Raw genomic sequence first — 57671 nt, 5'->3', positions numbered from 1 at the left:
ATTCGAGCGACTTCAGGTCGAGCCAAACACCGTCGGCGCCGCGAATCAGCATCTTGCCGCCGTACTTCATCACGGTCGTCTGTTCGTTGGCCGCCACGAATGCCGTCTGCGGGAGGTCGTTCGCGTATTGCGCCAGATCCGGCGTGCCCGCAAACGGGTTGTTCGCCACCAGATGCGAGATCAGCGTCATCATCGCCAGATAGCTCGTGGGCGTGGATATCGTCACCGGCGAGCCGTGCGAGGCCGTTGCACCGTCGCCGAAGCCAACGAGTTTGACGGCCACCGGCACGTGCGTAATTTCCGGCAGCGGAATTTCGCGCATGCCCGAGATCTGCAACTTGCTGCCGCGTAGCGCCGCCCCGTGTTCCGGCACGAACACCACGACCGCCTTGCGGCCCGACTTGGCGATGGTGTCGATGAACTGGCTGAAGTCGTCGAACAGCGTCTTCGCGCGCACCGGATAGCTCTGCACGCTGGTGAGCTTCGAACCTTCGAGACGATTGCCGTCATGCAGCGAAATGGTGTTGTAGTAAAGCGCCACGCGCTTGTCCGACATGGCCGTGCGCTGCTTCCACCACGCTTGCAGCACATCGCCGTCGGAGCGGATCGGGGTTTCGTCGAACGCTCTCATGGCCACGCGCGCATGCGTGTTGTCGAACGGCGTGACGCCCGGCACGTTGAAGTTCTGCTGCACTTCCTGCATGAAGTTGTCGAAGTGCCCGTCGTGGTTCATCGCCAGCGACGGCGTGAAACCGAGGTTCTTCAGGTCGCTCATCACATAGCACTGCGGCCCGGCCTGATCGTACAGCGCCTTGTGCGTCGGCTGGCCGCAGCCGGCGCGCAACACACGGATCGCTGCCGGGCCGCTGTAGCTCGCCGCTGAATTGAAGTTCTTGAAGACGAAATCGAACTTCGAGAGCAACGGTTGATTGTCGAGGTTGTCGACGTCGAGATCGTCCTGGGCGAGCGAGCAGATGTGCAGGAAGATGATGTCGAAGTCGGGGCCTGCCCCCGCCTGCGTGGGCAACGAGACCGAGCGCGTGAGTTCGCGCGAATAGAAGCTGTTGAGCGCGGCGTTCGGGTTCGCGTCGGGCGGCACTTCGCCGTCGCCCGTCAGGAATGCGTTGCCACCGCCTGCGCCCGCCGAGGCATTGCCAGCCCCCTCGCCCGCACCCGCCGCGAGCACCGTGGTGTCGCCCTGCGCGGCGACCACCGGCGAGACGGCGACCAGCGTCCCGACACGCAGCACACCCGGCACGATAAGCAGGGCAAGCAGCACGAAGGTGGTCACGCGCACCCAGCGGTTCACGATCCAGTACGCCAGCACCATGATGGCGAGCAACAGCCAGTCGCGCGCGGGCACGAAGCGTCCGAGCAATTCGATGATGTACGAGAAGCGGAACTGCATCAGCGCCGGCAACTGTTCGATGAAGCGCGCGAACGGCGGCAGATTCGAGTCGTAATAAAGCAGCGCCGCGCCCAGCGGAATGGCGATCACCTGCCGCGCGATGCGTGCCCAGCGCGGACGCAGCCGCACCACGAGAAACAGCGCGAAGAGAAAGTTCGGCAGCACGTGGAAGCCGATGATGCCCGCCCACAGCAGCAACAGCTTCAGGATGAAATAGAGGTTCCAGATGCCCATCGTATGGTTCCCTTGGGTCGCCGCGTCATTGACGGCTCACGTTCTGCCGATGTCTCGTTGTCTCACCCGATGCGTCGGATCGTCGCCGCACCCACCGGGCCTGTTGTGCCGTCTTACGTCTTCGGTCTTGATCTTACGTCTGCCGTGCGCCGCGCAGACGGTTCTGCCAGCGCGTCACCAGTTTGCCCAGCAAATAGTTGGCGAGCACCTGATAGCCACGCAGGCCCATCGCCAGCATTTCGAACAGCGCCTTGATCGGTTCGTCGCGCGTGCGCTCGGCGTCCCAGTCGCGCCATGCATCGGCGCGCCCGAACGTGAACTGCACGAGATGCTTGTCCTGCTCGGCCGTGAGCGGCAGGAACGACAGGAACAGATCGTGTCCGCGCGCACCCACCACACTCACCGGAAAGCCGTATTCCGTTGCGCCGCGCGCGAGTGCTACGTGCGCCTCGGTGCCCACCGCCGGATCGATCGCCACCGGCAGCACCAGCGCCAGCCCGCCGCCGGAGAAGTCGCGCGTGTGGCAAGCCATCGTCCGACCATCGGGCAGATACAGCGTCGCGGGCATGCGCATCGACACGCGGTGCGTGCGCCGCACTTGCTTGACTTCCGTCGCCACAGCCACGGCTGCGCCCAGCACCGCGAGGTTGAACGTCACCCACAGCAGGTTGAAGACCAACGCGCCGGATTCGTGCGCCGGGCCATAGAAGTAACGCAGGATGCCCGCGAGAAAACCCGCCACGTTGAAGCCGAGCAGCACCAGATACGGCTTCGAAATGCTCCAGTCGAAGAAGCTTTGTTCGATCAGCCCACCCTTGGCCGTCACGTTGAACTTGCCGTAGCGCGGGTTGATGAAGGCGACGGTCGTCGGTAGCGCGACGTACCACGCCAGCACGGCTTCGTAGACGTCCGACCAGAACGAGTGGCGGTACTTGCCCTGAATCCGTGAGTTCGCAATGTTTGCGTGCGCGATGTGCGGCAGCACGTAGGCACAGATGCTCAGCGCCGCCGCCTGCACGATATGCAGCCCGAAGAACAGATAGCAGATGGGCGCGAGCAGGAAGATGATGCGTGGAATGCCGTAGAAGAAGTGCAGCATGCCGTTCGCGTAGCAAATCCGCTGTCCGAGTTTCAGACCTCGCCCGAACAACGGATTGTCGACGCGGAAGATCTGCGCCATGCCGCGCGCCCAGCGAATGCGCTGGCCCACGTGACCGGAGAGCGATTCGGTCGCCAGACCCGCAGCCTGCACCACCTTCAGATACACCGTATTCCAGCCGCGACGGTGCATCTTGAGCGCCGTATGGGCGTCTTCCGTCACTGTCTCGACGGCAACCCCGCCGACCTCGTCGAGCGCGGTGCGACGCAGCACGGCACACGAGCCGCAGAAGAACGATGCGTTCCAGAAGTCGTTCCCGTCCTGCACGATCCCGTAGAACAGACGCCCTTCGTTCGGCACCGCGCCACGCGTGGCCAGATTGCGCTCGAACGGGTCGTCGGAGAAGAAGTGGTGCGGCGTCTGCACGAGCGAGCATCGATCGTCCTTGAGGAACGAGCCCATCGTCGTTTGCAGGAACGAGCGCACGGGGATGTGATCGCAGTCGAAGATCGCGATGAACTCGCCCTGCGTCTTGCCGAGCGCGTGGTTGATGTTGCCCGCCTTCGCGTGGCGATTGTCGGGGCGTGTCATGTAATGCACGCCAGCAGCTGCCGCGAATTCACGCATCTCCTGACGACGTCCGTCGTCGAGCAGATAGATGTTGAGCTTCTCCGGCGGCCAGTCGATCCCGCAGGCCGCATAGACGGTCGGGCGCACCACGTCCAGACCTTCGTTGTACGTCGGGATGTAGACGTCGACACTCGGCCACAGACTAGTATCGGGCGGCAGCGGCGTAATGCGCCGCTGCAACGGCCAGATCGTCTGGATGTACCCAAACAGCAGGATCATCCACGTGTACATTTCGGCGGCCACGAGCGTATAACCGACAGCAGCTTCGGCAGCCGTGTCGAACGCCAGCGATTGCGTGAGACGCCACCACACATAGCGGATCGTCGACGTGAGCGACAGGCCGATGAGCACCAGCACCGAATACTGGCTGTCCAGCCGCCGGAACACCAGCGCCAACGTCAGCGTGCAGATCGAGAACAGCAGTTGCGAGAAGGGATCGAACGGGGTCGTCACGATCCAGAACACCCCGATCAGGCCGAGCAGCGCGACAACGGTCGACGTCACGCGCCACTGCATCACCTTTTCCAGCTTCTTGTCGAACTTGTGCGCGAGTTCGGCGGGCGTATCCGGGGGGATGCCGAAGAGCGACTGCACCAGCCACAGACGCAGACGTTCGTTGCCCGAGCGGAACGCGAGCCAGGCGGTGTACGGCGGGAAGGCCGGACGCCTGTCGGGCCGACGCCAGATCATCGCTCTGACGACTTGCCAGAAGCTCGCATCGGGCGGCACGTCGAGCCGTTGCGTGACACGCTCGTTGAACCACGCGAGCGCCCGGCCCGGATAATCGGGGCGACCGGTACGTGCAGGCTGAAACACGAGGCGCAGCCACCAGTCGCGCCATTCGTCGAGTTGACGGACATCCAGCCGCACCGCCAACCGGGCCACCAGATGATCCGTCATCTGCGAGATCCACAACCGGTGGCGCGGCGAGCGTACCGTTGCCGCAAGCAGCCATTGCATGGCGCCGGGCGCGCGACCGTCCGGACGATTCGGCAAGACGAGGCGTATCGCGAGAATGTCGCGTCCGAGCCGGTAGAGGGAGCCGAGTGCGTCGCTGATCATGTGCGTGTGCCTCCCGGTCCGCTGCCGGCGCCCTGCTTGCCGTCGGAGGCGTCTTCCGCGGCCGTCGCGCGTGCCAGCCACGCTTCGAGGTGGACGAAATCGAGTGCGGCCTGCGAGCCATCGTCGGCCCTGGCAAGCGATCTGCCATTCGCCGCCGCACGGCCGACGGCGTCGTCACGATGGATACGCAGGGGCACGACCGCATCGCCGCCGCGCGCCTGAATCAGATGGAGCAGATCGTTGTTCAGCGGCGAATTCGATGCCGCCAGATTCGGCACCATCTGCGCCCTTCCCCGACAGGCCGTCATCAGATCGGATTGCGTGACGTAGCCGGTCGTCGTCACCGGCACCACGCCCAGCACCAGATCGGCAGCAGCCACGGCGGCCTGTGCGATGGTGTCCGGCAGGCGCTGCGTGTCGATAAACACGCGCGTGCCCGACGGCCATCCGAGCGCATCGAGCTGACGACGCAGACCACCCGTGTCCCCGCTCAGCCATGCGCCGAAGGCCATCAGGGTGGTGGCGTCGTTACGTCCGGCGGGCAACAGCGGCACGCCTTCGGGCGTCTCGCGCAGTACGGCCCGCCAGCCGTCCGGCGCCACGCCCGGCGACAGTACGCCGGTCTCGCAGGTCTCACGCAAGCCTAGCAGCGCACCGATGCTGTTCTGCGCGTCGAGTTCGAGCACGGCCACCGAGTGCCCGACATGCGCGAGCTGTGCGGCAAGATGCGCAGTCACTGTGCTGCGTCCGGCACCGCCGGCACTGGAGACGATAGCGATGAGCGTCAGCATGGGTCAGTAACTCCAGATCGGCCGGACCGGCGACGGCGGCATCGGCACGTCGCCACGACGGGCATCGAAGTGATAACGCATATAGACGAGGAAGCGATTCGGCGCGTAGTAGTCGGAACGCTCGAACTGCACCTGACCGCCGATCACCCAATGGCGGTTGACCCAGTACTCCGCGCGTCCCGTGACCGAGAAACCCACGCCGAAACCGCCGCCCGAGCCGTACGTCAGATCGCCGCTGGCGGCCTGCAACGCGCCATTGGTCGGGAAGTACGGCATCGCTTTCTCCTGACTTTGCGAGAACGACACCGACCCGCGCAGGTAGTAGGACCAGCGTTGCGTGCGTCCGTACCATTCCAGCGGCAGCGTGAGCGAGACGTAGGTCTGTGGGCTGTAATACCCGCCGTGGCCGTAGGTGTAATACCGCTCGTTCTGCGCGAAGCTGTCGAAGAACAACGTGACACCCGTGTTCAATCGCATGTCGCGCTTGTAGATCAGCGGCAGGTCGACACCCGCGCGCGCCGACACTTCCGAGTTGTTCAGCACGTTCTCGCCGGTCAGACGCGCCACGCTCGCCTCGCCGAAGATGCCCCACTTCGTGAAATCGCGTGAGGCGTGGAACGTGATCGCATCGCGGCGCACGCCGCCCCATTTGCCGTCGCCGAAGATTTCAGGCAGCGGCAGATAAGCGCCCGCATACGACACCATGCTGCCGGTCATCGGCCGACGTGACGCGTCGACCCAGTAGTTGTAACGGCCCAGATTGCCGAACAGACGCACGCCCCCCGTCACGTACGAAATCGGGAAACCGATCGGCGTGTGGCCGATATCGGCGCGAATCCAGTCGTTTTCATATCCCAGCATGAGCGCCTGCCCATGTGCCTTCTGACGCTTGGTGCCGTAGTCGCGCAGCAGGCCGGGGTTGGCCGCACGGAACGCATCCACGTTGAGGAACGGCAGCGTGCCGAAATTCGATGTCCCGTTGAGCGGCAAGTCGCCCGAATCGGCGCTGACGTAATCCGTCTGCGCGAAGACGTGACCGTCGTAGCCCACGGCGTACTGCCCGTACAACGGCACAGCGCGCGCATTGAACATGGAGATGCCGCCGTCGCCCTTCTTCTGGTCGATTTCGTAGCCCGCCGCCACATAGCTGTTACGACGCGACTCCAGCGAATCGATGGCCGACTCGGCAGACGTCATGCCGTCGTATCCCGGCAGTGCGCCCTGCACGATCTCTTCCTTGCGTGCCTGGTCGTACCAGCCTTTGGCCTCGTTGTAGTGCCGCTGCGACTGGGCGATGCGACCCCGCTGTACGGTGACGGCCGACGTGTCGGGAAACTGGGTGCGCAGCCGGTCGTTCAGGGCAATGGCCTCGTCGTAGCGCTCCATCGCGGTGAGACGTCGCACGGCGGCGAGTTGCGTCCAGACGTCATCGGGCGCGGCCTCGGCCAGCGCGCGGTCGAGTTCGCGGTTGGCGGCTTCGTCATCCTGCAATTCGTATAGCACGCGCACCAGCGACAGACGCGCATCCTGATTCGTCGGGTCCTGCCGGATCTGGTCCTCGGCGATCTTGCGGGCGTCGTCGTAGCGGCGTTCGTCGAAATAGATGTCGCCGAGCGTCGAGAGCGCACGCTTGTCTGGCGGCTGACGCGAGAGCAACGGTTCGAGCTTTTCCTGCGCCGTGCGGAAGTCGCCCAGCGCGCGCGCCCTGTCGGCCTGCCGCAACGCCAAACGATCCTGAAGGTCCTGCCATTCGTCACGCTGGTCGGCGCCGAGTGTGGCCGGATCCATGCTGGTGAGGAACGTGCCGAGTTCGGTGTCACGCTCGGCGGTATTGAGGAGTTCGGCGTAACGAAGTTGGGCGTCCGGCTGCGGCTTGTCGGCGTGCGCGGCGAGCCAGTCGCGCATGAGCGCGAGGCCCTGCTCCGGTTGTCCCGCGCTCACCCGGGCGCGTGCGACTTCGCCGATCAGTTCCGGATCGTCCCCCGCCAACGTGAGGGCTTCGGCGTAACGACGCTCGCTTTCGTCCTCGTTGCCCGCCGCATGCGCTTCGCGCGCCAGACGCGCCGTGTCGCGAATCGCGAGCGTCGTGCGCATGCGCTGGATCGACGGCGTGACGTTCGCCGCAGGAATCTGCGCGAGCGATTCGCGGGCACCGGTTTCGTCGTCGATCACATTGAGGTAGATGGCCTGCGCGTAGAGCATCTGCGCGCGATCGTCTGGTTCGAGCGGCTGACGCATGCCTTCGGTCATGACCTCGCGGCCGATCTGCGGCAGCCGGAGTTTGCGATACAGACTGGCGAGCGCGTAGCGTGTCCAGGCATTGCCCGGATCGAGTGCGACGGCGCGCTCCAGCGCGGCCAGCGCCGGGCCGTTGTGACCTTCGGCAATGGCGCGATCGGCGTCGTCGGACAGCGCGGCAGCCTCTGCCTTGTCGAAACGCGCCTTGTCCTGTGGGAAACGCCGACGCAGGTCGCCCAGCAGATTCGCCAGCTCGGTGCGTCGCTGCTGACGCGAGTACAGCGTAATCATGCCGCGCAGCGCCGTATCGTTGTCCGGCTCGATCTTCAGCGCCTGCTGGAAGAGTTTCTCGGCATCGTTGTCGCGCTTGTCGTCCAGCGCAATGTCACCGAGCAACGCCAGTCCGTCGGGATTGTTCGGGTCGCTGGCGAGTGCGCTGCGTACCAGCCGGTCGGCATCTGCGAGACGGCCAGCGTCGCGGGCATCGCGCGCGTCGGACATCGCGCCCCAGAACTGCGAGGTTCTGAGCAGGCTGCGCCATTTGCCCGCGTTATCCGGGTCCTTTCGCATCGCCTGTGAAAACAGCTCCTGAGCGCCCTTATGGTCGCCCTGACGCATCTTCACGAGGCCCAGCGAGCCGAGCAACTCGCCGTCGTTGGGACGTTTGACACGCGCCGCGTCGAGCGACTTCTCGGCCTCGTTCAGCCGCCCCTGATCCAGCGCCTTGATGCCCGCCTGCCGGGACTTGTAGGCAGGATCGTTGAGCATGCGCGTGCGCGCCGCCTGCTGTGCACCCAGCTTGTCGTACGCGGCGCGAATATCCGCATCGTTCGGCGCCAGCGCCAGATAACGCTGATACAGCGGCAACCAGGCCAGGTTGCCGTCTGCCTTCGAGAGCCCTTTTTGCCAGAGCGGCAACAGCGCATTGAGGTCCGCATTCGGACGTGCCGCCAGCTCCGCGACCATGCGCGTGCCCGCCAGACGGCTCGACGGCCGGTCGATCATCAGTTCAGCCAGCGACTGCGACGCACGCGAATCCTCGGGCGACGCCTTCGACAGATTCGCCAGCCCCTGTTGCGCCGCGGGCCAGCCGTTGGTCGCGTTGGCCTGTGCACGGTAGTACTCCACACCGAGGTCGCCGCTGGGCGGGCCGTCGGGGAACAGTGCCTTGTACTCGGCGAAGGCGGCGTCGGCCTGTCCGCTGCGTTGGAGCAACCGGGCGCGGGCAATGCGGGATTTGTCGACGGTATTGATGCGAATCACGTCGGCCAGCGCTTTGGTCGCCGGTGCATTCGGATAGCGCGCACGCAGCTTCTGCAACGCCTTGTTCGCGTCCGCCGGCTTGTTTTCCTCGATGTCGATCTGGCCGAGCAACGAGAGCACGTCGGGTTGGTCCGGCTGCACGAGCAAGGCCTTTTCGAGCGCCGCGCGGGCGAGATCGTTGCGATGCCGCGAGTGCCAGAGCGTTGCACTGGCGAGCAGGGTGCTGACGTCGCGATTGGCCACAGCGGCGCCCGGCTTGGCCGTCGTGTTCGCCGCATTGGTCGGGGACGGCGCGGGCGCAGCGCGCACGTGCCCTCCGCTGGCGGCCATCAGCAGGCAGGTCATGCAGGCGGAGCGGATCAGCGTGTCGCGCAAACCGCCTCCCAAGGCACTTCCAGCGTGCCGTCGGCCGCGAAGCGAAAGCGCGCCTCGTGCCAGCCGAGTCCGAACAGCGAAAGCACCGAGCTGTAATAGCCCGGCGGCGATTGAGCGTCCAGTGAGCGGGCCCGATCGGCCTGCCCCCGGGCGAGCGCCGTGTCACCCACGGCTTGCAGCAGCGGGACGAGCGCCGCCGAGAACCCGGCGCCACCCTCCTCATGTCCCTGCTTAGCCTTGCCATCGCGCGTGTCGACCCGCTCGGGCGGTGCGCCGTGCGCGGCCACGTACTTGAGCATGCCGCCGAAGGTGTGCATCAACGCGCGGAAGTCGTCGCTGCCCGGGGCGAGCATGCCCGCCCAGAGATAGACCCGAATGGCGTTGTAACTCCCTTCGCCCTGCGTCTCGGGATCGACTTCGAAGCCGCGTCCGGCGCGATACATCGCCCATTCGGGGGCGAAGCCCAGCGGCGGCGCGGTGAGCGTAATCTGCTTGAGCGATGACGTAATGAGTTGCCCCCAGCCGCTATCGGGAAACAAGCCTGCGAGACGCCGCACCACTTGCATCGGCACGTAGCTGGGGTTGAGTCGCCACAGGTCTTTCGCCGGATGGAAACCCACGGGCGCGGGCAACAGCGTGCGCCCCAGGCCGGGGATGAAGTCGGTCTCCTCGGACGCAATCCGACGCGCCAGGAGCGCCCCGAGCGCGGTGTAGCGACGCACCTTCCACAAGCGTCCCGCTTCGCCCAGCGCGTAGGCGATCCACATGTCGGCATCACTCGCGGGGTTGCTGTCGAGCACCGCCCACTGGCCGTCATCCTTCTTGCCCCAGAGCCACGCGGGCAGATGCGCCGTCAGATCCCCTTGCGCGAGATTGTTGACGGTCCACTCCAGCACCTTGTCAAAGGTTGCCCGGTCATTGGCGACGACGGCAAACACGAGGGCATACGCCTGCCCTTCGGAGACCGTGCGCAGGTCGGGCATGCTCGGGTCGACGACACGGCCGTCGTCGCTCAGGAAACCGGCCTTGAAGCGGGTCCAGGCAGACCAGTCGACCGGCGGGCATGCCCGGGAGACGGTCGACGGCGCGGCCGTGGCCGCGGACGCCGCAGGCGCCGATACCCCCGACGGCTTCGCGGGCGCACCCTGCGCGGCGGACGTCACACCGGCGAGCATCGGCCCCGCGCCACAGGCGACGAGCGCCCGCAGCACGGCCCGACGGCGCCGTCTGTCAGCATCGGCGCGTGTCATTTACTTCTCCAGCCGACGTGCCGCGCGACGCTGCAACCAGCCGAAACACTTGAGCGCGATCGCGAACGCCGCCAACAACGCAACGAGACCCACCAGAATCGGATGACTCGAGAGGTGGTAGCGAATGCGCGTCCACCAGCTCACGTCGCCCACGAAGTAGGTCTGCCCCAGCCGGTACGAATCGGCACGATCCCCATGGATCACGGCCAGATCGCCGTGGATGGACGTCTTGTTGTTGTCGATGGCATCGACGACACTGAGCAGCGCATCGTCGCTCGAGGCGTTGATGGCGACCACCGAGCGCGCGCTGCTGACCGGCGACTCGAAGCCGACCAGCGCCGCAAGCGGACCACCCGACTGTGCGTCCATGCGCGCCGGACCGATGCGGCTGGCGGCGAGCGCCGAGCCGGTCGCGCCGTCGCCCCGATAGCCCTGCGGCTGGGACTGCATCACGCGACGCGTCTGATCGATGATCAGCGGCAGATTCTTGCCCCACTTGGTCAGCAGATCGGCCGCGTCCTTGCCGCCCACGACCAGCAAATCGCGACCCTTGAAGCGGTCGGTCTGGGACGTATCGAGCACTTCGAAGCGATCGGCATAGGCCCCCGTCGAGCGGCCGAACTGTCCGAGCGCGGAGAACACCGTTTCCAACTCCGCCTTGTCAGGCGTCTTCGACACGACGACCGCCGTCTGCGCCAGATCGGCGTACTTGGTGAACGGGAAACCGCTGCCGACGAAGAAACTCAGGTTCGGCATCTCGGCGTAGTGCGGCAGACCACTGAAATCGATGGTCGAGTCGGCGTCGATGGCCGAGCGTGCCGCGTTGGTGATCGTCTGGCTGCACATGCCTTCCTTGTGCGGCTCCATCGCGAACTGGAACGACAGCGAGTTGCGCGACGCCACCTGAAACGCCGGAATGCGCACTTCCTTGCGATCGGCCATGGTGCCGTCGGAGAGCAGTTCGACGAGCATATGGCTCTTGTCACTGCTCGCCCCCGCCGAGCGCAGGCGATACGCGCGCACGAACTGATCGTTGATCGATACGCTCATCGACGAGTCGTCGGGCTTGACCGGCGGCGTATAGCGATACTTCAGATCCATCGGCACGCCCGTGTTTTCCCACGTGAGCAGGTCGGCCGGCAGATTCAACTGGATGCGGATCGGCCACGGCATGTAGCCGCTCCCCTGCAAATCGGCCGGATTGTCGACCAGTTCGCCCAGCTTCACGGGACGATCGGTGCGCACCCAGCGCGGCGCGTCGTAAGCCGGGCGCGGCGGCAAGGGCTGGAGTGCATCGATACGGGCCGAGTCGCCCGAGAGCGCGGCACGACCGGAGACGAGCGCAAGCGCTGCCGTCTCGAGATCCTTGGCATCACGCCCCTGAAGCACGAGCAGCTTGAGCGAGGGATCGTTCGGATTCGAAACCATGCGCAGCGTGGGACCCTCGACCTTGGGCAGATCGAGGCCCGGCACCATGGTGTCGTTGGTGACGAACGCGATCGCGTGCTTCGACGGCAACGCGCTCACGCTGACCGGGAAGCGCGTACGACGATAATCCCCGATGGCGCCTGCCCATGTCGCCACGACCCCGGCGGCGTGCACCACGGCCAGCGAGGGCTGCGAGCCGAACACGAACGGAATGGACTGATCGCGGTTGTCGTGCCGGTCGAAGAATGGCGCGGGCAGCGTCGACAGGTCGTTGCGCAGCGTCAGCGGCTGCGTGCTCGTGACGATCTCGCTCTGCGGACTGACGTCGGCCCACAGGCTGGAGTGCATCGGGTCCTCGCACTCCATCGTGTAGTGCCCGATGAGCACGAGGCGCACGCGATTGAAGCCCGAGAGCATGCGCGGATCCAGCGGAATCTCACGGATGAGATTCTTGCCGCCGTCCGCCTTGTTGAACGGCAACGTCGCGATCAACTCTTCGTTCAGATATACCTTGAGTTGCGAGAGATCGGGAATCAGCGCCGGGGAATACGTGTAACGCAACCGGAGCAGTGCCGAGGCCACCGTCTGATCGAGTCGGATTCCGAAGTTGACGTCGCCCGACCCCTCGGTGCCACGCAGGCGCAGCCCGTTCGTCTGCCCTAACTGAGCAAACGTGACGGTGCGCTGACTCGCGCCGGGGGCAGCCGGCATCGACACAACGGACGCGCCGCTATCCGGCGAAGCGCTCGCGGCCGAGGCTGGCTCAGGTGCAGCGGCAGTGCCCGCAGGGGCCTTGCCTGCCCGGCCTCCCGTTGGCGCTGCTCCCGCGAGCATGACACCACCGGGGTCCATCGCTGCGGCGACCAGCAGGCAGATGGCTGTGATTTTTGTGTATTGCGACCAAGACGCTCGAAGCTGCATGTGAGATGCCTCATCTGTTCTTGTGCTGCATATTCGCCATATCGCCACGCGCAACACCCTCATGACCCGACGTCTCATCACGTCGTCAGGCAATCCGAAGATTGCCAAGGCCCGGCGGGACAGCGTTACTCGTGTTTTCAGAATGGCACGTTGCGCCATGCTAGCTTGCCTCGGTGTCAATGAGCAAGCAGGCGCTGTCCTACAAGTGTCGTGCCACGGGCACATCGGACGACCTGTTGGCATGGCGATTGCCGTGCCTGCAACGCACCGTATAGAATGCCCGGCATGAGCCCTCACGAATCTTCGGAACTCGCGACGTCCGCCTCTGCCAATGGCAGCGGGTCGGCCATGCCCGCCCCCGTACAGGCGCGCGCACAAGCCGCCGACGCGATGATCGAACGTCGCTATCCGTCGGACGTCGACCGATTGCGTGAGGTCGTCGGCACCGATGTGCTGCCGTTCTACCGGGACGAACAAGCGATCGTCGCCGGACGGGAGGCTAGCGAGCGCTGGCCGCATCTGGTTGCGGTCGCGGATTCGCGTGACGGTTCCGAGGGTCGTGGCGCGGGACTCGAGAGCGCTCCACGTTCGGCGCAGGCGAACTGACTTCGCATGCCAGACACCTCCATCGTCGCCGCCTTCGACTTCGACGGGACGATCTCCACCACCGACAGTCTGCGTGTGTTCGTGCGAAGCACTGTCGGCACGCCACGCTTCGTGCTCGGCGCATTGCTCGCCGCCCCCTGGCTGCTTGGCGCCGCCTTCCACCTCATAGACCGCGGCACCGCCAAGGCGGCGTTCTTGCGCGCCACGCTCGGCGCACGCCCCCGGGCGCAGCTCGACGCCGATGCGCAGCGCTTCGTTCAGGATCGACTACCGGCACTGCTGCGCCCCGAAATGTTGGCGCGCGTTCGGCAGCATCGGGCGCTGGGACACCGGATCGTTCTCGTCAGCGCCTCGCCCGGCGTGTATCTGCGCCCGTGGGCGGCCTCCGTCGGTTTCGAGGCAGTCCTGTGCACCGAACTCGCTTTCGATGCGCAGGACCGGTTCGCCGGCGTCTTCGCCCAGCCGAATTGCTGGGGACCGGAGAAAGTGCGACGTCTCGAAGCGTGGTGGGGACCCACACCCCCGCGCGTGCTCTTCGCCTATGGCGACAGCCGTGGTGACAAAGAGATGGCCGAGCGTGCCGACCATGCGTGGATCCGGGGTCAGGGCAAGCTCATGCCACTCACCGACGCCGACGCGCCCACGCGCGCGTCCTGAGTTCACCCAGGGTCCGATGACGACGCCGCCGCCCCCACTACCGCAGACACCCGGCGCCGGTCGCCGTGTCGCGTGGATGTCGCGTCTGGCGCGGCTCGAACCCGTCGCGTTCTCGCGCTGGGACGCTGTCCATGCTGCCCTCTCCGTCGCCGTGCCCACGGCCATCGGTGCGGCCATTGGGTTCGGCGCCGATGCTTCGCTCATCGCGCTCGGCGCGCTGCCCGCCATCACCGGCGACCGCACCGGCCCGTATCGCGCCCGCGCACGCTCCATCCTCATCACCATCGTGACCGGCGTGCTGGGGTTTCACGCGGGCATGCTGATCCACGATGTCGGCGTGACTCATCCGTGGCTCGCGCATGTGCTGCTCCAAATCGCCATCCTGCTGCTCAGCTTCATCGGCACGTTCGGCAACGTGGCGTCTGCCGCGACGCTGCAAGGCGCGGTCTATCTGATCGTCGGCTGGGGGCTCGCGCTGCCGCCGCCGGAATGGCGCGCGCCGCTATTGCTGGCCGCCGGCGGGATCTTCAGCATGCTGCTGATGGCCGTGCATTGGCTCCGGCACCCGGGCGCGGCCGAGCGCGACGCCGTCGCCGCCATCTACCAGCAACTCGCGAACGTGCTGGATGCCAGCGGCACGCCGCGTGTCACGCTTGCGCGGCGGTCGCTGGAGAACGCCATTGCGGCCGCCTACGACACCTTGCTCACGGCGCGGGCCAGCACATCGGGTGGCTGGGAAATCCTTGAGCGCCGTGCCGCGCAAATCCTGGCCGCCGAACCCATTACGTCGGCCGTCATCGGGCTGGCGCAAGGCGGACAACGCGTGCCGGCACCGTTGGGCAAGGCCTTGTACGGCGTGGCCCGAAGCATCGCGAGAGACCGGCCGGTCGATCTCGACACCGCCGTGGCGGCTGCCAGGGAGCAACATGCGCCGACGTTGGCGGCTGCCCTTCACCGGGCAGAACCGTTGCTCACGGGCACCGTTCACGCGGCGGAAGCGCCGTTGGTCGCGCTGGCGCGTCATCAGGCGCGTGCCACGGCCCATCCGCGCTGGATGCCGAAGTGGCCTTGGCCTGACGTCTGGCGCTATCTCGTGCGCATCGGCTTGTGCGTGCTCGTGGCGCAGATCTTTATTGCGCTGACGGCCTTGCCGCGCTCCTATTGGGTGCCGCTGATCGTCGTGGTCATCTTCAAGCCGAACTATGGCTCGGTGTTTGCGCGCGCGTTGCAAAGCGGCGTGGGCAGTATCGTGGGCGTGGCGCTTTCGGCTGCCGTCGTCGCCATCGACCGGAACGGCTGGTTCAATCTGGCGACGCTGGTCCCGCTGGCCGCCTGTCTGCCGTGGGCCCTGCGACGCAATTACGGCCTGTTCAGTGCGCTCCTCCTGCCGATCCTGATGCTGGTGATGGGTGCCTTGCAGCCGGGCAATCAGGACATTGCGCTGGCGCGCTTCATCGATGCCGTGGCGGCATGCGCCATCGTGTTGCTCGTCGGCTATCTGCCGTGGGCGAAGTGGGAGCGGCGTCAGTTGGACGAGCGCATCGCCAACGCGCTCGACGCGCTGGGGCGCTACGCCGCGCTGGCGGACACGCATGACACCGATGCGGCTTTTGCAGCGCGCCGTGCCGCATACAAAGCATTGGACGACACGCGTATCGCCTTGCAACGGGCATTGTCGGAGCCGCCGCTCGTGAGTCGTCGAGCGGCAAGGTGGTGGCCCGCGCTTGTCTCGCTGGAGCGGGTGGCGAACGCGATCACGGACACCATCCCGCATGGCGACGACCACAGTGCGCCGGTGCATCCGGGCGCCGCGATCCTCACGCATATGGCTGCGGCGCTGCGTCACAGCGGGCCGGTGCCGGTGTTGCCTGACGGGCCGATCGAGGGCATCGACCCGATATTGAATGGTGTTCTGCGCGAAGCCATCGCCATGCTCTTTGGCGCGCCGGACGCCGAAGACAGGTCAACGCAGGCATAATGCGGGCTTACGGCGCACTCCGGTACGCCGCCACGCAACTCAGAAGACACCGCATGAATGAATCCCCGACGCTAGCCTGGACCGAAGACGGTCGCCCCGTCACTGCCCACTGGCGCTCAGAAGCCGGCGTGATGCCACCGCGTCGCGTCGAAGTCGTTGACGACACCGTCACGGCGGACGAAGCCTACCACCTCGCTTGCGGCGGCACTGCCCTGCTCTATCGCGGCGACTATCAGAACGCCCGGCAATTGATGCAGGCCATGGCGCGTCGCGTCGACCGGCCGCCGCATCGGCCCCGTCGCAAGCCGACGGCCAAGGACACCCCGGCACCGGCCCCGGCCGATGCTTTCCACAAGCACCGCATGGCGCAGGCGCAGCGCGCGCGCATTCTTGGCATGGTGCTGATTCCGCTCGACGCCGACTACGGCATTCCGCTGCGCCGCGCGCCGGACGTGCGTGAAGCGTGTACCGAAGCCTGGGGCGCCCCGGACGATGTCGCATCGGTCGCCTCGCTGCGGGAAATTCTGGGTTTGATCGGTGCGCATGAATGGCGCAAGAAAGGTGTGGCGATTCCTGCGCTGGGTGGCGCGACGATTCACCCGTGGTATGGCGTGTTTTCGCCCGTACGCGGCGAGTATCTGCAATTGATCGATCAGGCGCCGCTGCCGTCGACGTCGCTGGCGTTCGACGTCGGCACCGGCACGGGCGTGATTGCGGCATTGCTCGCACGACGCGGCGTACAGCAGGTCGTGGGCACCGACCGCGATCCGCGCGCGTTGGCTTGCGCCCGAGAGAACATCGCGCGCCTTGGTTGCGAGCGTTCGGTGAAGATCGTGGACGCGGACCTCTTTCCGGAAGGCAAGGCCCCGCTGATCGTCTGCAATCCGCCGTGGTTGCCCGCGAAGGCGAATGCACCGATCGAGCATGCCATCTACGATCCGGACAGCCAGATGCTCAAGGGCTTTTTGAGCGGGCTGGCCGCGCATCTCAGCCCGGGCGGCGAAGGCTGGCTGGTGCTGTCGGATCTGGCCGAGCATCTCGGCTTGCGCTCACGCGAGACGCTGCTGTCGTGGATCCACGGCGCAGGGCTTGTCGTGCTGGCGCGTCACGACGTCCGTCCCCATCACCCGAAAGCCTCCGACGCCAATGACCCGCTGCACGTCGCGCGACGTGCCGAAGTGACGTCGCTATGGCGTCTCGGCGTACGTCCGGCGTAATCGCGCAAACGCCTGTCCCTCTGAAGGGATAGCGCCCCTCCCCCTGCATCGGAAATGAAGAAGGGCTTCCTTGACGGAAGCCCTTCTTGCGTGCATCTCCACGGTCGACTGTTGCGCCGTCGGCCAACCTCAGCGCTGCGTCTCCAGATAGGCCGCTGCGCCATCGCCCGCGACGCACGCGCTGGCAAAGCAGGCGGTGAGCAGATAACCGCCCGTCGGCGCTTCCCAATCGAGCATCTCGCCCGCACAGAATACGCCGGGGAGCGCCTTGACCATCAGCGCCGCATCCAACGCCTCCAGCGACACGCCACCGGCGCTGCTGATCACCTCGGCAATCGGACGCGTGCGCAGCAACGTCAACGGCAAACGCTTGATGCCCGCTGCGAGTGCCGCCGCATCGTCGAATGTCTCGCGCGGCAAACACTCTCGCAACAACGCCGCCTTCACCCCCGCGATCCCCAACCGGCTCTGCAAATGACTCGCCATCGAACGCGATCCACGCGGGCGCGCCACTTCCGACGCGACACGCTCTGCCGCCCAGTCGGGGAGCAGGTCGAGATACACGTGCGTGCTGCCGTCCGTACGAATGGCATCGCGAATCGGCGCGCACATCGCATACACCAGACTGCCCTCGATGCCATGCTCGGAAATCACGAATTCGCCTTGGCGGGTCGTGCCGTCGGGCAACGTCATGGTGACCGGCTTGACCGGATGCCCCGCGAAACGCTCGCGCATATGGGGCGTCCAATCGGCCTCGAATCCGGCATTCGCCGGCACCAGCGGAACAACGCTCACGCCGTGCTCGCGAAGCGATGACACCCACGCCGCATCGGAACCGAGTTGTGGCCAGCTCGCGCCGCCCAACGTCAGCACCACCGCCCGGGCTTGCACCCATCGCTCACCACTCGGTGTCGAGAAACGCAGATGACCCGGACCTGCGGACGCACCCTCGTCCCACCCGAGCCAACGGTGCCGCACATGCAGGCGCACACCCGCCGCGCGCAGGCGCGACAGCCACGCGCGCAACAGCGGCGCAGCCTTCATGTCCGTCGGGAATACGCGTCCCGACGTGCCGACGAACGTATCGATGCCCAAGCGATGAGCCCATGAACGAACATCGTCGGCACTGAACCGGCGCAGCCACTGACCGACGGCCTCCGCCCGCTTGCCATAACGGGCCACGAAAGGCGCCGCCGGTTCGCTGTGCGTGAGGTTCATACCGCCCTTGCCCGCCATCAGGAACTTGCGCCCGACAGACGGCATCGCGTCGTACACGTCGACACGCCAACCTGCGGCTGACAACACCTCCGCCACCATAAGCCCCGCTGGCCCGGCGCCGATCACGGCCACGTCGATGACGTCAGCCGGGCGCGGCGTCGTACCGTCGTCAGCGGAAGAAAGTGAATCGGCAGAGGGTGTCGTGGGGATGGATGGGGGCATGCTGAAACGTCTTGTCACGAAAGATCGATGTCGCGTCACACGAGCCCGTGCGGCGAAGGCCGCCATTGTCCCACATCGGTGACAGGCGAACACCCTGAAACCACGTGACGCCGCCTTTGGCGTTACAATCGCTCCCCCGCTTTTTGTCCTCTGCCCCCGCGCACCTTTCAGTGCCCGTCGGGCGATACCGTGGAGCCTCGCATGTCGTCATCCGAGCCAGCATCGATCGGACGCACCGCGTATGCCAGTTTTGCCGAGCGCTACGCCGAGATTGCCGTCACCAAACCGCACAACGCGCTCTATGAGCGCCCCGCAACGCGGCAGTTGCTCGGCGAGGTCAGCGGGTTGCACGTGCTCGACGCCGGTTGCGGCCCGGGGATCAACAGTGCGTGGCTCGTCGAGCAAGGTGCAACGGTACACGGCATCGACGTGACGCCCGAAATGATTGCGCTCGCACGCAAACGTTGCGACGGCATGCCAGCCGCGTTCGATGTTCAGGACCTCGGCACCCCGTTCGTCACGTTGGCAGACGGCCGTTTCGACGCCATCGTGAGCGCTCTCGCCCTCGACTACGTGGAAGACCTTGGCCCGACGTTTCGCGAGTTTGCACGCGTTGCGAAGCCTGGCGCGACATTGGTCTGGTCGATGGGTCACCCGATGCGCGACTGGATCGACGAGCGCACGCGGCGCAACCGCACCTACTTCGAAACCACCCGCTTCGGGATGTACTGGAGCGGCTTCGGCGAACCGAAACCGTATGTGGAATCGTATCGCCGCCCGCTCGCCGGCATTCTGAACGCAGCCGCCGCCGCAGGATGGCGCCTCGAACAGATGGTCGAACCCCTTCCGCTACCGAAAATGAAGGCGGTCAGCCCGCGACTCTACGATGAGCTATCTCAGGTGCCAGCCTTCATGTGCCTGAAGGCGCGACTGGAAAAGCCTGCCGACTGAAGCGGCATGCCGTCGGGCAACGCAGCGCCCGGTGGGACTTCACGACTTGTCGCGCTCGCCCCAGGGAATAAGCATCGTGGCCGTACACGTCGCCCCCAGCAGCACCGCCGCCACACCGTAGCGCGAGACTTCCGGCAGGTTGTACAGCAGACCGTGGATCGTGGCGAAAATGCCGCCCAGCATGACGAAGGCAGCAAGGGAGGCAATGAAGACGCGGGTATCGGAGCACATACGTCACCTCGCAACGAGGCCACGCCCGTTGCGAAGCCAATCGCGACATCGCGAAATCCGCAGTTTCCAGCCCGTGATTTAACTGCATTACGGCGGACCTGCGCGAACTTCGGGTGCCTTGAATGACTTCGGCGGCGTCCCTCGATTTCAGTGTAGGACGCCATGCGCGAAACGGTTAACAAGGGTTAGCCAGTGCCCCCCGATGCTGAAGACTAGCGCTTGACGTCGCTCGCTTCGTCTTTCGGCCAGGGGGTAAGCATCACGACGATGAACAAGATGCCGAACAGCACCGTGATCACGCCGCCGTGCATGACGTGCGACTTGTCGTAAAGCAGACCGTGGATGGTGGCGAATGCCCCGCCAAGCGTCATGAATGCCGCTATCGAAGCGATGACGACGCGAAATTCCGAGCCCATAGCGACTCCTTATAGTTATCGGCAATGGTGCCGCTGGCGTGACTTCTTTAGCGGCAACACCAGTGTACGCCGATCCCTATACGTCGCCAATTGAGTCGCATGCCTAATCAATCCGGCATTGATCCTTGTCAATGCCGGGGGCTGAAGACATTCAGACCTTTACTCGATGGGAAGATGAAAGGCACCGTCAGGCGTGGTTCAACGACGCGCTTCGTGATGTTGCGCCCAGCGGAAATGGCCGCTGCGTAGCAACACCGGCCCAGGCAACCCCATGGCGAGATATTCGCGGGTCAGGGCGTGAATACGACTGCGACCGTACTCGAAGGCATGCAGCAGATCGTCGGCGCGGGCCGAGTGGGCGTGAAAGTGCGATTCCAGCGCCTCGGCCGACACCGCACAATCGATCGGCCGGCCATTGACGACAACGGCGAACTCGATCGTCAGGTCTTCGTAGTTGAACATGGGACGGTGATCCGGAAACTCGATTTGCATGGCGGCACCCCCGGTTGACGAAAGGACGCAATCGACGTGTCGGCCGACACGTTCCATCCAGCATAGTGCATCGCCGGACGAACCGAAAATTGCGTCGCTTATCGGTTCGTCCAGATCGATTGGGGAAGGTTCCGGAACCCCTCACCTCATACAAATCGCTTTAAATAAAGCGCACAAACAATTGATTTTTATGAAAAATCAATTCGCAGCCTTATTTCCATTCAGAAATGCTACGAAACCCGCAACGAAATCGGACACTTGCTGACGCACGGCGTCGTCCTGCAAGTTGCCGTCCGCGTCGAAGGCCTTGTTCGCGTGCGAGACCATCAAGCGGCCCTGCCACCACGGGGTCGTTTGCAGGGTGCGCAGCACTGGCAGCCATGCGTTCTGGCTGAGGATCGTGCCGAAACCCCCGGGCGACGCGCCCATGAGCGCGACCGGCTTGTCGCGGAACACGCGCGCACTATCGGCCGGGGGACGGGATAGCCAATCCAGCGCATTCTTGAACACCCCCGGCATGCCGTTGTTGTACTCGGGCGTGGCGAGCAGCAAGCCATCGGCCTGCGCGATGGCGTCCTTCAAGGTCGTGACGGCGGCGGGAATGCCTTCGCTCGCCTCCAGATCACCGTCGTAGAGCGGAATGCCGTGCAACGTCCTGACGTCGAGCGTGACACCCGCGGGCGCCAACGCTTTCGCTGCGACGAGCAGCGCCGTGTTGTAAGAGCCTTTGCGCAGACTGCCGGACAAACCAATGATCGTCGTCATCGAATCGACTCCTTGCGGTACTGATCGGAAATAGAGACCGCACAACGTCTTGTGGCGAGGCGGCGGTTCGCCGCTTCGCCATCCGCCTACACGTTGCGTTGGAAGGGATATACGCTGCCCAGACTGAGCAGACGCGTGAGTTCGTCGAGCGCCGTGCGACACTCGTCGAGCAATGCCGAATCGGCGAGATCGCTCACCGCCAGCCGATCGCGATAGTGACGTTTGACCCAATCCGTCAACGTGGCGTAGCGCGCATCGTCCATCCAGAGACCGCTGTGCGCTGCCTTGCGCTCTTCCTCCGTGAGCACCACGCGCAGACGCAGGCATGCCGGACCGCCGCCATTGCGCATGCTTTCACGCAAATCGAAGACGTGAAGCTCACGGATCGGGCCACCGCTGGCCACGAGCGCCTCCAGATAGCGCCACACAGCCGGGCGCTCGCGGCATTCCTGCGGCACGACCAGTCGCATGCCGCCGCCCGCCTCGGGGCTGCGCGCGAGCAACTGGCTGTTGAAAAGGTAGCTGCCGACGGTGTCTTCCATCGAGATGTCGGCATCAGACACTTCAACCACTTCGAGCGCCGTTCCCCGTGCCGCGAGCCGTTCGCGCAAGGTCGCCAGCACGCTGGCCTGATCGACGAATGCCTGCGCATGGCAGAACAGCACATTGCCGTTGCCGACCGCGATCACGTCGTTATGGAACACCCCGGCATCGATGGCGTCCGGGTGCTGCTGCGCGAACACGACATCCGCGTCGTCCAGCCCATGCAGTCTCGCGATCGCCTGACTGGCCTGCAACGTCTGCCGGGCGGGGAATCGACGCGGCGCGGGCGCGCTGGCAAGATCGTCCCGTCCGTAGACGAAGAACTCGACGCCGCGCTCGCCATACGCTCCGCAGAACCGCGTGTGGTTGGCGGCGCCCTCATCCCCGAGCGACGGCCAGCCCGGCAAAGCGTCGTGATGCGCGAAGCGGGATTCGTCCGGAAATGCCGCACGCAAGATGCGCGACGTCGTTTCATGCTCGATGGCGCGGTGAAGTTTGCTGCACAGATTCGCTGCCGTGAAATGGACGCGCCCGTCCGACGTGTCGGCAGACGGACTGACGGTGGCGGCGTTCGCCGTCCACATGCTTGCGGCCGAGCACGCCGCGCCGAGCAACGCGGGCGCTGTCTGTGCCGCGTTGCGAATGACGGTACTGTCGTCGCCCGAAAACCCGAGCGTGCGCAGCAACGCGACCGACGGACGTTCTTGCGGCGGCAACACGCCCTGCGCGTAGCCCAGATCGGCCAGCGCCTTCATTTTCGCCAGCCCTTGCAACGCGGCCTCGCGCGGGTTCGAAACGCGGTTGGCGTTGTTCGCCGACGCCACATTGCCAAACGACAAACCCGCGTAGTTGTGCGTGGGGCCGACCAATCCGTCGAAGTTGGCTTCGAGGGCAAAGCGTGTCATGTCAAATCCTGGAAAAAGCGGGAGTCCGTGTCCCACATACGCAATATGCGGTGATCTGCGGCATTGTGCCTGAATCAGGTCACACCGAAGTCCAACCCGGGGCTCAGATGTTCAGGCATCACGGCCCGTTCGGCCTCCATCGAGGCGATCGGATAAGCACAGTAGTCGGCCGCATACCAGGCGCTCGGACGGTGGTTGCCCGATGCCCCCACGCCGCCAAAGGGCGCGGCCCCGGCCGCCCCGGTCGTCGGGCGATTCCAGTTGACTACGCCCGCGCGAATCTCGGCGAGGAACTGTTCGTAACGCGCCGGATCGTCGGACAGCAACCCGGCGGCCAGCCCGTAGCGGGTTCGATTGGCGAGCGTGATGGCGTCGTCGAACGTGTCGTAACGGAGCACTTGCAGCAACGGACCGAAATACTCCTCATCGGGCAACGCGTCGCGTGCGGCGGGCGCCGTCACGTCGATCAGGCCCGGCGTGAGCAGTGCTGAGCGGCCATCCGGTTGTGAGAGCGGCAACAGCGCACGGCTACCGAGTGACATCAACTCCGCCTGCGCAGCAGTCAGGCGACGTGCTGCCTGCAACGACACGACCGCCCCCATGAAAGGCTGCGGCTCGGCGTCGTAACGACCGACACTGATGCGTTGCGTAACGGCGATGAGTCTGTCGAGAAAGGCGTCGCCTTGCGTACCACGCGGCACGAGCAGGCGTCTCGCGCACGTGCATCGCTGGCCTGCGGAGAGAAAAGCGGACTGAACCGCCACGTGCACGGCGGCGTCGATGTCGGCGGGCACGTCGACGATCAGCGGATTATTGCCGCCCATCTCCAGCGCAAGGATCTTGTCGGGGCGCCCGGCGAATTGCTGATGAAGCGCGCGCCCCGTCGCGGAACTGCCGGTAAAGCAAACGCCGTCGACGCCGTCATGCGCGGCGAGCGCAGCACCGGTGCCCCGCGCGCCCTGCACGAGATTGAGCACGCCCGGCGGCAACCCGGCTTCGATCCAGCACGCCAGCGTGCGGGCGGCGACGCCAGGGGCAAGTTCACTGGGTTTGAAGACGACCGTATTGCCCGCCAGCAAGGCCGGCACGATATGCCCATTGGGCAAGTGTCCCGGGAAGTTGTACGGACCGAAGACGGCCATCACCCCATGTGCCCGGTGCCGGACCACGCTCTCGCCATCTGCCACCGGACTGCGGCGCTCGCCCGTGCGCTCCTGAAAAGCGCGCGCCGAATTGACGACCTTGGCCGACATCGTCGCCACTTCCGTGCGGGCTTCCCATAATGGCTTGCCAGTCTCACGCCCGATGGCGTCGGCCAGCGTTTCGGTATTCGCGCTCACGATCGCCGCAAAACGCTGCAACACGGCGAGACGCTCGTCGACACTGCGTCGCGCCCAGTCTCGCTGCGCGCGACGCGCCGCCTGGACGGCCGCATCGACATCGGCCGTGTCCGCAGCACGACCTTGCCAGACGACTTCGCCCGACATGGGATCGAGCGAGCGGAACGGCGCGCCGTTGGCTGCGCACCAGACGCCTTCGATGTACAGATCTGTCATGGAGGGCTACCCCGAAGGCCACGCCCGATAGCGCGGCGTGCGATGCGGATCATGATGACACGGATTCGTCAGCCGGAACAATGCGCCGGCGCCGAAAGCACCGGCAAACCATCGCCCGCCGGGCCTCCGGGACGGCCTATGTCGGTAGTGCGACAGACACGCATAGAATACGACGTTGAGTTTCCGGAGATTCCCCATCATGACTGACGCCCATCGATCGGCATTGCGCCACTGGCTCAGCGACGTTCGCGAGTCGCGCGACCATCCTCACGACGAAGGCGTCGACCCTTGCGGTGTTCGCTGGCAACGGCACGCGGAAGGCGTGCTCGAACTGACACCTGCCACGGTATCCCGCTCGGCAGAGGGTGCAGAGGATGACGCAGCGGCCCAGCCTGGCTACCGCTACGACGCCATTCTGTCCTGTGGCATTCACGGCGATGAAACCGCCCCCATCGAGATCGTCGACGGCATTCTGCGCGACATCGCCGACGGCCGCCTCACATTGCGCGAGCGTGTACTGGTCGTCCTCGGCAACCCGGACGCCGTGCGCGCGGGCAAGCGTTATCTCGAATACGATCTGAACCGTCTCTTTCAGGGCGCACACGCCAAGCGCGCCGAATCGCCTGCCGTGCAGCGCGCCCGCGAACTCGAAGTGATCGTGGCCCAGTTCTTTGCCGGTGTGGATGGCGTGCGTCGTACACGTCGCCACGTGGACATGCACACCGCCATTCGGGCGTCGCTCTTTCAGCGCTTTGCCGTCGTGCCCGGCACGCCACAGCACAGCCCTAGCGACGACTGGTTCGATGCCCTCGGTGCCGCCGACATCGAAGCGACGATGCGCACCGAGCAACCGTCGGTCACGTTTTCGTACTTCACCTGCGCGCGGTTCGGGGCGCAGAGCTGCACACTTGAGTTGGGCAAGGTCGCGCCGTTCGGCGAGAACCGGCTCGAAAACTTCTCCGGCATCGACGCGGCACTGCGCCGCTGGCTCTCCGGTGGCGAGTTCGAAGCCCGTGACGATGGCAAGTCGCCGCAGCCCCAACGCTTCCGGGTCGCGGCGGAGATCGTGCGTCGCACCGATGCGTTCGTCCTCGACGTGCCCGCCGATACGCCGAACTTCACGCCCTATCCCGCCGGCACCGTTCTCGCGCGCGACGGCGAGAACACCTACACGGTTTCGCATCCCGAGGAACGCATCGTGTTTCCCAACCCGAACGTCGCGAACGGCCTGCGCGCCGGGGTCATGGTCGTGCCGGAGTGATGGTGACGTCATGGAGATCGAGCGGCGTATGCCAACGTGACGGTGCCTGACGTCGACGTTGCATTTGCGTGATTGTCACTGCCGTAGCACCGGCAGTGCACCGCGCCGGCTACGCAGCATCGCGAATGAACGTTTTTAAACGCCTGTCCGGGCGTCGTCGTGACGTGGGGATGCAGGTAGGATCGCCCACTTCATTTCTCCTGCGAGACGGCGATGACGGCGTGCGGCACGAGTGAAGGCAGTCGCGCGTGTCCGGCCGTCCATCGACGACATGCCACAGGATTTCTCCTTCCCCACTCCCGCGTTTCCCCGTACCGCCGGTCTTATCGTCGAGCGTCCGATTTCCGGGGCGTCAGCCGATTCGCACGTCAATCTCGCCGAAGATTTCGCACGGGCGCAGCAGTCGTCGGTGATGCTGGGTCATGGTCGACGCGTCGCGCGTCACACGACGGTGGCTCAGGCGATTCCTCGCGAGCATCGCGACGATCTGGCGCTGGCCGTGCGACGCGCAGCCCATCTCTCGCCGCAGCGACGCGCCACCCGATTGGCACCCTGCCCGTCGCGCGCGAGCGACACCCCCAACGCGGCCGAGCAAATCTATTCGATGCTTCGCGACGAGATCGCCATCCCGGCGCTGCGCCGCTTCGAGCGAACGCATCGCGCCGACATGCCGTCGGCGACGCCGATGGCCGGCGTCTCCCGAATCTCGGCACGGGCCCATGCGACGGCGGCGACACCGCCGTGGTTCGACGATCTGCTCCCACATCTGAGAATCGAAGCACAACTTCTCGCGCAACGCGGACTGAGCGTGGACAAAGTCCGTCACCGGCTCGATGCGCTCTTTCGCCACGAACATCCCGGCGTTTCGTGGCGCGCCACACGCATCGGTCTGGAGCGCGATGCCTTCCCCTTCGCGCTCGGCTCCACCGTGCTCTCGGTGCTGGCCGACACGACAGACCCGCAACGGCGCCTGTCGATGATGTGGCCGCCGGTCGAAGCGATGGGTGTCGTGCTGATCAACCTCCTCGGGATGGCACGCTTCAATGCCGCCCATCCGCAATGGGCGAGCCGCCTTGCACGCGTCACGCCGACGCAGGCGCTCGAAGCCGTCAACACGATGTTGCGCAACCCTGTCCGGGATGTCGCGGCGCATGTCGCGGGCTTCGTTTTCTGCTACGGCATCGTGCGCAATCTCGCACGCGCGGGGATCGAGGCGGGTCTGTCGGCGGCCCTGCCCGGCATCATGGCGTACCGCTTCGGCAATACGATTCATTCGTGCCTCGAAATCCTGCTTTGTCCGATCCCCGGCGCATTCCTCGGACCGATCATCGATCGGATTGCCGTCGCGCCGGAGAACGCCCGGCTCGAACCGTTGCTCCAAGATCGCTTCGCGGACCTTATCTGCAAGATGAGCGACGATATGCCCGCGACCTCCGCAACACCCTTCCTGACGTCCTTTTGGCACAACTTCACGGGATTGCTGCAATCGGGTACGCCGAAGGCCATCTGGCTGACGCTGTCGCTCGGCTTCTACTTCCTCTCGACCTTTCATGGCACGCAAACGCCTATCCACGATGACGTGCAGCGCGACGACACCGACTTCGGGACATCTCTCGCGCTATCCGGAAATGCGACGCAAGTGTCATCAACCGACGTGGCAAACGATTTCGACGTCGACTGGCATACGCAGGCCGTCCTCAGCGTGCTCTACGGCCTGATCGCCACGTTCGTCTCCATGCAAGGCATCTCGGCGCGTCATGACGCCGTTGCCACGGCCTACACGCGGCGGCGGGGACGCCCCAAGATCAGCACGGTCACCGTCACGTCACAAGAGGATTCCGGGCATTCGTCCACGGGCTCGCATTCCGACTTGCCGGACAGTCCGGCCAGTCCCGCAAGCCCGGCAAGCGCCGCCGGCAGTGCGTTTCCGGTGACGAGCAGCCCCTCGTCGGAATCCGGCGATCTGTCGGGTTACACCTCGGGAGACGACGCCGTCTTCTTGCCGATGGACGATACACTTAGCGTGTCTTCCAGTCGTGAGACGGTCGAACCGCGGGCGGCCGAAGCGCCGCCGGGACGACGCCACGGTACATCGGTCGCGCCGGCCGGCATCGGTCTGCCCCCGGAGAATGAGGACATCAGCCACCCGGCCGACCTGTACACGCCTTTGTGACGAAGTGTTGCACGCACTTGCCGTGACTGCCACGGCATGGCATCTTGCACTTCAAGCGCGTTCTTAGCGCATGACCATCCTGGGGGACGTACGGAAATACGCGCCGCCCCCTGCCTGCCGGAGCGCCTATGCTAAACACCACGCCGAGCGAACTTGCCCGTAATCTGCTGATCGTTCTGGTCCTTGGACTGCTGATCGTCGGCACCTTGTGGGTACTGCTGCCCTTCCTGCCCGCCTTCATCTGGGCTGTCACGATCGTCGCCTCCACATGGCCGCTACTCATCGGGCTGCAACGACGCCTGTGGGGCAAACGATGGCTCGCCACCACGGTCATGATCGTCGGCATGCTGATTATTGTCGTTGCGCCCTTGTCGGCCGCTATCGGCACGCTCATCGGCCATGCCGCCGACATCAGCGATCAGGTGCACTCCTTCGGCCAGCGCGGCCTGCCGATGCCACCCGACTGGCTTGCCCGCATGCCGGTGATCGGCCAGCGCGCCAGCGAGGAATGGCAGGCGCTTGCCGCCGCGGGGCCAGGGGGTCTCGTCTCCAAGGTGCAGCCGTATGCCGTAAAAGCAGCGTCCTGGGGGTTTGCCAAGTTGGGGTCGATCGGCTTGCTCGTGGTTCACCTCGGCCTCACGCTGATCATCTCCGGCATCCTCTTCATGCAAGGTGAACGCGCGGCGCGGGCGTTGATCCGGATCGCCCGCCGCCTCGGCGGCGACCGCGGAGAAGAATCCGTGCGACTGGCGGGGATGTCGATTCGCGCGGTGGCACTCGGCATCGTCGTCACAGCGGTTACGCAATCGCTGCTCGGCGGTCTGGGCCTGTGGCTGACCGGCGTGCCACTGCCGGGCTTCCTGACGGCGCTGATGCTGGTGTTGTGTATCGCGCAGATCGGCCCGTTCCCGGTGCTGCTGTCGAGCGTCGCCTGGCTTTACTGGCAAGACAGTCCCACGCTTGCCACGTTGCTGCTGATCCTCTCCGTGTTCATCGGCATGCTCGACAACGTGATGCGTCCGATGCTCATTCGCCGCGGGGCCGATCTGCCGATGACGCTGATACTGGCCGGTGTACTCGGCGGCATGCTGACGCTCGGTATCGTCGGCCTGTTCGTCGGTCCGGTGATTCTCGCCGTGACGTACACCCTGCTGATGGCCTGGATCAACGAAGGCCTGAACCGGCCGGTGACGGCGGCGAGCGGCGCACCGCTCCCGTCTTCGGAGCATGGATCGCGCCTGGAAGGCACCTCGGAAGGCGCTCGCAAGGCCATCACGCCGCCTGCGCCGGACAGCAAAGGGCGAGGCTAACGGGTAACTCGTCTAAAGGTCCGCGAGTCGCGTTCGTCACGCGACTCGGACCTATTTTTCGGATTGCTTCACCTGTCGCACGCCGCCGCGACATGGCTAAATATCTCCCGTACCCAGCAGTTCACGAGAGATCATCAATGCCAAGCGCTTCCCTGACCAGCCCACCCTGCCTGCCCAGCCCGATCACGCCGCCGCCACGACGCTCGCGGCGCGTGCCACGTCGCGCACGTCTTGGTGATCCGCCGCTATTGCGGCGTGTGGCACACGAACTGGCTTACACGCCAACGCGTTGCCGTGTCACGACCAGCCTGCTGGTCGCACGCGTGAATCCATGGTGGCAACGGTTTCCGACGTTTGCCGCCAGCCCTGAAGACGTGCACGACGCGTCGATCGCCCCGGAAAAAACGAACGCGCCGACCGGCGAACCGGTTCGGCGCGTTGCTGACATCACACAGGTGACTCAGGAAGCCGCGAGCCCTGTCTAGCTTTCCATTTCGATCGTCTCGGCGGGCGGTTAACGCGCTTTCGCAGGCAGGATCTTGCCGGACACCTCGCCGAAGCCGATGCGGTAGCCGTCACCCTGGCACCAACCGCTCATCACCACGGTGTCGCCGTCTTCGATGAACGTGCGCTTTGCGCCACCCGAAAGCGTGATCGGGTTCTTGCCGTTCCACGTCAGTTCCAGCAGGCTGCCGAACGAGTCCGGCGTGGGGCCGCTGATCGTGCCCGAGCCCATCAGATCGCCAACGCGCACGTTGCAACCCGACACCGTGTGGTGGGCGAACTGTTGCGCCATGCTCCAGTACATGTGACGGAAATTGGTGCGACAAATCGACGTCGGCTCGGCATCGCCCTCCGCTTGCATCAGCACTTCGAGTTCGATGTCGAAAGCATGCTTGCCCTGCTGCTGGAGGTACGACAGCGGCACCGGGGTTTGCTCCGGCCCGGCAACGCGGAACGGCTCGAGCGCTTCCATCGTCACGATCCACGGCGAGATGGACGTGCCGAACGTCTTGGCGTTGAACGGACCCAGCGGCACATATTCCCATTGCTGCAAATCGCGCGCCGACCAGTCGTTGAGCACGACCATACCGAAGATGGCGGCCTCTGCGTCTTCGACGCTCAGCGATTCGCCCAGCGCCGTGTTGCGTCCGACGATGAAACCGGTTTCCAGTTCGAAGTCGAGCTTGCGGCAACCGTCGAAGATCGGGCGCGGCTGGTCCGGCAGCTTGATCTGCCCGTTCGGACGGTGCAGCGGCGTACCGCTCACCACCACCGAACTGGCTCGCCCGTTATAGCCGATCGGAATTTCGAGCCAGTTCGGCAGAAGTGCGTTCGCCGGATCGCGGAACATGCTGCCCACATTGGTGGCGTGCTCCTTCGACGAATAGAAGTCCGTGTAGCCCGGGACTTCGACCGGCAGATGCAGCGTCGCCTGCGCGAGCGGCACGAGGGCTTGCGCCTTGAGCGCAGCGTTCTCACGCAGCGAGGCATCGCCGTCGACGGCCAGCAGCGAAGTCAGTCGCGCACGCGTGGCCTGCCACGCTGCGCTGCCCAACGCCACGAATGCGTTGATGGATGCCTGTGCGAACACGGGGGCAGCGCCCGCCTTGAGCACACCGGCGGCTTCGAGCGCGGCCAGATCGAGCACTTGATCGCCGATGGCGACACCGACGCGCGGCGTCGGTTGCGACTGCGTACTGAACACGCCATACGGCAGGTTTTGCAGCGGGAAATCCGTCACACCGGTGTTGGCGGACGCGACCCAGCTTTGCAGGAGAGCGGACATGTGGAGTTCCTTATTCGAAGTAACGCGTCAGCCAGCCGTGCGTCGTATGGGCGCAGGGCCGGCTGTCTTGATGATGTGGTGTGTCGTGGCGCGATGCCGCTTACTTCTGGTTCGGGTTGAAGTGCTTCTTCAGGCCCTGCCAGCAGGTGTAGTAGTTGTCTTGCAGCTGCTTGGTTTCCAGCGCGAACCGCGTCGGATGAATCACCGCCGGCGTTTCGAACATGAAAGCCATCGTTGCGTCGACCTTATGCGGCTTGCTCGTGTCGGCCGCAGAGGCCTTCTCGAACGTACCCGCGTCGGGGCCGTGGCCCGACATGCAGTTGTGCAGACTCGCACCACCCGGCACGAAGCCCTCGGCCTTGGCGTCGTACACGCCGTGAATCAGACCCATGAATTCGCTGGCGATGTTGCGGTGGAACCAGGGCGGGCGGAACGAGTTTTCCATCGCCAGCCAACGCGGCGGGAAAATTACGAAGTCGATATCGTCCACGCCCGGCGTGTTGCTCTGCGACTGGAGCACCAGGAAGATCGACGGGTCCGGATGGTCGTAGCTGATCGAGCCTATCGTGTTGAAGTGGCGCAAATCGTACTTGTACGGCGCGTAGTTGCCATGCCACGCCACGACGTCCAGCGGCGAATGACCGATGTCGGCACGCCACAACGCGCCACCGAACTTCGCCACGAGTTCGAAGTCGCCTTCGACATCTTCATACGCAGCAACGGGGGTCAGGAAATCGCGCGGATTGGCAAGGCCATTCGATCCGATCGGCCCCAGATCCGGCAGACGGAACAAGGCACCGTAGTTCTCGCACACATAACCGCGCGCACGGCCGTCCGGCAACGTCACACGAAAGCGCACGCCTCGCGGCAACACGGCGATTTCGTACGGTTCAACGTCGAGCACACCGAATTCGGTCGCGATGCGCAAACGCCCTTCTTGCGGCACCACAAGCAGTTCGCCGTCGGCGTTGTAGAAGAAGCGCCCATCCATCGACTTGTTGGCGGCATACACGTGAATCCCGCAACCGTGGCCGGCGTCAGGGCTGCCATTGCCGCCCATCGTCACCATGCCGTCGACGAAATCGGTCGGTGCTTCCGGCATCGGCAGCGGATCCCAGCGCATCTGGTTCGGCGGCGTCGGCACATCGCCAAAGCGGCTCAGCCAGCGCGTGTTCTCGAGCGCCGTGAACGGCTTGTGCATTGCGGCCGGACGAATGCGATAGACCCACGAGCGGCGGTTATGGCCGCGCGGCGCCGTGAATGCCGTGCCGGAAAGTTGTTCCGCGTAGAGGCCATAGGGCGCACGTTGCGGCGAGTTTTGCCCGACGGGCAGCGCGCCGGGCAATGCCTCGGTCGCGAACTCGTTGGTAAAACCGGACAGGTAGCCCAGTTCCCCCTGGATTTGGTCTGCTTGGCGCATGAGCGGCCTCGTCTCCTGATTTCGAATGCGATTATTGTCCGACAAGCGGCCAAATTTTGCGATATAAATACACAAATCCACTATATTCACAACGCGAATAATGTTTTTACGCCCGCGCGCCGCCCCATGATTTCCTTACGTGATGTCGATCTGAACCTGCTGGTGGTCTTCCACACCGTGCTCACCCACCGCAGTATTTCTCAGGCAGCCCGGGAGTTGGGTCTGTCGCAGCCTGCCGTCAGTAACGGTCTTGCGCGCCTGCGGCAAACGTTCGAGGACGAGCTCTTCACCCGAACGGGCACCGGCATGCAACCCACCCCATTCGCCGAGGCATTGGCCGAACCGGTGTCGGCTGCGCTCGCCGGTATCTCGCGGGCGATCAATCATCGGGAGGCGTTCGATCCCGCGAGCAGCCAGCGAGAGTTCACCTTGGCCATGACGGACGTTGGTGAGGTGTACTTCATGCCGGCACTGATCGATCTGTGCACTCGGCTGGCACCGGGCGTACGCATCAGCACGGTCCGGGCGTCGCTGCCCGACTTGAAGGATTCCATGGCGGCCGGACGCATCGATCTCGCCGTGGGCGCGTTCGACGATCTGACCGGCCCGTTCTTTCAGCGGCGGCTGTTTCGACAGCAGTACGTGAGTATGTTTCGCATCGGACACGCGCTCGACACGCCCGATGCCGGACTGGCGGAATTCAAGGCGGCGCGCCACTTGTTCGTGACGACGGGCGACAACCCATATGCGCGCGTCAATCAATTGCTCGCACAGGCAGGTTTCGGGAGCGACGCCAACTTCTGGGTGCCCCATTTCATCGCGGTACCTTATGTCGTTAGCGCCAATGATCTCGTGGTCACGGTGCCGCAGAAATTTGCCGAGCGCGCCGCGGCACCGTTCGGACTTCACTTCGTCAAACCGCCCCTGCGGCTTCCCGCGTTGCAAACCAATGTGTTCTGGCACCGGCGTTACCATCAAGACGCCGGCAATCAATGGCTACGCCAGTTGATCTCAGAACACTTCGTGGAATAAGGGGAGTGAGGCAATGGATCGGAGATCAGGTATCACGCATCGCTAACGATGGCATGCCCTTGCGCCCGTAACCAGTCGTTCCAGGCGGCATCGAGCGCGTCGAACGCGGCTTCCATCTGCCCCACCGACGCCTGCGGGGCGAGGTGTTCGACCTGCGCGGCCAACGACGCCAGCGAACTCAACCCGAACGCCATAAAGCCGCCTCGCAACCGATGCGCGGAATGGCGCAGCGTCTCACGCGAGAGGTCGGCCAATGCGGCGCGGCAGTTCGCAATGTCCTGATCCGCGATCGTGACGAACGTGTCGAGCATGTCCGACAACGGCAACCGCCAATCTTTTCGCGACGCCGTTTCCGGTGCTGGCTTCGGTGCGCTCTCGATCAGACGCGTCGACGCGGGCAACGGCGCAATGTCGACGCAAAGCGACGGGTAGCGGGAGCGAACCAGCTCGATCACCCGCAACAATGAACGTGCATCGACCGGCTTGTAGACGACCGCGTCGTAAGGCGACTTCGCTTCACGATCGTTGCGGAGCGTGACGTCTGCCGTTGCCACCACGACAGGCACGTGCGGTGCACGGGCCTTGATGTCCGTCGCCAACGCATGCCCGGAAATATGCGGCATGTTGGCGTCTGTAATCACCAGCATGTGCGAATCGGCGTCAAAGGCGTCGAGCGCTTCACGTGGATCGTGGTAGCAGTCCACCATCGCCCCCAGCCCCTCCAACTGACGCGACAGCAACATGCCGCTGATCGGATGGTCATCCGCCACCAGCACGTACCATCCGGCCAGCGGCTTCACCCGCGCCTGCGCATTCGCGGTGCCCGGTACCGGCAATTCCCCGTGGGGCGCCAGCCCCGGGCGGGGCGCCGAGCCCAGCGCCTCCCAGAGTTCGGCTTGCTGGAAGAGCGCGATATCACGCGGCCACACCGGCGCGCTGCCTGCAAGACGATCCACCGGGGTGGAACGCAACAAGTAGACTTCGGCGCCGGCCATTCCTCGCACGGGCCATTCGTCAGCGAACATCAACAGCCCCGAATCCTGCTCGCGGCCCATGCCGGTCGACCAGGACACCGCGTCGTCATACCTGACCGGCTGGAAGCCGGCGCGGCGAATCAACGCGTCGAGATACCAGTGACGACGCGGCATCGCGCTGACGTAGGCGAATGTCTCCGGAGACTCCGCGACGACAGGCGCTTCGCTGTCCGGCGCCCAGGGCAGATGAAGCGTGAAGCGCATGGTCGTCCCCTTGCCCTCCTCGCTGTCTACTGCCAGCACGCCACCGAGCATGCCGACAAACTGGTGCGAAATCGCCAGTCCCAGCCCAGTCCCATGCTGCATACCCGGCTCGGTCGTACTCTTGCCGAACGGACGGAACAAGTCGGCGAGATCCGTCGCCGCGATACCGACACCGCTATCACTCACGGTAAAGGCCACATCGCAGCCTTGCATGTCCGCACGCGTGACCATCGCGGCAAACGCAACGTGTCCGCTCTCCGTGAACTTGATGGCATTGCCGACGAGATTGGTCACGACCTGACCGAGTCGCAACGCGTCGGTATGCACCGCGCGCGCGAGTTGCGGATCGATCATCCAGTCGAGCGTCAGCCCCTGCAAACGCGCACGTCCCGTAAACGACAAACCGACTGCCTCAAGCTCCTTGAGCAGTGAGCAGTCGCGTGAATTCAATTCAAAACGTCCCACCTGAATGCGCGAATAGTCGAGCAGATCGTTGATGAGGTCGAGCAGGTTGCGCGTCGAGCTTTCCATCACATCGACGTAATACCGGTGGTCGTCGCCCAGGTTCTGCGCACTGAGCAGCTCGATCGACGCGAGCGTGCCGTACAACGGCGTACGCATCTCGTGACTGACCGTCGTCAGGAACACGTCCTTGGCGCGATTGGCACTCTCCGCCGCCAGACGCGCCTTTCGTTGCTCCAGCTCGAAGCGTCGCTGCTCGGTGACGTCGGAAAGCGTGCCTATCAACACCGGCTGCTCGCGAAACACGGTATCGACGAAACTCACGGCATAGTGGCGCTCGCCTGCGTCGTCGAGCGCGCTCAGTAGTCGGCGCACCGGACGCGCAACGACTCCACTGTGAAGCTGACGGTACATCCGGGTGAGTTCACCATCGCCGAGATGACGCAGCAGATCGACCGTGCCCGCATAGGCCGGATTGCTCATCACCACAGCGGGTTCGAACGGATCGATGATCGCCATGCCGACGGGCGCGGTTTCGATGAGGGTCTGCGTAAAGGCGTCGCGCTCAAGCAGCGCCGTGGTGCGCTGACGTGCCGGCTCGATGATGCGCTGACGCATGTAGCGCATACCCGCGTACACCCCAGCGGCGTACAACAGCAGCAATAACGTGGCACCTAGCAACAACGTCGCGTTCTCACGCAACAGTTGCGCCGGACGCACCGCGTAGCGAACGTACCATGGGGTCGATGCCAGCCGGCGCTCGAAGACGAGCCGCTGACCATCGGTACGCAACGTCATCTGCGCACCGCCGAAGAGCGGCAACGTCACCAGCGTGCGCAAATGTCCCAACGACGACAGCGGAAGACCGGCACTCGCGATCACGAGGCCGTCTTCCGAAATCAACTGGAGCGCTTCCCCGGTGCGTTCGAGGTGCCGCATGCGCGGCGGCACGATCATTTCGGGTGACATGCTGGTGCCGACGTAGAGCACCAGATGTCCGTTGAGATCGCGTATCGGCACGAAGCTCGACACGGTCTTCAGATGGGTGACGGGATGTTTGTAGTTGTACGTCCAGAACGGGCCGTCGCTGTTTCCGCGCACCCGCGCGTGATAACGCTCGACCTTGTTGATCTCGGCGAGCATGGCCTGCGTGTCGCGCGCCAGGTCGGCCGGACTGAAGGCCTCACGCCCGATGGCGGGCCGATACGTCGCAAAGGCGCCGTCGGCAGAAATGATGAAGGTTTCGTCCTGGGCGTCGAGCGGACTCCAGAAGTTGGCGTCGAGCACCATGAGCCGCAAGGTCAGACGCGCCAGCGATTCGGCGCGCTCCGGCGGGATATCCGCCAGCTTGACGATTTCGAATTCGCTATCCCACCCGACACCGCTGATACGCCGGGCACTGCCGACCGGCATGGACACGAGCGGCTTGAGGATCCGGTCAGTCAGCGCCTGTGTCGCGCCGCCTGGACGAACCGAGCTGGCCTGTGTGGCCTGCGCCATTGCGCGGGCCTGCTCGTTGAAGATTTCCAGATCGCGGATTTCCCGGCCGACCGCAGCGAAGAACGACTCCGTCTTTTGCCCGCTTTGCCAGAGCGTGCCAAACAGCGCGTACGAGACGGCAGCGACCCAAACGGACAAACCGAACAAAAGGGCAAGCAGGCCACCAATGCGAAGCAGGCGGCCGGCGATCGCGATGTCACGCGTCATCGTTCTGGCAGGCATAGACTCCAACGTCTGTGAGCGCGGCGGACTCAGGCGGCACTCGGCGCTTCGGCGTCGCTATCGCGCCCGAACTGAACCGGGCTCGAGACATGCAGCTTGAACAGCTCCATGTCGGTCCGGCAACCCAGTTTGCACATCGCCATACGTTTCTGATTGTTGATCGTCTTGGCCGAACGCTTGAGCGCACCGGCAATCTGCGACACGTTCTGACCGTCCAGATACATGCGCAGCACTTCCATCTCCTTGGGCGAGAGTGGACGGCGCGCGGTGGGCTTGCGGCGCATCTGCTCTTCGAGGATCTGCTCGGCGCGGCCCCCGCGATAACTCATGCCCCGGCGGCAACGCTCCACGCAGACAGTGATTTCACGCAGGTCATCGGATTTCGTCATCACGCCCAACACGCCACAGCTGTCCAGCGCATGGATGATGGCCGGTTGCTCGATCGACGTGAACACGATGATCTTCACATCGGGATACTTGCGACGTACGCGATTGATCATGACGAGACCGTCGCCGAAGGCGCCGCCCGGCATGCAGTAATCGGTGATCAGGACGTCGACGGAGTTCGTCTCGAGCGCCTTGAACAGTTCCGTTGAGTTGGAGACCGGGGGAAGCACGTGAAAACCCGGGTCCGGGGAGAGCATTTCACGTAGCGTGGAGGCGACGATCGGGTGATCGTCGGCAATCAGAATCTTTACCATCATTTGCGAGATCCTTTTAGAAGAATTCAGTCACGGGCGCGCGCGATCCTCCGCTTTGTCTGCGCGTCATGACGTCCCAAAAAGAGGAATGTGCGTCTTGCCGACACACCCGTTGGTCACGAAGTCGTAACCGCATTGCTGCCAGGCGACGAAGCGGGACTCGACAGTCCGGCGCAAGGGCCTTCTCGCCCCTGCCTGTCGCCTGCGCTAGCCGTCGCTAGCCAGCGACATCGGCAGCCTTGGCGCCGTCGACGGTGGTCCAGGCCGAGCACGTCTTGTGCCCTGTCAACCGGGATGTGTCCGTGCCGATCACCGGCTTGACACAGTAACGAATGCGAACGCCGCGCAACCCGGCCGAGGGCATCATTTCGCGGGCGCGCCCGACCACGCGAATGCGCGTCGGTCCGGATGCCGCTTCCCACAGATGCACGCTATCGGTCTCGGGCCAGTCCGCCATCCAGCGATACGAGCCGCTCACGACGACGCCGACTTGCGGCGTACCACTCATCTTGACTGCCGCGGCCACCGGTCGCATCCGCGTTTCGACTTCCCGCGGCACTGCATCCTGCGACTCCACGCGTGACAGCGATGCCCCTTCCATTTCCGACTCGGAAGCCGGGCCACCCACACTTGCCGTCGACGCCTTGTATTCGCTACATCCGACAAGCAGTGCAGCCACCAATGCGCCGCTAAAACGCATCAGGGTCGTCACGGCGCGCCGCTCACTTGCACGCCCAGCCGTCGGGCGGCTGGACGAATCGGCCAGGAAAGCGTCAACGTAGGTTGTGGTCATTGGTCCATTACCAATCGCATCGCCGCGTGACATCAAAACGTTACGCGTCACTTTCACGACCAGCGGAAATATAGGATAAATCTACAAAACCCTACCGTTTTGGAACTCTTTATAGGAAATATCCTAGTCCAAAATAGGAGGATCACCGTTCGCAGCTCACGTGGCGCACGCATTACATTGCATCTGTATGCGGGAAAAACTCAAGTGACGTAGTGCAAACGCTCACGCAGCGTTCTAATGGACAGTCAGGTGAGGAAAAGATTCATTCGAAAGGTGACTGTGACGCGAACCACAGTCCCTGAGTCACGCAAGACCGGCGTATCGAATATCAATAATTTCACTCGAAAGACGTTGCGAATTTCGAGGAATTTGGATGCGCGGTTTAATAGCGAATCAACCACCGATTCAATCGATGGTATTTGTTTGGCTTACGGGATTTACCGCTTTAAGAGAATCACGCGCCAAAGGCTTTAACGAACATTCCCAGCGCGACGGCGGCCATGAGCGCAGAAAAGATTTGCTGAAGCCGGGTTGCCGCGAGACGCGGTGCGAGTGCACGCCCGAACAGCATTCCGGCGACCGCCCCGACGACGAACGTCCAGCCTTGCGCCCCCGGGTGCATGCCATGCCACCAGGCGTTGGCGACGGTGCCCGCGGAGATGAGCGCAATGACGAACAGCGACGTCGCCACGACGCCGTGCACCGTGATGTCTGTGAAGCGGCGCAGCGCGGGAACGATCACAAATCCGCCGCCGACGCCCAGCAATCCCGACGCAAAGCCCGACACCGCGCCGATAACACCGAGCGTGCCAGCCACTCGCCGCGTCCAGTGCAGACGCCCCGTAGACGGATCCATACGGCACGTCGGCAGAGGCGCACAGGACACTGCCGCCCCGTTGCCGGCAGCCTTCGCCCCACCGCCTCGCGACGCCCGATACATACGCGCTGCAACGATGAGCATCGCGACGGCAAACAACCCGACGAGCCATCGCTCCGGCAACCGATGCGCCATCCAGCTACCCAGCGGCGCCATGCAAATGCCAATTCCCGCCATCAAGATCGCAGCCCGGTATCGCACAATCCCGGCACGCAAGCCCTGCGCGCTACCGACCGCAGCACTCGCGCCCACAGCGAGCAACGCCACGGGTCCCGCCTGTGGCACACCCCACCCCAGCCCGAAGACCAATGCGGGAACGGCGAAAATACCGCCGCCGGCCCCGGTAAGACCCAGCACGAGACCGACAGCCGCACCCAGGACGGCGGCAGCAGGCGAGGCACTCGAAAAGTCGGGAAACATGGGCGAGATCCGGCGAAAGGTGATTTGGCACACGGCCCAAATCACTATTGGTCATATGCTTATGACGATGAATTATATAGAAATGGACAATTCAGGAAAAGTCCCGGCGGTGGGTTGCCCTGACGGTGGGGCGACACGATAAGGACGAATGACGGCAAATGAGGGGAACATGGCGCCGTCGTAAAACGCCAAGGCAAAATGAAAAGCGGCACTCCAGGAGTGCCGCTTGATCAGAAAACGAGGGAAAAGACGAAATCAGACTACGTCCGAGATGTCCCCTGGGTCGGCGTGTTCTCCGCCTCGACAGCATCAAGTTCCGCGAGGATGTCGCCCGTGTGCGCGCCGGGTGCGGGCGGATCGATCCGGGTCACCGGGCTTTGTCCGTTCAACCGAACGGGCGAGACGATCGTGTGCGTCGTCTCACCACTGGGCAACACCATAGGCCGCACCCATCCCATGTGCGCGACCTGCGGATCGGCCAGCACGCGCGAATACGTGCTGATCGCTGTACAAGGCACGCCGACGGCAACGAGCCTCGCCAGCCAGACGCCTCGATCTTCGAGCACGAACACCGCTTCGAGCACGTCGCGCAACGCTGCCTGATGGCGGGCCCGCTCGCGCGCGTTACCGAACCGCGAGTCGTCGAGCAGATCGACCCGGTGCACCAGTGCGCAGATCGCCTGCCAATGGGCCGGTCCGTCGAGATCCATGCCGAAATACCCGTCGCGGGCCCGGAACGTCGGCCACGGTGCCACCGGGCCACCAAAACGTTTCCCGTCAGGACCGCTATCAGCGACATCGTCAGCCAGCGGAGACCCCTTGCCGAGTCCTGACGCATCGGCAAGCGCCTGCCGTTGCCGGGTCATCGAGGGCACGCTTTCACCGACCGGTTGCACCATCGCTGCCGCAGGAACGAGCCCGGCCCGCTGGGCCGCCTCAGCCCCGGCGTCTCCGGCGCGCAAGGCAGCAATCGCGAGCGTCGCGCCGAGCATTGGCACATCGATATGCACGCCAATCCCCTGTTGCTTCGCTGCGACCAACGCTGCCGAGACAGAAAATGCGGCGTAAAGGCCGGCGGCAAGATCGGCGACCGGCAAGTCGCGCGGCGGCTCGGCGCCGTGCGACGCCGCACCGAGCATTCCTCTGAGCGCTTCAAGCGCGGGCACGCCGCCCTGCTGGGCAGCCGAGCGCGGGCCATCCTGACCAAAAGCGGAAATGGAGACGTAGACGAGATGCGGCTGAACACCGCTTAGCGCGTCATAAGCAAGTCCCGCACGTGACAGTGTGCCTGGCGGCAGACATTCGATGACGACGTCCGCCCCGCGCACCAGGGTGTGAGCAAGACTACGGCCTTCAAGTGTGAGCAGATCCAGTGCAACGGATCGCTTGTTGCGCCGCAAACCCAATTGCGCGGTTTCGCCGAGCGGGTTCTGGCTATCGCTGGAAAGTTCGTCGACAGGTTCGTCGACCATGATGACGTCTGCGCCCATGTCGGCCAACAGCATGCCGCAATAGGCACCCGCCGCGCCGCGACAGAACTCAATGACGCGGATCCCCGTGAGTGGTGCGTTCAATATCTGACCCCTTTTTGCCTGACGGTTTGTTGTAGTTTTCAACCCTTGGCAACCGTCTGACGCGGCGTTGACGCATTCTAGAACAGTTACTCCACGCCGGTCACTGCGAAAAAATGGAGGGTCGACGGCGCGTTGCCACCGGGCAACAGGGGCAGCCGGAAAGCCCGTCAGGACATGCACCTGACATGAAAAGCAAGGCCTTGCCACCCGCCTTCCCCGGCCTTGCCCCCGCCTTCTACCCCCTCGCCCCAGCCGTCAGAGCCAGCCGGCTTTACGGAATTTGAGGAACAGCAGCACGTCGATGATGATCATCACGGCGATACAGATCGGGTAGCCGTAATGGAGCTTCAATTCGGGGATGTCGTCGAAGTTCATCCCGTAGATCCCGGCGATCATCGTCGGCACCGCAAACAACGCTGCGAACGACCCGAGACGTTTCGTCGTTTCGTTTTCCGACAGCGAAATCATGCCGAGATTGACGGACAGCGCGGTCGTCACCATTTCACGCAGCAAATCGATGTTCTTCGTAATGCGCTGAAGGTGGTCGAAGACGTCGCGAAAATACTCCTGCATGCCGCCGCAAAGCTTGGGCGCCATCGCCCCGAACAGCTTGCTGACCGCCTCCATGAGCGGCACGCACGCGTGTTGCAGCGTAATGAGCCGGCGTTTGAGCTGATACAGATCCTCGATGATCGCGCGCCCTTTGGTGGGCGCATTCGGCGTGAAAATCTGCTCCTCGATGGCTTCGAGTTGCGCTTCGAGATCGTCGAACACCGGAAAGTAGCTGTCGACGATGGCGTCCATCAAGGCGTAGAGCACGAAGATGGACCCCTGACGCAGCAGATGCGGCTCTTTCTCCGCACGAGCGCGCACCGCACCAAGCCCCTGTGTGGCGTTCGAGCGCACCGAGAGCACGTAGTTGTGCCCCGCGAAAATCGCCACCTCACCGATCGAGAAGTCGCCGGCGTCGTCCTTGTTGAGCACGTGAAGCACGGCAAAGAGTGAGTCGCCGTACTGTTCGATTTTCGGACGCTGATGACCGTGTTGCGCGTCTTCGACGGCAAGGTCGTGCAGGCCGAACTCATGTTGCATCTGCGCCAGTTCGCCCGGGCCCGGGTCCTTGAGCGCCACCCAGACGAAGCAATGCGGACGTTCGAGATAGTCCGAGATTTCGTCGGGGTGCAGATCGGCGATCTTGCGGCCATCCTCATAGGCCACGCAATTCACTAGCATTCGTCTTCCTGGTCGAGGCGGCCGCCCTGCCCCGCGAGCAAACGCCGGGCGCAGTGAGCGCGCCGGCCGCCATCGTCCGCCGTCACACCTTGCGTGTCTCCCGCGCCTGCGCCGTCTGTTGCAGCGGCAGCCGGATATGAAGAATGCCCGCCTCCATTTCCTTGTCTTCGACAAAACCGAGATGACGGGCGAGTGTCAGCATACGCGTATTTGCCGAGAGCACATAGCCGATGAGTTCCCCAGTGCCCCGCTTGCGGCTGTAATCGACGATGTGCTCCATGAGCGCGCGTCCCAGGCCGCGCCCCTGCGCCGCCGGACTCACCGTCACCGCAAACTCGGCGACCGTGTTGTCGGGATCGGCGAGCGCCTGCACCACGCCGAGCAAACGGGTTTGCCCGGCCTCATCCTTTTCCGTGGCGACGAACGTCATTGCGCGGTCGTAGTCGATCTGCGTGACGCGCGCCATCTGTGAGTGCGACAACTCCTTGATCAGCCCGAAGTAGCGGAACTGGACATCTTGCGGTGTGAGCGTGTGGAAGAACGCGTTGTACGCCGGCTCGTCCTCCGGTCGGATCGGGCGCACCCTCACCGGCTTGCCACCCGCGTCCACCGTACTCTCCAGCTCCTGCGGATAGGGCGCGATAGACAGACGGCCGTGTCCCGGCACCGCAGGCGCACGCGCCACGATGCGAGCGTCGAGCGCGAGCACGCCGCGCGCATCGGCAAACAGCGGATTGATGTCGAGTTCCGCGATTTCCGGCACGTCGCACACCAGTTGCGAGAGCTTCACCAGTGTCAGATAGATCGCCTCATGATCGGCGGCGGGACGATTGCGATACCCCGCCAGCAGCTTCGACACGCGTGCACGCGCCACCATGTCGCGCGCGAGATTCAGATTCAGTGGCGGCAGCCCGATCGTACGATCGGCAATGACCTCGACGGCCGTGCCGCCTTGCCCGAACAACAGCACCGGCCCGAAAACGTTGTCGGTCGCCACGCCCACGATCAACTCGAACGCCTCCGCGCCGTTGGCCATGCGCTGCACCGAATAACCGGTCACGCGAGCGTCGGGTTTCGCGGCCAGCGCGCGCTTGCGAATCTGGCGCGCGGCCTCGCTCGCCTGCTCCGCCGTTTCGATGTTGAGCACGACACCGCCGACATCCGACTTGTGCGTGATGTCCGGCGAAATCAGTTTGACGGCCACCGGAAAGCCGATGCCCTTCGCCAACTCGCCCGCGAGTTCGGGCGTCTCGGCAACGAGCGTCTCCACGACCGGAATGCCGTAGGCAGCGAGCACGCCCTTCGCTTCCGGCTCCGTGAGAAGCGCCCGCCCCTCGCGCATGGCACTGTCGACGATGGCCCGCACACGTGCCACGTCGGGCGCGAATCCCGGTGGAATGGACGGCGGCGTCTCCATCAGCAGCGACTGGTTACGTCGATAGTTCACCGCTTCGAGAAACGCCCGGGCGGCGTTCTCCGGCGTGTCGTACGTCGGCAGGCCGGCCTCGCGGCAGATGCGACGCGCGCGCTCGGCCGTCTCGCCACCGAGCCAGCAGGTGAAGACGTTTTTCGGCGGCTTAGGTAACGCCGCAAGCGCGTTCGCAACGTCGAGACTCGGCATGACTGCCGTCGGCGCCTGAATGAACAGCACCGCAGCCGTCTCGGGGTCGCCGCACAGCGCGGCAAGCGTTGCCGTATAGCGGTCGAGGTCGGCGTCCCCCCCGATATCGACCGGGTTGACCCGCCCCAGCGTCTTCGGCAGCGCGGCGTCGAGCGCCTCGCGCGTCTTGTCGCTCAGATGGGCGAGCTTGCCGCCTTCGAGTACGAGGGCGTCGGTGGCCATCACGCCGGCACCGCCGCCGTTGGTCATGATCGAGAGTTTGTCGCCGACGAACGGGCGCAGACGGGCGAGCGTCTCAACGGCGGCAAACAATTCATCGGTCGTATCCACGCGCAGCATCCCGGCGCGCCGGATTGCTGCGTCGTACACGTCGTCCGATCCGGCCAGCGCCCCCGTATGCGAGGCAGCTGCCTGCGCGCCCTCGGGCACGCGTCCCGACTTGATCACGACGACCGGCTTGTTACGTGCGGCAGCGCGCGCAGCAGACATGAACTTGCGCGCGTCGCGAATCGATTCCATGTACATCAGAATGGCGTCCGTGCCCGGGTCGCTCGCGAGATAGTCGAGCATGTCGCCGAAGTCCACGTCCGCACTGTCGCCCATCGAGACGAAATGCGAGAAGCCGATCTCACGTGCATCGGCCCAGTCGAGCACAGCCGTCGTCAGCGCCCCCGATTGGGAGACGAAGGCGAGTTTGCCCGCCCGCGCGCCCATGTGCGCAAAGCTCGCGTTCAGGCCGATGCCGGGGCTCAGTAGCCCGATGCAGTTCGGCCCGAGAATGCGCAGCACATGCGGCTTCGCGTTCTTGAGCATGCGCTCCTGCAATGTCACGCCGTGGCGATCTTTCTCGCGTGCGAGTCCCGAGGTCAGCACAACCACCGCGCGAGTACCGCGCTCGCCGAGTTCCTTGATGAGATCGGGCACCGTCGACGGTGGTGTGCAGATGACGGCGAGATCCGGCGCCTGCGGCAGATCGCCGACATCCCGGTAGCACTTCAGACCGGCCAGCGTCGAATACTTCGGATTCACCGGATAGATGTCGCCCTTGAAGCCCCCGTCGACGACGTTCTGCAGCACGGTCGTACCCACGCGGCGCTCGCGATTGGACGCGCCAATCACGGCGACCGATTTCGGCTGGAACATCTGGCTCAGGTTACGGGTAGTCATAGCGGCTCCGGGGGGATGCAGGGGATGCGGGGCAGGACATGCGAACGCGCGCGCCGGGATATTCCGGTGCGCGCGTCCGTCTTCGGCCCACAGGCGAATCGACCGAATCTATCGGTCTTGCTACGAGATGCGCGAGTCACGACGCAGATGTCTGTCGAGGACCCGGCACCGTGCCGGTGCGTGTTGCGGGCACCCGAACGGATGCCCGGCAACCGCGTCACTCAGTCACTCACCGCGCAGGTGCGCCTCGACCTTCCACAGGTGATCGTCGACACCTCGCGAGATTTCGGTGAAGACGTCCGACGTGGTCGCGTCGCCGATTTCGGCCGACGCATTGATCAGGCCACGAATGATCTCGCCATACGCGGCGAGCGCTTCGGCCAGTGCCGCGGCGTGATCGAGGCCTCGCTTGAACTCGTTCTTGTAAGTCGGCAGTTCGGTCTTCTGAGCCACCGTCTGCACGCGGCCATCAGCCACCCCACCCAGCGCGACAAGACGCTCGGCGCACAGATCGGCCCACTCGATGGCCGCGTTATAGACGTTGTCGAACAACAGGTGCAGCTCGATGAAGCCCGGGCCATGCACGTTCCAGTGCGCCTGCTTCGCCTGACGCTGCACATCGATGCCGTTGACCAGCCCGCGACTCAGCTGGTTGACCGATTCGATACGGATTTTTTCACCGAGGGTGTTACGCGTATGATTCAGAGCCATTTGACACTCCTGACGTCTGGGCGACCCGCAGGTCGCCGGGGGGAAGCCGTCGGCATCGGACACCGGCCGTGTTGCCTTGCTGGCCGGGCCCGTGCGGACGAAGGGAAACGGATGGGATGTGTGCTGAATTCACCCTGTTTGCGAGGGGTCAGGACCCGAGGTGCCCCGAGGGTGCATGCGACACGCGGTGCCCTGCGCCTCGCAGCTTGAAGCCGGCCATTGCCAGCAGCACGCCCCAGATGATGGCCCATGACCCGATGGCCCAGATCAGGGCGAGCGCGCCCGCGCCCGGTTGCCACATGATGAAGATGGCAAACAGGATGCTGAACACGCCGGACAGAATGACCCACAGTTCGCCCTTGATCTCGCGACGCAGCGCGATGCCGGCGGCCACCTGCAACACGCCGGTGACGAAACTCCAGGCCACGATATAGATGAGCAACGCCACGGCGGTCAACGCGGGGTTGAGATAAGTCAGGACTCCGATGACTATGCCCGCGATGCCTTGCAGCAGCGGCAGCCACCAGTCGGCATGCTCCTGACGCGCGCTCCATGCGCCGCCGAGCGAGAAGATGCCGTCCACGAACGAAAACGCGCCAAAACAGAGCACCAGCACCGCAATCGTCACGCCCGGTAACGCAAAGGCCGCGATTCCGAAGATCACGGCCAACACGCCGCGCAGCACAAGCAACCACCAGTATTTCGACAGAAGTCTGAGCATGGCATCCCTCTCGTGAAATATCCGCAGGCAGCGAACACGGGCGACTGACGGCCTAGCACACGTTTGATGTGATTGGGCGCCCGATGCGCGTCAAGAAGTCATTCTAGAGACGGCTTCGACGTGAGAGCAAGTGAAATATGTGCGAATGCTTGTGCCATCGGCAGCCACTTTGACGCGCGTCATCTGATGTCGATTTGCTGCGCCGCATACCAGACGGCACTTCCAGTGTCGACGCCCGTGGATCTCGCGCCAGCCCTGCGGCATGGGGCCGCACCTCACGACGTCACCCCACGATCGTTACCGGAAATCCCCCCAATCATGCGCACTGCGTCATAAGAGAACGTGCGCGTTGCGCGTATGTTTCCGACACTCGCCGAGCGGCATTTCCGCCTTCGCTTGGGATCATTCCGAAAACAGTTTGATCGGGCGTATTTCGGGCAAATGCCTTCATAAACTACGTAAAAAGCGTCCGAAACGTAGTGCGTGAACGGGCGTGATGTGCACGTGATGTGAACGTTGATAACGCAGTCCCCACAGCAAGACATCGCTCTATCAAATAGGACTCCAAAGGAGAATAATCATGAACCGACCGTTGCTCTGTCTGGCCGTCTCCGGCATCGTCGCTGTGCTCGGACACAGCACCCCATCACACGCTGCCGTCTACTCCAATGGTTCGGCCACCGCGCAAATGCGGGTGCAACTGACGATCCTGCCCGGCTGCACGATCGCCGCCACCCCCATGACGTTCAACGCCGTACAGGGCTCGGCGACCGGACCGGTGGCGAGTACGTCGTCGCTCACGGTCATCTGCACGGCCTCCACGGGCTACAACATCGGCCTGAATGCCGGAACGGTGCCGAACTCCACGGAGACGAACCGTTTGCTGGCCGGCACGCTCACCGGCAACACCACGACCATCCCGTTCGGCCTGTTCCAGGACGCCAACTACGCCACGCCGTGGGGCAACACGCAAGGCTCGAACACGCTGAGCGACTCGGGCACCGGCGTGCTCAAGACCTACACCGTCTACGGTCAGGCCACGCTGTCGGCCACCATGCCCGCGCCGGACGTCTACGCTTCGACGGTGACGGCAACCGTCTACTTCTGACACATCAGGTCAATCATGACGATCAAGCGTCCTCCGAGACCCGTCGTCCGGCGACCTACGGCCTACGCATGCGGCGGCGCCTTTGTCGCGCTGCTGACCCTCTGCGTGACCGACGGTAACGGCGCGACGCTGCAAGTCTCCCCCGTCATCGTCAACATTCTGCCCACGCAGCCCGCCACCACGCTGACGCTCGGCAACTCCGGCGATCTGCCGATTCACGGCCAGCTTCGGCTATACGCCTGGACACAGCGCAACGGCGACAACGTACTCACACCGACCGAGACGCTCATCGCCAGCCCGCCCATCGTGCGTATCGAGCCGGGCGAGCGGCAGATCGTCCGGCTCGTGCACGTTGCCCGCAAACCCGACGGCAATGAACAGAGTTACCGGCTGCTGGTCGACGAACTGCCGTCGGCCGACGCCACGCCGTCTGAGGGCGTGTCCATCCGCCTGCGGTATTCGCTGCCGGTGTTCGTGCAGGCGGCCAACACGCGCGCGCCATCGCTGCATTTCGACGTGCGCATGGCGCAAGGCGAGCTGGAAGTGCGCAACGACGGCGAGCGCCATGCCCAGCTTGGCGCGACACGGGTGCTCGATGCCTCCGGGCGCAGCGTCGAACTGACACGCGGCCTGCTCGGCTATGTGCTGGCGGGTCAGACACGCCGCTTTGCCGTGCGCTGGCCCGCTGGGGCGCCGCCCGTGGCCCCATTCACGGTGGAGTCGCGCATCGACGCGGTGCCGATGCGCTTTGCCGCAGACGTCTCGCCGGATGGCGAGCGCTAGCCGTGCCGCCGCCCGCCGCGCTCTCAGGCGTGCCGTGCCAGTGCAGACAGATGTCGCGCCTCGCGCCACGGGGGTGTCCGCTGCTGTCTCGTTGAGCGCCGCGCTCGCCACGTTTGCGGCGCTCTCGACGGCATCGGCAGGCCCGGCGTTTGACGCCCCGCCGGAGACCGACGACATCGATCGCACGCGCGCGCGTTCGGCAGCGGCACCGCACACGCCCGGCACGGCGTTGTTCGATGACGCAGCACTGGCGGCCGCAGGCAAACGTGCGCCTACCGTCAGTGCCGATTCGACTCCGGTGCCAGGCATGACCGCGACCGCCGGCATCTCACGGCTCGACGGCCCTTACGTCCTGGAGGTCATCGTCAACGGGGAATCAACCGGACGCATCGCCCCTTTCGCGAGACGGCAGGGCCGCTGGTACGCGAAAGCGGGCGACCTGCGCGCACTCGGGCTCACGTCGCATCGGCTACCGCCGAACGACTCGACCGACGTCGCGCTCGATTCGCTCGACGGCATTCGCACCGCTTACGACGCGTCGCGTCAGACGATGGCGCTCGACGTCGGCGACGCGTGGCTCGCGCCATACCACCTGAGCAGCCCGCAGCCGCTGGTCATCGGCGCGAGCGCCGACCCTGGCGTCATCGTCAACTACGATGGCTACGTGCAGCGTGACCGCCTCACCCGCGCGTCGCTATGGAGCGAAGTTCGCGGCTTCTGGTCAGGCGGCACGCTGCAACAAACGGGCCTCGCCGAACACGCACGCGGGCGACACGGCTACCGCCGCTACGACACCTGGTGGCAACACGACGACCCGTCGCGCCTCACCACCTGGATTGCGGGCGACCTCATCACGGGTTCGCTCTCATGGTCGCGCTCGTTGCGTATTGCCGGCGTGCAATGGCGCCGCAACTTCACGTTGCGCCCGGACCTCGTCACCTTCCCGATCCCTGCATTGCGTGGCAGCGCCGTCGTGCCCTCTTCCGTCGACCTGTATCTCGACGGCGTTCGACGCATGGGCGGACGCGTGCCGCCGGGCCCCTTCGTCATTCAGGAGACCCCCGGGCTGACGGGCGATCTGCAAGCGAGCGTGGTCACGCGCGATGCGCTGGGCCGCGAACAGATCACCACGGTCCCCCTCTATATCGACCCGCGTCTGCTAGCCCGCGGCCTGTCGAGTTTCTCCGTGGAAGCCGGCCTGCCGAGAGACGACTACGGCGTTCGTTCGTTCGCGTACCGGCATCACCCCGTCGCATCGCTGGCGGCGCGCTACGGCGCGACCGACACGGTCACTGTCGAAGCGCAGGCACAGGCCGGGCGACGTCTCGCGCTGGGTGGCGCGGGTGCGCTCGTCGCGCTCGGGCATGCGGGCGTCGTGAGTGCGTCGGCGTCGATTTCCGGCGGACGCGGCACCGGCGGCCAGTGGAGTGCCGGCTATCAATACCTGTCGCGACGGTTGAGCATCGACGCGCAGATCATCCGCACCACGGGGCGCTATCGCGACATCGCAACGCTCGACGGCATGCCGGTGCCACGCGCCAGCGACCGCGTGACCGTGTCGATCCCGTTTGCGCGCAGCAGCACCGCGTCGCTGGCATGGTTCGCGCAGCGTGCATCGCGCCAACCGGCCACGCGCGTGCTGTCGGCCAGCCTCACGCTACCGGCCGGCACGCGCGGCATGCTCTCCATGGGCGGGTTTCGCGACTTCGCCCGACGTCGCTCCCACGGCGTCTTCGCCATGCTCAGCGTCTTGCTGGGCGGCACGGCAGACAGCGCGAGTGCGGCGCTGGGCAATGCATCGTTCAGTCAGCAGGACGGGCAGACGCAGGCATGGGTCGGCGCGAGTCGCACGCCGGACTACAACGGCGGATGGGGATGGCAAGTGCTGGGCGGACGCGCATTCTCGCAACGCACGATGCAGGGCGAGGTGCAGTATCTCGGCCGCCACGGCGAAATCTCGGCCCTCGCGCAACGCGTTGGACGCCAGTCGGGGGCTGCGCTGGGCATGACCGGCGCGCTGGTCGTCATGGACAACAGCATCCACGCCACACGCCGCACCTACGACGCCTTCGCACTGGTCAGCACCGACGCACAAGCGCATGTGCCGGTGCTGCGCGAATCGGTGCCCGTCGGACACACCGATTCGCGTGGCTACTTTCTGGTGCCCGACCTGAACGGTTACGAAGCCTCGCGCATCGGCATCGATCCCATGCATCTGCCCGCCGATCTGGAGGTCACCACCACCGAGCGACGTGTGGCCCCGCAAGCACGCAGCGGCGTGCTGGTGCACTTCCCTGTGCGACGCTACCGGGCGGCACTCGTCACCCTCGTCGATGCATCGGGACAGCCGTTGCGGCCGGGCACCTCGGTCCGTCACGTGCAAAGCGGGATCGTGACGGTCGTGGGGTATGACGGCGAAGTGTTCGTCGACGCACTCGGCGCGCGCAACACGCTTGAATCGCGTGACGGACGCCAGCGCTGCCGCGTCTCGTTCGACTGGACCACGCCGCCTGAGGGACGTATCGCCCGCGTCGGCCCGCTGGCGTGCGTGGTGTTCGGCACGCTAGCGGGCGAATCGGCGTCGCCCCCGGCCTCACCGGCAGCGAAGGATCCGGACAACCCTCCGCCATCGACGCCATCGTCACAAGAGAGCCACTCATGATCCTCAAGCGTGCAGCGCTCACCGCCGGATGCCTCGCGTTGACCCTCAGCGCGCAGGCACAGACATGCGCGGTGGGTACGCCGACACTCGCCTTCGCCGCCTTCAGCCCGATTTCGGGATTTGCGCTTTCGGCCACCGGCACGTTTCCCGTGTCATGCACCTGGCCTGCGCTCGGCGGCAACCCGAACGTCAAACTCTGCTTGTCGCTCAACACCGGTCAGCCGCTCACGCTGACGAGTGCCGCGAGTGTCGGCAGCGTCATCAATTTCGGACTCTTCACCGATCCGTCGTTCTCGAATGCGTGGGGTAGTAGCACGAGCAACGTCATTTCGCTCACGATGGCGCGTCCGTTGCTCGGCGGCACGGTGACGCAGAACGTCAACTTTTACGGCAGGATCTCGGCAGGGCAAACCACAGTGCCGACCTCGGGCAGCAGCAATACGGTCTATTCGCGCACGTTCGCGTCGGCCGACACCGTACTGCAATACGCGTCCTACGCCGCGCTCTCGCCTGCGCCGACCTGCGGCACGGCCATGACCGCTGTCCCCGGCTCACCGTTCACCGCCAATGTCACCGTCATCAACAACTGCACCATTGCTGCGGCCAACATCACGTTCGCAACACAATCGGCACTCGCCAGTCCTGTTGCCAGCAGCGGGCAACTGAGCGTGCAATGCACGAAGAACGATGCCTTCCGGGTCAGCCTCTCGGGGGGATTGCTCGGGACTGTGACGTCACGCACGATGACCGGGCTGACGTCGAGCGTGCGCTATCAGCTGTATCTGGACAGCGGCTACGCCACGATCTGGGGAGATGGCACGGCAGGCACGTCGCAACTGACCGGCGTGGGCACCGGACTGGTTCAGGTCATTCCGATCTTCGCGCTCGTCCCGTCACAATCGACGCCGGCCCCCGGCGTCTATACGGACACGGTGACGGCGACGATTCAGTTCTGAGCGCGCTCGGAGGAACGCTTGCGCAACGGGGTCAGATGGCTTCGGCGCGCGGCGGCTTGAGCGGCAGCACCTGCACCCGGTCGCCCTGCTTCACGCCGAGCGCCTTCGCGGCGAGCGGGCTGAGCGCAAACGCACGTCGCTCGGGACGCCCCGTCACCAGCGTGGCGCGGAACCCGTCCAGACCGAGGCATGCCACGAGATAGGGTTCGGCATTCGGCGCGACCGAAGGTGCCCCGTCATCGGTCGTCACGATGTTGACCGACAGGTAACGGCTATCGCGCGCCGCGCGCAAGTCGGCCACTCGCGCTTCGAGCACCGGACCGCTGTCGAAGATATCGACGTGCGCGCCGGAGCGCATCCCTTCCTGCTCCAGCAAACGCCGCGCCGGTAAAGTATCGCGGTGCGTCACGCCGATCGCCGCCTGTGCCTGCGGCGACAGAAAGTCGACGTAGATCGGGTATTTCGGCATCAATTCGGCGACGAACGACTTCTTCCCGATGGACGTCAGATAGTCCGCCTGATCGAAGTCGATCTTGAAGAAGTGCTGCCCGAGCGACTGCCAGAACGGGCTTTGTCCATCGTCGTCAAAGAATCCGCGCAGCTCGGCACACACGTGCGGGCCGAAGCGCTCGGGAAACTGCGCCATGAACAGGAAACGCGCCTTCGAGAGCAAGGCGCCGTTGCCGTGACCTCGCCACTTGGGGTCGAGCAGCAGCGAGCAAAGTTCGCTATAACCCGTGAGATCGTTCGACAACGACAGCGTGAGCATGCGCGACCATACGTTCAACTCACGGCTCGCGTGGACGATGGTGTCCTTGCGATACGTGTAGAACGGCTGCTCCAGCCCGACGGCCGCCTCCAACCCGCAGACGCCGGCGATCTCGCCGGTCTCGACGTCTTCCATCACGAACAGATAGCCCTGCTCGGCCGTAGGCGCCTGCCCCTCGACCGTGGCGGCCACGCGCGTCAGACGCGCCTCCAGCGCCGCCCGATCCGGCTTGAACGACGTCATCCCCGGGCCAGCCAGCGCCGCCAGGGCGAGCAGCGCGGGCAAATCGCCCGGACGCGCCAGACGTACCACACGCAACGAATTCGCCGCGCCGTCGTGCGTGGGATCGGTGTCGGTGAGCGCGTGGGTTTGGGTCACCGCTTTCGATGGATGCGTCATGTGAGCATTCCGTGATGAATGATGGGAAGCGTTGGATCCGTTGAATACAACAAGGGCCGGAGCGACGTCATCCGTCGGTCCGGCCCGAAGTCCTGGGCATGGCTCAGGCCCTGGCGTGCTGAAAACGCAGCAGCTCGATCAGGCGGCCTTTGCCGTTGCCGCCACCGTCGCGACTGCCTTTTCCAGCGAGGCGAGACCCGCGTCGATGTCGGCGAACGGGATGTTCAGCGACGGCGCGAAACGCACCACGTCGCCGCCCGCGACCAGCAGCATCAGGCCATTCTTCTCGGCTTCACCGACGATGTCCTTCGCCCGGCCGGCAAATGCCGGCTTGAGCACGGCGCCGATCAGCAGGCCCATGCCGCGCACCTGTTCGAACACCCCATGGCGGGCATTGATCGCTTCGATACCCTTGATGAAGTGATCGTGGCGCGCCTTGACGCCATTGAGCGTCTCGGCCGTGTTGATCAGTTCCAGCACACGACCGGCGATCGCCGTGGCCAGCGGGTTGCCGCCGTACGTGCAACCGTGCGTACCCGGAGAGAAGCTTGCCGCGATCTTGCGGGTCGTGAGAATGCCGCCGATCGGATAGCCGTTGCCCAGTGCCTTGGCCGTGGTCAGGATGTCCGGCGTCACGCCGTATTGTTCGTAGGCGTACAGCGTGCCGGTGCGACCGACGCCCGTCTGCACTTCGTCGAAAATCAGCAACGCGCCATGCTGATCGCACAGCTCGCGCAAGCCCTTCAGGAATGCCGGATCGGCCGGCAGCACGCCGCCTTCGCCCTGCACCGGCTCGACGATGACCGCGGCCGTCGCGTCCGAAATCGTCGCCTTGACGGTCTCGAGATCGTTGTACGGCAGATGCATGATGCCGGCCGGGATCGGGCCGAAACCTTCGGTGTACTTGGCCTGACCACCCACGCTCACGGTGAACAGCGAGCGGCCGTGGAACGAGTTGTAGAACGAAATGATCTCGCTCTTTTCCTTGCCGCCACGCTCCGCAGCGTGATCGTAGGCATAACGACGCGCCAGCTTGAGTGCCGCTTCGTTGGCTTCGAGGCCCGAATTGCAGAAGAACGCCTTGTCGGCGAACGTGGCCTCGGTGAGCGCCTTCGCCAGACGCAGCACCGGCTCGTTGGTGTAACCGTTGCCGATGTGCCAGACCTTGCGGGCCTGCTCTTCGATGACCTTCACCAGTTCCGGGTTGGCATGGCCGAGCGCGTTGACCGCGATCCCGCCGGTGAAATCGACATACTCGCGACCTTGCTGATCCCACATGCGCGAGCCTTCGCCGCGCACGGGCACCATCTGGGCAGGAGCGTAATTGGGCACCATCACGTCGTCGAACGTCTGGCGGGTCACAGCGATTTGCTGGCTCATGACTACCTCGTGAAATCGGAGTGCAATCTGCGATTGCGGGGCAACGTCGGACATAGGTCGCTGCCCTGTGAAAAAACCTGGCGAATGGCTCAGGGTGCCTGCGACGCGCCGGTGCTCGGAGTCACTCGGCGCGCGTACCCTCGCATTGTAATCAGATGCGGCGCGCGGATATACCTCTGCGCGCGTCGCCGTCGTGAGAATTCGTGAGAATTACAGGACCTTGCGCAAAAATTCGCGCGTGCGTTCGTGCTTGGGCGCCGTGAAGATATGCTCGGGCGGGCCTTCTTCCATGATCACGCCCTGATCGATGAAGAAAACGCGATCGGCGACTTCCCGGGCAAAACCCATTTCATGGGTCACCACGACCATCGTCATGCCTTCTCCGGCGAGCGACTTCATGACTTCCAGCACTTCGCCGACCAGTTCCGGATCGAGTGCGGACGTCGGCTCGTCGAACAGCATCACCGTCGGCTTCATGGCAAGCGCGCGAGCAATCGCCACGCGCTGCTGCTGGCCGCCCGAGAGCTGGTTCGGGAACGCGTCGATCTTGTCGATCAGACCGACCTTCCGGAGCAGTTGCTCGGCGATGGTCACCGCCTCGGCCCGCTTGATGCCGTTCACCTGCATCGGTGCAAGAATCAGATTCTCGAGCACAGACATGTGCGGGAACAGGTTGAAGCGCTGGAACACCATGCCCACGCTCGCGCGCATGGCATTCATGTCGGTCTTCGGATCCTCCACATGGAAACCGTTGACGAGCACTTCGCCGCCCGACACGTCTTCCAGACCGTTCAGGCAGCGCAGGAAGGTGCTCTTGCCGGAGCCCGACGGCCCGATCACGCACACCACTTCCTTTTCTTCGATGCGGCACGAAATGCCGCGCAGTACGTGCGCCTCGCCGTACTGCTTTTGCAGGTTATTGACGACGATCACCTTTGCCGTACCTCGTTTCCAGATGTTGAACAAATGCCGACAGCACCAGCGTGATCACCCAATAGATGAGCGAAATCGTCAGATACGGCTCCCAGTAACGGGCGTAGGCGCCCGACACGGTACGCGCCGCGTACGCCAGTTCCGCCAGACCGATGGCCGACGCGAGCGACGAATCCTTCACGATGGCGATGGCGTTGTTGCCCAGCGGCGGCAGCATGCGGCGGAACGCCTGCGGCAACACGACCTTGCGCAGCGTCTGCATATAGGTCATGCCCAGCGAGCGGGCGGCTTCGGCCTGGCCCCGGTCGATCGACTGGATACCGGCACGGAAGATCTCCGACACGTAAGCGCCGGCGTTGAGCGAGATCGCCAGCACGGCCGACATGAACGCGCCGTACTGCGAGCGGATTTCACGGGCGAAATCACCACTAACGAGCAGGCCGCCCGACGGATTGATCAGCACGGGCATCAGCGCGAAGTGGATCAGCAGAATCTGCACGAACAGCGGCGTGCCACGGAAGAAGCTGACGTAAAAGCGCACCGGATATTGCACCGCGTAGCGCAGAAAATACTTATAGAAGCCGTGACGCGCTTCGGCCAGACGGCCAACGCCAAGCACGAGCCCAAGTAACGTGCCGGCGATCACACAGATCACCGTGCACTTGAGCGTCATCAGCGTGCCCTCGACGAACAGGGGCATGTATTCGCTGATGATGTTCCACTGGAACCCACCCATGAAGCACCTTTCTCACAAAATGAAACGGACCGGACAGCGTCGACTACCCGGCAGAAAAAACGCGCGCGGCCCGGGGATGACGTCGTAACTCGACGATCAGCTCACGGGCCGCGAGTGGCCAGAGTCTCTGGCGCGCGTGGCGCGAATCTTACACGCGTTGAATGCGGTGCGCCTGTTTACTGCTGCGGCAGGGTCGGCACGTCGGCGTCGAACCACTGCTTGTAAATCTTGGCGTAGGTGCCGTCAGCCACGATCTTCTTCAGGCCGGTGTTGATCTTGTCGAGCGCGACCTTGTTGCCCTTCTTCACCGCGATACCGAAGTACTGACGCTTGAACTTGTTGTCGTAGACGAGCTTGAACGGCTTTTCCGGGTGGCTCTTGATGTAGAACTTGATCACGCCGACGTCGCCCACGGCGGCGTCCACACCACCGCGATACAGCTCTTCGAGCATGAGCGGCGTGTTGTCGAAGCGGCGGATGGCGGTGCTCGCCTTGCCCAGTTCTTCCGAGACGGCGATGTCGCCGGTGCTCGAATTGACCACGCCGACCTGGAGTTTCTTCAGATCGACCAGACCCGTGACCTTTGCGGTCGGTGCGGTGATGATGACCTGATCGGCCGGGAAATACGGGGCCGAGAAGTCGACCATTTCACGACGCTTGTCGGTAATGGTGATGCCGGAAATGATGATGTCGCGATCGCCCTGATCCAGCGTGGCGAAGATGCCTTCCCACGGCGTGCTGACCAGCTTGACGTTGAAGCCGCCGGCCTTGCCGATCGCCTTGATCACGTCGATATCGAAGCCGACCAGTTCCTTTTGCGGCGTTTCGAATTCGAACGGACGGTACGTGCCGCCTGCGCCTACGGTGTAGGTGGGATCGGCGGCCTGCGCTGCCGGCAGCGCGGCGAAGGTCGTCAGAATACAGGCGGCGGCCAGCACCAGGCGCTTCGTCAACATATTGATTTCCTTGGCGAGAATTCTAGAAAGAGCGCAATGATACTCCTCGCTGCCCCCGAAACGTAAAAAACCCGCCAAAGCGGGTTAGCTCGTTGCGATCTCGCGACGTGAGGCTGGATCACGCCTGGCACCGGACGCGCAAATCAGAATGCGCCCGCGGCAATCGGCCCGGCCGTCTGCCCCGGCCCGAAAACCACATCGCGGTAGGTCTTGCCGGCGGGGATCATCGGATAGACATCGTCTTCCCGGGCGACCAGCACGTCGAGCAGATACGGCTCGCTCGGGTCCTGAAGCATGCGGGCCAGTGC

The 57671-nt window shown here is 64.5% G+C and carries 43 protein-coding genes (1 of these 43 running past the window's edge); 14 read left to right on the top strand and 29 right to left on the bottom strand.

Annotation, left to right across the window (positions count from 1 at the left end; genetic code table 11):
- From bcsG to bcsB, 6 genes are all read right to left on the bottom strand, one after another.
- On the bottom strand, positions 1–1642 hold the 5' portion of the coding sequence (bcsG, locus tag A9762_RS16860) for a cellulose biosynthesis protein BcsG (protein WP_069343167.1). The gene continues 2 nt to the left of window position 1, outside the view; the window shows 1642 of its 1644 coding nt (coding positions 1–1642); its start codon is at positions 1640–1642; only part of the stop codon is in view: it crosses the left edge, with 1 base visible at position 1.
- A gap of 133 nt (positions 1643–1775) precedes the next feature.
- The gene (bcsA, locus tag A9762_RS16855; RefSeq protein ID WP_069343166.1) at positions 1776–4433 is read right to left on the bottom strand and encodes a UDP-forming cellulose synthase catalytic subunit; all 2658 of its coding nucleotides are present in this window, start codon (positions 4431–4433) and stop codon (positions 1776–1778) included.
- A complete protein-coding gene (locus tag A9762_RS16850) occupies positions 4430–5224 on the bottom strand; it encodes a cellulose synthase operon protein YhjQ/BcsQ (protein ID WP_069343165.1) in 795 nt (264 codons plus the stop codon). The genes bcsA and A9762_RS16850 overlap by 4 nt, the downstream gene beginning before the upstream one ends.
- A 3-nt stretch (positions 5225–5227) precedes the next feature.
- Positions 5228–9100 (bottom strand): cellulose synthase subunit BcsC-related outer membrane protein, encoded by a 3873-nt coding sequence (locus tag A9762_RS16845; protein ID WP_069343164.1) that lies wholly within the window; start codon positions 9098–9100, stop codon positions 5228–5230.
- Complete coding sequence (gene bcsZ / locus A9762_RS16840; RefSeq protein ID WP_069343163.1) at positions 9085–10350, bottom strand: cellulose synthase complex periplasmic endoglucanase BcsZ; 1266 nt, start codon at positions 10348–10350, stop codon at positions 9085–9087. The genes A9762_RS16845 and bcsZ overlap by 16 nt, the downstream gene beginning before the upstream one ends.
- A complete protein-coding gene (gene bcsB, locus A9762_RS16835) occupies positions 10351–12699 on the bottom strand; it encodes a cellulose biosynthesis cyclic di-GMP-binding regulatory protein BcsB (protein ID WP_069343162.1) in 2349 nt (782 codons plus the stop codon).
- Positions 12700–12984: 285 nt separating this feature from the next.
- Between bcsB and A9762_RS28935 the strand changes: the two genes are divergently transcribed.
- From A9762_RS28935 to A9762_RS16815, 4 genes are read left to right on the top strand one after another with little or no spacing between them, the layout of a single operon-like run.
- Entirely contained in the window at positions 12985–13305 is a 321-nt protein-coding gene (locus A9762_RS28935) for a hypothetical protein (protein ID WP_170836263.1), read from the top strand.
- A 6-nt stretch (positions 13306–13311) separates the two neighbouring features.
- On the top strand, positions 13312–13962 hold the full coding sequence (locus tag A9762_RS16825; RefSeq protein ID WP_069343160.1) for an HAD-IB family hydrolase: 651 nt from the start codon (positions 13312–13314) through the stop codon (positions 13960–13962).
- Between the two features lie 16 nt (positions 13963–13978).
- The gene (locus tag A9762_RS16820) at positions 13979–15940 is read left to right on the top strand and encodes an FUSC family protein (protein WP_069343159.1); all 1962 of its coding nucleotides are present in this window, start codon (positions 13979–13981) and stop codon (positions 15938–15940) included.
- A 53-nt stretch (positions 15941–15993) separates the two neighbouring features.
- Entirely contained in the window at positions 15994–17157 is a 1164-nt protein-coding gene (locus tag A9762_RS16815) for a class I SAM-dependent methyltransferase (protein ID WP_069343158.1), read from the top strand.
- A 129-nt stretch (positions 17158–17286) separates the two neighbouring features.
- Here the strand turns inward: A9762_RS16815 and A9762_RS16810 are convergent, their stop codons facing one another.
- Positions 17287–18597 carry a TIGR03862 family flavoprotein gene (locus A9762_RS16810; protein ID WP_083254010.1) on the bottom strand — a complete coding sequence of 437 codons (1311 nt, stop codon included), beginning with the start codon at positions 18595–18597 and terminating at the stop codon, positions 17287–17289.
- 201 nt (positions 18598–18798) lie between these two features.
- Between A9762_RS16810 and A9762_RS16805 the strand changes: the two genes are divergently transcribed.
- Positions 18799–19548, top strand: a complete 750-nt coding sequence (locus A9762_RS16805; RefSeq protein ID WP_069343156.1) for a class I SAM-dependent methyltransferase — start codon at positions 18799–18801, stop codon at positions 19546–19548.
- Between the two features lie 39 nt (positions 19549–19587).
- On the opposite strand, the gene A9762_RS16800 is transcribed toward A9762_RS16805, so the two are convergent.
- From A9762_RS16800 to astD, 6 genes are all read right to left on the bottom strand, one after another.
- Positions 19588–19779 carry a DUF2964 family protein gene (locus tag A9762_RS16800; RefSeq protein WP_069343155.1) on the bottom strand — a complete coding sequence of 64 codons (192 nt, stop codon included), beginning with the start codon at positions 19777–19779 and terminating at the stop codon, positions 19588–19590.
- 212 nt (positions 19780–19991) lie between these two features.
- A complete protein-coding gene (locus tag A9762_RS16795; protein ID WP_069343154.1) occupies positions 19992–20195 on the bottom strand; it encodes a DUF2964 family protein in 204 nt (67 codons plus the stop codon).
- Positions 20196–20393: 198 nt separating this feature from the next.
- Positions 20394–20687, bottom strand: a complete 294-nt coding sequence (locus A9762_RS16790; RefSeq protein ID WP_069343185.1) for a DUF1488 domain-containing protein — start codon at positions 20685–20687, stop codon at positions 20394–20396.
- A 198-nt stretch (positions 20688–20885) separates the two neighbouring features.
- Positions 20886–21452 carry an NADPH-dependent FMN reductase gene (locus A9762_RS16785; RefSeq protein ID WP_069343153.1) on the bottom strand — a complete coding sequence of 189 codons (567 nt, stop codon included), beginning with the start codon at positions 21450–21452 and terminating at the stop codon, positions 20886–20888.
- An 86-nt stretch (positions 21453–21538) separates the two neighbouring features.
- Entirely contained in the window at positions 21539–22900 is a 1362-nt protein-coding gene (astB, locus tag A9762_RS16780; RefSeq protein WP_069343152.1) for an N-succinylarginine dihydrolase, read from the bottom strand.
- 74 nt (positions 22901–22974) lie between these two features.
- A complete protein-coding gene (gene astD, locus A9762_RS16775) occupies positions 22975–24456 on the bottom strand; it encodes a succinylglutamate-semialdehyde dehydrogenase (protein WP_069343151.1) in 1482 nt (493 codons plus the stop codon).
- A 199-nt stretch (positions 24457–24655) separates the two neighbouring features.
- Between astD and astE the strand changes: the two genes are divergently transcribed.
- The 4 genes from astE to A9762_RS16755 all read left to right on the top strand — a co-directional run bounded on the left by astE (position 24656) and on the right by A9762_RS16755 (position 29685).
- Complete coding sequence (gene astE / locus A9762_RS16770; RefSeq protein WP_083254009.1) at positions 24656–25717, top strand: succinylglutamate desuccinylase; 1062 nt, start codon at positions 24656–24658, stop codon at positions 25715–25717.
- 232 nt (positions 25718–25949) lie between these two features.
- Complete coding sequence (locus A9762_RS16765) at positions 25950–27890, top strand: hypothetical protein (protein ID WP_069343150.1); 1941 nt, start codon at positions 25950–25952, stop codon at positions 27888–27890.
- Positions 27891–28018: 128 nt separating this feature from the next.
- Positions 28019–29200: an AI-2E family transporter YdiK gene (gene ydiK, locus A9762_RS16760; RefSeq protein ID WP_240493597.1), complete on the top strand. Its 1182-nt coding sequence runs from the start codon at positions 28019–28021 to the stop codon at positions 29198–29200.
- Between the two features lie 137 nt (positions 29201–29337).
- Positions 29338–29685 carry a hypothetical protein gene (locus A9762_RS16755; protein WP_139133264.1) on the top strand — a complete coding sequence of 116 codons (348 nt, stop codon included), beginning with the start codon at positions 29338–29340 and terminating at the stop codon, positions 29683–29685.
- Between the two features lie 29 nt (positions 29686–29714).
- On the opposite strand, the gene fahA is transcribed toward A9762_RS16755, so the two are convergent.
- Together fahA and hmgA are read right to left on the bottom strand one after the other, a co-directional pair.
- Positions 29715–30989 (bottom strand): fumarylacetoacetase, encoded by a 1275-nt coding sequence (fahA, locus tag A9762_RS16750; RefSeq protein ID WP_069343148.1) that lies wholly within the window; start codon positions 30987–30989, stop codon positions 29715–29717.
- 100 nt (positions 30990–31089) lie between these two features.
- A complete protein-coding gene (hmgA, locus tag A9762_RS16745) occupies positions 31090–32409 on the bottom strand; it encodes a homogentisate 1,2-dioxygenase (protein ID WP_069343147.1) in 1320 nt (439 codons plus the stop codon).
- 126 nt (positions 32410–32535) lie between these two features.
- Here hmgA and A9762_RS16740 point away from each other — a divergent pair, with 126 nt between their 5' ends.
- Positions 32536–33441 (top strand): LysR family transcriptional regulator, encoded by a 906-nt coding sequence (locus A9762_RS16740; RefSeq protein ID WP_069343146.1) that lies wholly within the window; start codon positions 32536–32538, stop codon positions 33439–33441.
- A 32-nt stretch (positions 33442–33473) separates the two neighbouring features.
- Here the strand turns inward: A9762_RS16740 and A9762_RS16735 are convergent, their stop codons facing one another.
- From A9762_RS16735 to A9762_RS16695, 9 genes are all read right to left on the bottom strand, one after another.
- Positions 33474–36863: an ATP-binding protein gene (locus A9762_RS16735; RefSeq protein WP_083254008.1), complete on the bottom strand. Its 3390-nt coding sequence runs from the start codon at positions 36861–36863 to the stop codon at positions 33474–33476.
- 29 nt (positions 36864–36892) lie between these two features.
- A complete protein-coding gene (locus A9762_RS16730; RefSeq protein ID WP_069343144.1) occupies positions 36893–37567 on the bottom strand; it encodes a response regulator transcription factor in 675 nt (224 codons plus the stop codon).
- 214 nt (positions 37568–37781) lie between these two features.
- A complete protein-coding gene (locus A9762_RS16725) occupies positions 37782–38357 on the bottom strand; it encodes a hypothetical protein (protein ID WP_139133263.1) in 576 nt (191 codons plus the stop codon).
- 454 nt (positions 38358–38811) lie between these two features.
- On the bottom strand, positions 38812–39654 hold the full coding sequence (locus A9762_RS16720; protein ID WP_069343142.1) for a sulfite exporter TauE/SafE family protein: 843 nt from the start codon (positions 39652–39654) through the stop codon (positions 38812–38814).
- Positions 39655–39914: 260 nt separating this feature from the next.
- On the bottom strand, positions 39915–41228 hold the full coding sequence (locus tag A9762_RS16715; RefSeq protein ID WP_139133262.1) for a CaiB/BaiF CoA-transferase family protein: 1314 nt from the start codon (positions 41226–41228) through the stop codon (positions 39915–39917).
- 255 nt (positions 41229–41483) lie between these two features.
- The gene (corA, locus tag A9762_RS16710) at positions 41484–42461 is read right to left on the bottom strand and encodes a magnesium/cobalt transporter CorA (protein ID WP_069343140.1); all 978 of its coding nucleotides are present in this window, start codon (positions 42459–42461) and stop codon (positions 41484–41486) included.
- A gap of 82 nt (positions 42462–42543) precedes the next feature.
- On the bottom strand, positions 42544–45249 hold the full coding sequence (locus tag A9762_RS16705; protein WP_069343139.1) for a bifunctional acetate--CoA ligase family protein/GNAT family N-acetyltransferase: 2706 nt from the start codon (positions 45247–45249) through the stop codon (positions 42544–42546).
- Positions 45250–45474: 225 nt separating this feature from the next.
- Entirely contained in the window at positions 45475–45960 is a 486-nt protein-coding gene (gene dps / locus A9762_RS16700; RefSeq protein WP_069343138.1) for a DNA starvation/stationary phase protection protein Dps, read from the bottom strand.
- Between the two features lie 148 nt (positions 45961–46108).
- On the bottom strand, positions 46109–46681 hold the full coding sequence (locus A9762_RS16695) for an HdeD family acid-resistance protein (RefSeq protein WP_069343137.1): 573 nt from the start codon (positions 46679–46681) through the stop codon (positions 46109–46111).
- Between the two features lie 580 nt (positions 46682–47261).
- Here A9762_RS16695 and A9762_RS16690 point away from each other — a divergent pair.
- The 4 genes from A9762_RS16690 (at position 47262) to A9762_RS16675 (ending at position 52190) form a co-directional block, all read left to right on the top strand.
- Positions 47262–47789: a spore coat U domain-containing protein gene (locus tag A9762_RS16690; RefSeq protein WP_069343136.1), complete on the top strand. Its 528-nt coding sequence runs from the start codon at positions 47262–47264 to the stop codon at positions 47787–47789.
- A 105-nt stretch (positions 47790–47894) separates the two neighbouring features.
- Positions 47895–48572, top strand: coding sequence for a molecular chaperone (locus A9762_RS16685; RefSeq protein WP_170836262.1), 678 nt, complete (start codon positions 47895–47897; stop codon positions 48570–48572).
- Between the two features lie 34 nt (positions 48573–48606).
- Entirely contained in the window at positions 48607–51234 is a 2628-nt protein-coding gene (locus tag A9762_RS16680) for a fimbria/pilus outer membrane usher protein (protein WP_170836261.1), read from the top strand.
- A complete protein-coding gene (locus A9762_RS16675; RefSeq protein WP_069343134.1) occupies positions 51231–52190 on the top strand; it encodes a spore coat U domain-containing protein in 960 nt (319 codons plus the stop codon). Before A9762_RS16680 ends, A9762_RS16675 begins: the two co-directional genes overlap by 4 nt.
- Before the next feature lie 31 nt (positions 52191–52221).
- On the opposite strand, the gene astA is transcribed toward A9762_RS16675, so the two are convergent.
- From astA to A9762_RS16650, 5 genes are all read right to left on the bottom strand, one after another.
- Positions 52222–53277 carry an arginine N-succinyltransferase gene (astA, locus tag A9762_RS16670; RefSeq protein ID WP_069343182.1) on the bottom strand — a complete coding sequence of 352 codons (1056 nt, stop codon included), beginning with the start codon at positions 53275–53277 and terminating at the stop codon, positions 52222–52224.
- Between the two features lie 219 nt (positions 53278–53496).
- Positions 53497–54738: an aspartate aminotransferase family protein gene (locus tag A9762_RS16665; protein WP_069343133.1), complete on the bottom strand. Its 1242-nt coding sequence runs from the start codon at positions 54736–54738 to the stop codon at positions 53497–53499.
- Between the two features lie 210 nt (positions 54739–54948).
- A complete protein-coding gene (locus A9762_RS16660; protein ID WP_069343132.1) occupies positions 54949–55671 on the bottom strand; it encodes an amino acid ABC transporter ATP-binding protein in 723 nt (240 codons plus the stop codon).
- A complete protein-coding gene (locus tag A9762_RS16655; RefSeq protein ID WP_069343131.1) occupies positions 55655–56407 on the bottom strand; it encodes an amino acid ABC transporter permease in 753 nt (250 codons plus the stop codon). Before A9762_RS16655 ends, A9762_RS16660 begins: the two co-directional genes overlap by 17 nt.
- Before the next feature lie 176 nt (positions 56408–56583).
- Positions 56584–57363, bottom strand: coding sequence for a basic amino acid ABC transporter substrate-binding protein (locus tag A9762_RS16650; protein WP_083254004.1), 780 nt, complete (start codon positions 57361–57363; stop codon positions 56584–56586).
- Positions 57364–57671: the final 308 nt, after the last annotated feature.

Source organism: Pandoraea sp. ISTKB (assembly GCF_001721285.1).
Classification (GTDB): Bacteria; Pseudomonadota; Gammaproteobacteria; order Burkholderiales; family Burkholderiaceae; genus Pandoraea; species Pandoraea capi.
Note: the sequence above shows the minus strand (reverse complement) of the source record. Positions and strands in the feature narration are given on the sequence as shown.

Coding starts and splice junctions, on each gene's coding strand:
- bcsB (WP_069343162.1), bottom strand. CDS start 12,699: ATGCAGCTTCGAGCGTCTTGGTCGCAATACACAAAAATCACAGCCATC.
- astE (WP_083254009.1), top strand. CDS start 24,656: ATGACTGACGCCCATCGATCGGCATTGCGCCACTGGCTCAGCGACGTT.
- dps (WP_069343138.1), bottom strand. CDS start 45,960: ATGGCTCTGAATCATACGCGTAACACCCTCGGTGAAAAAATCCGTATC.
- A9762_RS16705 (WP_069343139.1), bottom strand. CDS start 45,249: ATGACTACCCGTAACCTGAGCCAGATGTTCCAGCCGAAATCGGTCGCC.
- astB (WP_069343152.1), bottom strand. CDS start 22,900: ATGACACGCTTTGCCCTCGAAGCCAACTTCGACGGATTGGTCGGCCCC.
- A9762_RS16850 (WP_069343165.1), bottom strand. CDS start 5,224: ATGCTGACGCTCATCGCTATCGTCTCCAGTGCCGGCGGTGCCGGACGC.
- bcsZ (WP_069343163.1), bottom strand. CDS start 10,350: ATGACACGCGCCGATGCTGACAGACGGCGCCGTCGGGCCGTGCTGCGG.
- A9762_RS16740 (WP_069343146.1), top strand. CDS start 32,536: ATGATTTCCTTACGTGATGTCGATCTGAACCTGCTGGTGGTCTTCCAC.
- fahA (WP_069343148.1), bottom strand. CDS start 30,989: ATGTCCGCTCTCCTGCAAAGCTGGGTCGCGTCCGCCAACACCGGTGTG.
- ydiK (WP_240493597.1), top strand. CDS start 28,019: ATGCTAAACACCACGCCGAGCGAACTTGCCCGTAATCTGCTGATCGTT.
- A9762_RS16810 (WP_083254010.1), bottom strand. CDS start 18,597: ATGCCCCCATCCATCCCCACGACACCCTCTGCCGATTCACTTTCTTCC.
- A9762_RS16800 (WP_069343155.1), bottom strand. CDS start 19,779: ATGTGCTCCGATACCCGCGTCTTCATTGCCTCCCTTGCTGCCTTCGTC.
- A9762_RS16725 (WP_139133263.1), bottom strand. CDS start 38,357: ATGACCACAACCTACGTTGACGCTTTCCTGGCCGATTCGTCCAGCCGC.
- A9762_RS16795 (WP_069343154.1), bottom strand. CDS start 20,195: ATGGGCTCGGAATTTCGCGTCGTCATCGCTTCGATAGCGGCATTCATG.
- A9762_RS16825 (WP_069343160.1), top strand. CDS start 13,312: ATGCCAGACACCTCCATCGTCGCCGCCTTCGACTTCGACGGGACGATC.
- A9762_RS16815 (WP_069343158.1), top strand. CDS start 15,994: ATGAATGAATCCCCGACGCTAGCCTGGACCGAAGACGGTCGCCCCGTC.
- A9762_RS16735 (WP_083254008.1), bottom strand. CDS start 36,863: ATGCCTGCCAGAACGATGACGCGTGACATCGCGATCGCCGGCCGCCTG.
- A9762_RS28935 (WP_170836263.1), top strand. CDS start 12,985: ATGAGCCCTCACGAATCTTCGGAACTCGCGACGTCCGCCTCTGCCAAT.
- A9762_RS16675 (WP_069343134.1), top strand. CDS start 51,231: ATGATCCTCAAGCGTGCAGCGCTCACCGCCGGATGCCTCGCGTTGACC.
- A9762_RS16805 (WP_069343156.1), top strand. CDS start 18,799: ATGTCGTCATCCGAGCCAGCATCGATCGGACGCACCGCGTATGCCAGT.
- corA (WP_069343140.1), bottom strand. CDS start 42,461: ATGCTAGTGAATTGCGTGGCCTATGAGGATGGCCGCAAGATCGCCGAT.
- A9762_RS16665 (WP_069343133.1), bottom strand. CDS start 54,738: ATGAGCCAGCAAATCGCTGTGACCCGCCAGACGTTCGACGACGTGATG.
- bcsA (WP_069343166.1), bottom strand. CDS start 4,433: ATGATCAGCGACGCACTCGGCTCCCTCTACCGGCTCGGACGCGACATT.
- astD (WP_069343151.1), bottom strand. CDS start 24,456: ATGACAGATCTGTACATCGAAGGCGTCTGGTGCGCAGCCAACGGCGCG.
- A9762_RS16785 (WP_069343153.1), bottom strand. CDS start 21,452: ATGACGACGATCATTGGTTTGTCCGGCAGTCTGCGCAAAGGCTCTTAC.
- A9762_RS16695 (WP_069343137.1), bottom strand. CDS start 46,681: ATGCTCAGACTTCTGTCGAAATACTGGTGGTTGCTTGTGCTGCGCGGC.
- hmgA (WP_069343147.1), bottom strand. CDS start 32,409: ATGCGCCAAGCAGACCAAATCCAGGGGGAACTGGGCTACCTGTCCGGT.
- A9762_RS16655 (WP_069343131.1), bottom strand. CDS start 56,407: ATGGGTGGGTTCCAGTGGAACATCATCAGCGAATACATGCCCCTGTTC.
- A9762_RS16730 (WP_069343144.1), bottom strand. CDS start 37,567: ATGATGGTAAAGATTCTGATTGCCGACGATCACCCGATCGTCGCCTCC.
- A9762_RS16690 (WP_069343136.1), top strand. CDS start 47,262: ATGAACCGACCGTTGCTCTGTCTGGCCGTCTCCGGCATCGTCGCTGTG.
- A9762_RS16790 (WP_069343185.1), bottom strand. CDS start 20,687: ATGCAAATCGAGTTTCCGGATCACCGTCCCATGTTCAACTACGAAGAC.
- A9762_RS16650 (WP_083254004.1), bottom strand. CDS start 57,363: ATGTTGACGAAGCGCCTGGTGCTGGCCGCCGCCTGTATTCTGACGACC.
- A9762_RS16755 (WP_139133264.1), top strand. CDS start 29,338: ATGCCAAGCGCTTCCCTGACCAGCCCACCCTGCCTGCCCAGCCCGATC.
- A9762_RS16820 (WP_069343159.1), top strand. CDS start 13,979: ATGACGACGCCGCCGCCCCCACTACCGCAGACACCCGGCGCCGGTCGC.
- A9762_RS16720 (WP_069343142.1), bottom strand. CDS start 39,654: ATGTTTCCCGACTTTTCGAGTGCCTCGCCTGCTGCCGCCGTCCTGGGT.